Here is a 57671-nt window from a genome sequence, read left to right as displayed (position 1 = left end):
GAAACAGCGGAAGAAATGACCCCTGTCTGGCAGTATGGCGCTGATTTTATTCAGGGCAGTTATATGCAACCCCCTTCAGAGCGCATGGATTTTGATTTCGGGGCGGATGGGTAACACCGCCTTTTCTATATATCTGCTATCCTGCATCTTTATAATGGCTGTTCCCCATCCTCCCATGATTCGAGGCTGTTTTTCAGGACCCGGATTTATGGGTTTATCCCCTTCATTGGGTATTTCAATTTACAGACACCATTTCTTACCAGACAATACCGCCCCTGATAGATGTGTTTAAACAAGGGATAGACAGGTATTTCCATGTCAGCAAAGCTCAATATGGTCATGGCCCAGCTGAATCTGGTGGTGGGCGACATTGACGGGAACACGTCCCGTGTCATTGAGGCTGCCGAGCAGGCCCGGGATCAGCTGGATGCGGATGTTGTTGTCTTTCCGGAGCTGACCCTCTGCGGTTATCCGCCAGAAGACCTGCTGTTGCGGCCCAGTCTCATTGTACGGGTAGAACAGGCACTGAACCGACTCAGGGTGGTTAAGGGTATTGACTTGATTATCGGTGTCCCGCTGATGGGGCCACATGGTCTGGAAAACCAGGCGCTGGTGCTGCGTGATGGTGAGATTGTCGCCCGCTACGGGAAACAGCATCTGCCCAATTATCAGGTTTTTGATGAAAAACGCTATTTTGTGAAAGGTCAGAACACGGTTATTTATGCCTGCAAAGGTGTCAATATTGCCCTGTTGATTTGCGAAGACCTCTGGTACCAGGGGCCGGTTCGCCGGGCTAAAGAAGCCGGAGCAGACCTGATTATCAGTCTCAATGCATCACCCTTCCATATGAACAAACAGTCACTGCGTCAGCAGGTGGTTCGTGAGCGCTGTCTGGAGTCGGGCCTTCCTGTCCTTTATACCAACCTGGTGGGTGGTCAGGATGAACTGGTGTTTGACGGGGGCTCCTTTGCCATGAACGGTAATGGTGAAGTGGCTGTTGGTGCAACCTGGTTTACCGAAGAGTTGTTCTGCGTTGCCTTTGATAAAGGCTCTATGACATTTGAACAGGGAGAGGTTGCAGAAATCCCCGACGTTTGCTCAAGGGTTTATGATGCCCTGGTGACTGGTGTCAGGGATTATGTCAATAAGAATGGTTTTAAGGGCATCGTTCTGGGGTTGTCCGGAGGCATTGACTCTGCCCTGACTCTGGCAGTAGCTACCGATGCCCTGGGTAAAGACCGGGTTCAGGCGGTCATGATGCCCTACCGTTACACCTCCGATATGAGCCTTGAGGATGCGGCAGAAGAGGCGAAAATTCTGGGCATTGACTATAAGGTGCTGTCTATTGAACCGATGTTTGATGCCTTTATGGACACCCTGAATACCGAGTTTGCCGGTTATGGCCGGGATACCACCGAAGAAAACCTGCAGTCCCGGTGCCGGGGTGTCATGCTAATGGCGATCTCCAATAAGAAGGGGTACCTGGTGCTTACTACGGGTAATAAAAGTGAAATGGCGGTCGGTTACTGCACGCTCTACGGCGATATGGCCGGTGGTTTTGATGTTCTGAAAGATGTACCGAAAACACTGGTGTTTAAACTGTCCGAATATCGCAATACCCGGGGCTATGTGATTCCCCAGCGAGTGATAGACCGTCCGCCCTCCGCTGAACTTGCCCCGGATCAGGTGGATGAAGACAGCCTGCCGCCCTATGATGAGCTGGATCGCATTCTTGAACTCTATATTGAACAGGATCATAGTGCCGAATCCATCGTGAAAGAAGGGTTTGACCGGGATACGGTTTATCGGGTTCTGAGGCTGGTGGATATCAATGAGTACAAACGTCGCCAGTCAGCTATTGGGGTCAGAATTACCCCGAGAGGGTTTGGCCGGGATCGTCGCTATCCGATAACTAATGGCTGGAGACCAGGTGTTTAACCAGCCTCAAAGCACCTGAGCCTCAAGCGAGGCTCAGGTAATAATGATGCAGTTTATCCAATGACCGGTGTAACTGGATTATAGAGCCACTGTTATCAACGATATCATCGGCTCTGCCAACTCTCTGTTGCCGTTCCATCTGGCTACTGAGGATCTGCCGGGTCTGATCCTCTGTCATCTGGTCACGGGCCATGGTGCGGGATAGCTGAATACTCTCTGGCACATCCACGACCAGCACACGATCCACCAATTCATGCTGACTGGTTTCCAGCATCAACGGCGAAACCAGTACGGCATAACGTGATTCAGCATGGGTCAGCTCAAGGATTATCTGATCCCGTATCAGGGGGTGTAGCAGACCTTCCAGCCACTTTCGCTCATCAGCATCAGCAAAGATAATGGTTCTCAGCTTTCTTCGGTCAAGACTGCCATCGAGCAAAATCTTCGGGCCATAGCGCCGTTCAATGTCAGCCAGTGCCGGTTTTCCCGGCTCTACCACCACGCGGGAAGCAATATCCGCATCAACAATACAAATTCCCTTGTTGGCAAAAAAGTCGGTCACTGCCGTCTTGCCGCTGCCAATACCGCCGGTGACTCCAACCGTAAAAGGGCGCTTTTGTCGAACTCGGGGTTGCTGTGAGCCTACAGTGTTCATCCGTTCAAACCCGAAAAGCTCAGATAAGCCGCAATCAGTTGATCGCCCCAGACCAGGGCAACAAAGCCGGCAATGGCCAGATAAGGGCCAAAGGGAATCGGGTTGGATCGTTCCTGCCGTTTACTGACGATCAACAATATCGCTGCTATGGTGCCAACCAGTGATGAGAGCAGGATGATCAGGGGCAGCTTCATCCAGCCCAGCCAGGCCCCCAGCGCCGCCAGCAGTTTAAAGTCACCGTAGCCCATGCCTTCCTTGCCGGTCACCAGTTTGAATACCCAGTAAACACTCCACAGGGAAAGATAACCGGCGATGGCTCCCCACAGCGCCTGTTCGAGGGTTACCACCAGTCCAAAGCTGTTGACGATCAGGCCTGCCCAGAGGAGTGGCAGAGTAATATCGTCAGGCAGTAGCTGGGTATCGTAGTCAATCATGGTCAGGGTCAGCAGTGACCAGCCAAACAGACAGAAAATCAGCGTATGTAATGTAACGCCGTAGGTCAGGCCAATCATTATCGTCATAAGGGCGCTGAGTACCTCGATGGCCGGATAGCGCAATGAAATCGGGGTCCGGCAGGCTGAGCATTTACCTCTCAGGAACAGATAGCTGATCACCGGAATATTCTCCCAGGCACGGATTTTATGCTGACAGGAAGGACAGGTAGATGCAGGCACCACAAGGTTAAAAGCAGGCAAAGGGTCCGGTGTCTTTTCCGGGTGTAAAATAGCTTCACTCTGCTGCTGCCACTGCCTTTCCATCATTATGGGCAACCGGTGGATCACCACATTGAGAAAACTACCGACAATCAAGCCAAAGATGGTCAGCACAAAGGTCAGGTAAGGGGTTGAGGTCTCTATAAGTTCTATAATCGGTGACATTCACACAGTTCCCTGATGGTGATCAGTATGGCTGGCCAGTCCTCCCCGCCAGTACCTGATCGTTTGATAGTCCAATATTGGCATGCCTGTTGCCGTAATCAAACCTCTGAAGCGAAAGGAAAACAACGGCTAAACCGTAAATTAGGATTTGAGCAGGTTCTTAATTCAACGGTTGAATTCTGGCTAAGTTTGCCAGCTATGCCTTGATAGGGGAACTTTTCAATGAACGATCAGTCAGAAAAACAAATTTGAATATAAATTGCTGTGAAAATGCACGGTCTGACTCTACCCGGTCCATTTTGCACTTTGCCCGACATGATGTGACTGCCATTTTTATCCAGTGAAGAGTCCAAAAATGTATCTGACAAATTACTGAGGTCCAACAACAATGAACTGCAATAATTCAAATAATTCATTAGTCCCTTCCGCACAGCCCATAGCAAATATCCCGGAAAAACCGTCGGATAATACGGTTGCAGCGGGCGTTCCTCTGATTCCCCGCGAACATCCTGGTCCCCCTGCACCTGAGACCAAGACTGTACCGTTAACTGATTTCACCATAACCAGGGTTGATGTTAACCCTGAGCCCGCTGCTAAAAAAGCACGGCTTGAAATCCCCAATGTTCTCTCACAACCTGGTACAATAGCTCAGATAACACCGGAGGCTTTAACCTCTTGCTTTCAAGTGTCGTGTAACTCGGATGATGGTGAGAAGCTTGCTCGTCTATTATCGAATACTGATGAAAAAACACGGAAAGAATGGTTCAGTTGCCCACTGTCGTTCAGCGATAAAAAAGACACTCCGATAATATATGCTGCCCGGCGTGGTCATGCAGCAGTTGTTGAGACATTAATCGACCATCAGGCAAATCCCTGTGAAAACAATCCATTTTCTTCCCTTCAGAGTAGTGCTCTGACTATTGCTGCGCAGGAAAATCAAGCGAAGGTCATTCAGGTCATGACCAAATCCAAACAGTTTGATCCTGACAACCCCAGGAAAGATGGCATCACCGGATTGATCATGGCCATAAAAAAGGGTTACGCCGAGACCACGAAAATCCTTTTGGAGCACAAGGCTAACCCCAACTACAAAATTCGTTGCGCTGGGGATGATAAGATTGGATTCAGATCCATTGGCAACTTTGGCGAGGGTGAATCAATACCACCAGGGCGGGCTTGGTATACTCCTGTTATGTCTGCAATTGAATTTGGAAACCACATTATTCTGGAGCAACTGCTCGCAAATGGTGGAGATCCAAATAATATTGATCCGGCTAATCCCATTCAACAATCACCATTATTTATGGCAAGTTTTTCCAGGACTCCTGCAGCAGCAAAGATGATCAGGCTTTTATTAAACTGCGGAGCTAATATGCACGAACGGATAGCTCCTTGTGATGAGACTATCAGGAATTTAACTCAAGAAAAAACTCAACTCCATCATACGCTGCTTGAACTCACATGTTTTTGCTCTGCAAAAGAGTCTGATCATGAATCTCAATTACATCACAATGCTCAAATTTTATGTGATCATTTTCGAACAACTGGAGGTCAATCAGTTGAAAGGTCAATTCTGAAGTGGTTTTATACTGGTCAAGGTTTCTTGAAAAGTGTAGTTTTGATCAGTGACTGTTGTGAGAAAGCCCTGACCAGACCATCTCTGACAGAGTATCTCATACGTAATTTAAGTTTATTAACTTCATTGTTAGATGTGTTTGGTAATGAAGAATCTTCCGAATCCCAAGATGACAAGTATCAAAGAGCAATCAATTGTGCCGAAGAAACAAGATTAAGTTTGCACGAAGATTTAAAAAGTACTGATTCAGCTCAGCTTCGGCAAATGGTAGAAGAAGTGCTGGATAAATTTAATGACTATAATATGGATTTTAATGATGAAGTGATAAAGAAGTTTCTCAAAGCAAATGAGAAAATTGAAGTTGAAGACCCCGCCCTGAAAAAAACAGAGTATCGAATTGAAGTTTCTTCTTTACTATTATCTTTAGCCAGGGTGGTTGTTAACTACATTTGGCATCACTGATTTATAACCGGGTGATCCATACTAAGAAGTTTTACAACGGGGGTTGTGCTTATCTCTAATCCATTATTTTATTTTGTCAGGGGCACCATCTTTTATCAGAGAGTATTCTCCATCAGCGATTCCTGTAGTAAGCTCTGCTCAAACAAGATAATAGAGCGGAAGATCCCGTTCAAAAAAACAACAAAATGACCTGTAAAAGGGGGATGATCCACATGAAACGTATAGCTGCTGCATTCGCAATGCTGTTGCCTATCGTTGCTTTTGCCCCACTTTCACCACCAAAATGACGTAATCATCTGATTTTGAACCATATATTCTATTCGAATATATGGTTGGCACTATTTTTAATTGTTTAAAATCAAAATGTTACCAAGGGGTGGTGAAGGTCGGTTTTGCCCAAAACTACTTCATTGGGACAGGTGGGCAAAGTGGTATTTATTACCCCTTTGGTGGTGCTCTGGCCAAAGTCTGGTCGGACGAAGTGAGTAGCATCAATGTAAAAGCCGAGGTGACTGCTGCCTCCGTTGAAAACACCATCAAGGTCGAACGTGGCGATATGCTGGCCGATTGGTAGACCTTGGGTTCTGTGCACTGGCCCTGTTTGCCGGATACCAGATCATCAAGTTTGACTATAACGATATTAACTATCTTCTGTTTGGTCTGGCCAATACGGATTTGCTGGCGGGTGTCGTTTTTACGCTGTTATTTTTTCTGGCTGTCACAAACCTCTAATGTCACGCCCCCCATTGCCCTGGCCGCATTTGCTGGTGCGGGTGTAGCCAATGCCAAACCGATGAAGGCTTCGGTTGAGGCGTTTAAGCTTGCCGCAGGCTTGTTTGTCATTCCAATGATGATGGCTTATACAGGGCTGATTAATACCTCTGCGGATCTATTGGGGCTAGTTATAGCAACCCTGCAAACGACTGCGATTATTGTGGCGATGGCAATGACCATCGAAGGCTCTTAGGGTAGACATTAAGCGCCTACTCCTCTCTTCGGCAAGTTAAAGATGGAACCCCAATGAAAATGGAGGGATAAGCTTAATGTCCAACCTAAGTAAGCAGACTAACCAGGATAATCATAGATTACTTCAACGCTGTTAAGAGCCCTCCGCCCTGACACACCATAAATGGAATGAACCTAATAACCGTTTTGTGGTCAAAGTGCCGTGTTTATAGTTCAACTGCGCAGGGTTTTATTCTGAAAACAATGGCATCAACCTATACCCGTCCAAAGCCTGATGGCCGGGTTGAACAGCAAGCCGGTTCAAGTGGGACGTCTAACCACTACATAAGTCTATTTAATGGTAAAAGAGTCTCTTGCCATCAGTCCTCTGGTGGTACGGCCAAGAATCAGGACGATAGCAGACGTATTGAAGATGCTTTTTGGCAACAAAAAATGTTGCAAGGGCGTCAAATCACCACGGCTTGTGTGATTACAGCTTACGGCAATGATAGAACGTCTCTTAGAAGCGGTTTCTTCCTGCAAAAACTCTGCTTAAGGAACATTCTCCATAACAATAGAAACATCACCCCGGATCAGGTTGTCCGGGCGTTTAACCTGAAACCAGATCGGAGTAAGAGCGAATTAGCGATAGCGTGCTTCAAAGCGGAATGTTGCCTGAAGGGGCTGCCAATGAACGACCAACGGCTTACACCGGAGGCAGTGGTTAAGGATTTCCCGGATAGCCCGGAGGGCAGAATGGCACTGGCGCACTTCAAGGAAAAATGTTGCCTGAGTGGCCTGGCGTTGAATGACCGGCAGTTCACACCGGATGTCGTGGTTAAGGATTTCCCGGATAGCCCGAAGGGCAGACTGGCCCTGGCGCACTTTAAGGAACACTGTTACCTGAAGAAGGTGATGTTGAGTGGCCAGCAAGTCACAACGGAGGCGGTGGTTAAGGGTTTTCAGGCAGCCGGGGCAACAAGGGCGCTGGGGCGTTTTAAGGAACATTGTTGCCTGAAGGGCGTGAAATTGAATGGCCAACTGGTCACAGCGGAGGCGGTGGTTAAGGACTTTCAGGCAGCCAACGCAAAACTGGAGCTGGCACGCTTTAAGCAACAATGTTGCCTGCTGGGGCTGGCGTTGAATGACCGGCAGGTGACACCGGAGGCCGTTGTTAAGGATTTTCAGGCAGCCAAATCAACACTGGGGCTGGCGCGCTTTAAAGCGGAATGTTGCCTGAGAGGTGTGCCACTGAACGGCCAGCAGGTGACACCGGATGAGGTGGTCAGGGATTTTAAGGCAGCCAAAGCGACCTTGGCGCTGGCGCGCTTTAAAGAGCAATGTTGTCTGAATGGGCTGATGTTGAATGGCCAACAGGTAACACCGGATATGGTGTTCAGGGATTATCAGGCAGCCAACGCAACACTGGAGCAGGCACGCTTAAAGGTGGAATGTTGTCTGAGAGGGCTCCCATTGAATGGCCGACAGGTGACACCAGAGGCAGTGGTCAGGGACTTTCAGGCACTCAGGGCAACACGGGAGCTGGCGCGCTTTAAAGCAGAATGTTGCCTGAGGGGCCTGACGTTGAATGGCCGGCAGGTGGCACCGGATGTGGTGGTTAAGGATTATGCGCGGGGTGGATTGCTGCTTGAAAGCGCAATTTTTTATGCTCAGCTGGCATTGAGTGCCAGGGCATTGAATGGCCGGTATCTGGATAACAAGGAAGTATTGGCCGCGTTTCATCAAGCTCCGGGGGATCATTCTTCAAAGCAGGTCAGGTATCTGATTCAAAGGCTGAGACAATCCTGGCGGTACGATGAAACCAAAGAAGTTCAGGATTTGCTGCAAGCGGCCTGGCGAATCTTGAACAACGTATCGATCAAAGGTGATGAACAACACCGGCTGCAATGCATATTGAAATTCATGGCTATGCATCATGAGTTGCGAATTGATCATAAGCGGGTGTCCGCAGAGCAGGTGTTGCATTCCATCAAAATACTGAGGCGTTCATTTCAGAATTCACGCCTGCATTTCTTTTTCCTGGCATACTGCTATATCAACAGCCAGTCTGTTAATAAACGACAGATCAATAAAGATCAGGTTATGGCGTGTCTTCAGAGTTTTCCTGAATTCAGCAAGCTCCGCCACGCTTTAAGCTGCTGGTTTGAACAATGCAGCCCGGCATCCAATATCATGGATGAGTTGCTGTTCAAATCGGATTTCCTTTACGAGGTGATACCCGATACAGAGAGTTCTGGCCGAAGAGCAACATCGGTAGAGGTATCCGTTGCCAATCCTGACAGGGAGGAACTATTCCCTTATCAGGCCAGGGAATACCGGGATGAAACAGAACCTGTGTCTGTTACCTGGGCAATGATCGTCAGTGGGTATCAACCCCTGAAACAATGGCCACGAACAGGCGCAACGGGTGTCCGGGGAGTTCCACAGTTAAATGCGCTAACGCTGAAAACACTGGAGGTTATTCAGGAAATCAATAGTGCCAATACCGCTCCAACCATTCTGATTACCGGTTCATACGCACGTTTTTTACAGAACCTCTGCCCGGTATTTAATGATATTGATATTATCTGCACGACAGAAGGGGTCGCCAGAGCGCTTTTTGACAAGCTGCAGGCACTGAACACCGACAGGGATTCAGAAATTCCAATAAACATCATCATCTCATCAATCCCGGGATGTCAGGCGATTAAACTGCCAAAAGCCTACAATATTCATCTTACAGACGGTGATTTGGGTGTGAAAGCAATGGAGTTTCAGGTCAGTGTTGATGACAGAGTCATCCATGAGAATGCAGAGCGATCTGCCGTTCGCGTTCCCGGCGTTGAGAGGCCGGTATGGTATTTGTCGTTTGCTGAAGAAACCAGGCTTATGAACGATACGCTGGAACACCTCGCTGAGAACCTCGACCCGTTGACAGAGCAATTGCAACAAGGGGCGGTATTTGACTTACCCCGAACGCTTCTTTTTAACAACCCTATGAACACAGGGGAACGCATTTATGGCTTGCTGATGCGCTCCCTGCTCACTCTGAATAAAGCCAGACAATTTATCGCTCTGTACTCTGAGCAACAAACCGGAAGATCAGACTTTCGGACTGACCAGCTGCAAGAACAACAACAACGCCTGCATACACTGACTGCGAAGCTTCAAACGAAATTGAATGGCCATGTTTGCCGTCATGATTTTGAGCACCGGGTAAATGGCTGTCTATCGACCATGCATAATGATTACCAGATCAAGAGGAAGGGCTTTATCAAAGCGCTGCTGGCAATGATGAATCCTGAATATGATCAGGTAAATGTGATCACCGGCTGCTCTTCCCCCGAAAACGCCATGCTGGAACCTAACCCTTATTTTTAGGTCTGACAGTGGTATTTATGGTTAAAGTGCGCAGGGTTTATTCTGAAAGCAGCAGCATCAACCTACTCATCTCCAAATTCTGCTGGTCGGTTTGGTCAACAAGCCGGTTCAGGCGGGGTTCCTGATTGTTCAAAAAGCACCTGTAACCGCAAAAGCGTTGCAAGTCATCCGTCTTATAGAGCCACAGCCACCCCCTCAGATATTGGCAAATGTACTGAGGATGCCTTTTGGCAAAACAAAACATTAGAAGGGCGTCAGATAACCACGGCTGTAGTGCTTGCTACCTATGGAAATGAGAAAACGTCTCTCAGAAGCGGGTTCTTTCTGCAAAAGCTCTGTTTACAGAACATTTTACATAGCAATAGAAAAGTTACCCCGGATCAGGTCATTCAGGCATTCAACCGGCAGCCGGACCGAAAGAATAAATACAAATTAGCAATAGCACGCTTCAAGGCCGAATGTTGCCTGAAGTGTCTGCCGTTATATGGCTATCAGGTTACACCGGGTGAAGTGGTCAAGGATTTCCCGGGTAGCCCGGAAGGCAAACTGGGAATAGCGCGTTTTAAGGAACAATGCTGCCTGAAGGGCCTGATGTTGAATGGTCGGCAGATTTCACCGAATGCGGTGGTTAAGGATTATCAGGCAGCCAACGCAAAACTGGAGTTGGTGCGCTTTCAGGAACAATGTTGTCTGAGGGGACTGTTGTTGAATGGTCGGCAGTTCACACCGGATGCGGTGGTTAGGGGCTATCAGGCATTAAAGGCGACACTGTCGCTAGCGCGTTTTCAGGAACAATGCTGCCTGAAGGGGTTGTTGTTGAATGGCCAGCAGGTGACACCGGATGCTGTGGTTAAGAATTATCAGGCAATCAAAGCAACACTGGAGGAGGCACGCTTCAAAGCGGAGTGTTGCCTCAGGGGGCTGACATTGAATAGTCGGCAGGTCACAGCGGATGAAGTGGTTGAGGGCTACCAGATAGCCAACGCACCACTGGAGTTGGCACGCTTTAAGGAACAATGTTGCCTGTGGGGTCTGGTGTTGAATGGTCAGCTGGTTACACCGGATTCTGTGGTCAGGGATTTCCCGGATAGCCCGGAAGGTAGACTGGGCATAGCACGTTTCCAGGCGGAATGTTGCCTGAGGGGGTTGTTATTGAATGGTCAGCAGGTCACACCGGGGGCGGTGGTCAAGGATTATGAGCGTGGTGGCTGGTTGCTCGAGAGAGCTGTTTTTTATGCTCAGCTGGCATTGAATGCAAAAGTACTGGATCAAAACTGTCTGGATGATCAGAAAGTATTAGAAGCATTTAATGACGTTCCCGGGGATCATTCTTCAAGGCAAGCCAGGTATTTGATGCAAAGCCTGAAACCTCCTCAGCGGTACGATGACGCCAATGAAGCTCAGGATGTACTTCAAAAGGCCTGGCAAATCTTAAGCAACGTATCGGTCCAGGACGATGAGCAACTCCGACTGCAATGTATATTGCAATTCATGGCGATGCAGTATGAATTGACCATTGATCATCTGAGAATAACCGCAGAACAGGTACTGCAATCAATTTCAACACTGAGATGCTCATATCAGAATTCACGCCTGTATTTCTTCTTTCTGGCACAGTGCCATATCGCGAGACAGCCTGTTAATGGACGGCAAATCCATAGGGAGCTGGTTCAGGAATGCCTTCAGAGTTTTCCCGAGGGAAGCAGGCTGCGCAATGCGTTAGGCTGCTGGTTTGAACAATGCAGCCTCGCAGCCAATATAACGGATTCTTTACTGGTTAAACGGGTAAGTGCCGTTACCTCGGGTAGTGATAATTCTGACGGATATAAAGATTCTGTCGTACAAAAGGAGGCTTCTGTTGCTATTGCCGCTGGTGCAGTTCAAACCCGGAAGCACTTGCCAAAAGAATGGACAGCAACAGGCGGGCCGGGGGCTCCGAACCATCAGATTCCGCAGTTAAATGCGCTAACGCTGCAAACCCTGGAGATTATTCAGGAAATCAATGGTGCCAGTAACGATCCAGCCATTCTGATTACCGGTTCATACTCCCGTTTTTTACAGAACCTCTGCCCAGTATTTAATGACATTGACATTATCTGCACGACAGAAGCGTCTGCCAAAGCACTCTTTGATACGCTGCAGTCACTGAATACCGACAGGGACTTTGAAATCCCCAAAAACATCACCATCAGGCTAATACCGGGATGTCCGGCAATTAAACTACCAAACGCTTATAATATTGAGCTTGAATACGGTGATTTGGGTACCAGGGCAATGGGGGTTCAGGTCAGTGTTGATGACAGAGTCATCCATGACAATGCAGAACGATTGGCCGTTCACATTCCCGGTGTTGAGAGGCCGGTATGGTATTTGTCGTTTGCTGAAGAAACCAGGCTACTGAACGATACGCTGGAACACCTCGCTGAGAACCTTGATGCGCTGACAGGGCAATTGCAACAAGGGGCGGTATTTGACCTGCCGCGAACCATTCTTTTTAATTTTCCGAAAAGCCCTGATGAGCGTATCTATGGCCTGCTTATGCGCGCTCTGCTTACCCTGAATAAAGCCAGACAGTTTATCGCTCTGCACTCTGAACAAAACCCCGGGAGTCCTGACTGCCGGACCGATCAGCTTCAACAAGAGCAACAACGCCTTCATGGGCTTAGTGCGAATCTTCAAGCCAAACTGCATGGCCATGTTTGTCTTGATGCTTTTGAGCAGAGAGTTAACGACTGGCTAACGACAACTCACCATGTTAATGATTACGAGATCAAGAGGAAGGATTTTGTCAAAGCGCTGCTTGCGATGATACATCCTGAATAAGTGCAAGTGTGCGCTAGTCCTTTTTCACCGCATTCACTTTCATTTAGACGTCAGCAGCGTCGCCTTAATCGCTGCCGTATGATATCAATGTCTGTCGCTCGACACCTTTTGGTTCATAATCGGCAACGTTAATGGGTGAGTTTTTTTCGATGTACTCACGAATCACTTCTGCGTCCAGAAAGCCAGTATCTACAAAGCCCGGATAGGAACTCACATCAGGATACTTATCACCTCCCCTTGCAGAGAAACTCAGAGTTGCCATCTTATAAGTTTTATTCCTATCCAGTGGTTTCCCGCCAATACGAACATGTTCAATTCCCGATGCGGTGATCACCATCTCAACACCAGAGAAGTGAGCAAATGCACCGCTATTAGCGGGCATTTGACCAACAACCTCCAGGTAATCGAGAACCTGCTGACCAGACATATCAACAGTAGTCAGTGTGTAGCCGAATGGAAATACGATCAGAGCATCTTTATAAGTAATCTCCCCGGCATTGATGCTGGCACGAATCCCGCCTCCATTGGTTACCGAAAAGTCAGCACCGGTTTTGTCCATAAAAGCCCGGGTCAGTAACGTGCCCAGATTGGTTGGCTGGAACCGCACTTCATTACGTTCGCCCATTAAGCGTTGGTCGACACTGCCAATTTTAACATCAACCAGTTTTGCTCCGGCCTCCTGATAAGGAGAAAGAAGCCTCATCATTGCTTCATGATAAGGAATTCTGGTTTCACTTCCCTTGTGGTTAACAGGGATCAGCTGGTAATCAATAAGTTCGAGATCCCCCTGTTGATAAACGAAGTCTGCGCGCCCAACGTATTTGCCCCACTCATGGGCCTGTACGATCCAGGTGTCATTTTGCAGATCAGGCTCAAACAATGGATCCTGGGAGTGACCGCCAACAATCAGGTCGATGCCGTTTACGGTTCGAGCAAGCGTTACATCACCGGGAGCCTTAACACCATGATTGCCATTGGGGTAGTGACCCATGTGCGTTGAAGCAATGATCACATCGGCCTTCTCTTCCAGTTTGGGCAGTAATTCACGCGCTACCTCAATCGGGCTTGCAAATGTCAGACCTTGCACATTCTCAGGATTAGACGTTTTAGGGGTATCGTCTGTGGTTAAACCCATAACCGCGACACGAAGACCATCAAGATTGAACATGGTGTAAGGCGCAAACAATGGCTCCCCACTTTCCTGATCGACAATATTGGCTGACAGGAATGGAAACTCTGCCAGTTCTTCCTGCATCGTCAATATATCTCGCGGGTTATCAAATTCATGGTTGCCAACAGCCATTGCATCGTACCCAAGCATATTCATGCCTTTGAAGTCAGGGACAGCGTCCTGCAGGTCTGACTCGGGTACACCTGTATTAATGTCGCCCCCGGACAGTAGCAGCACATGTCCACCTTCTTCAGATACTTCTTTGCGAATCTCCTCAATCAAAGTCATGCGGGCTGCCATCCCGAACTGATCTTGCCTGTCATGCCAGAACCGACCATGATGGTCATTAGTGTGCAGTACCGTGAACTGGTAAGTTTTATCCGGGTCGAAGGCGATGCCCGTTTGTTTTTCCGGAATAAGGGAGTATGCGCTAACCATAACAGCAATAGCAGCGACGGTCAGGGGAGCTGGTTTTGATAATTTAAATGCCATTTAAATGATGTCCTAAAGAATAAAAAGAAAAAATTGTTTTATTTGTATGAGTGAGTTGCATAAATTTCGTTATATCAAGAGAGGCTAACTGTTTAACAGCTGTAGCTCAATCAGGTACGAATTCAGGCGGGAAAGAGCCACAACCAAAGCAGCAGGCATTGACTCCCAATACGTGAAAACATCGGTAAAAGGGGGGGGCGAGGCTATGATGGTGGAAAGAAAATAAAAGGCAGAAAACGCCATATAGCATTCGCATAATGCTGAGAAGGCTTAAGTAGTTTTAACACAGCCGCTAAGTGAAATAGAGCCTTGGCCCTGTGGCAGGAGGTCTACCCTGGCTTTTATTCGATCAATACATGGTTTCATTGAGTCCTGGCTCCCAAGCTGGTTAACCGGGATTTCAATGACCTCAAATCCTGATTTTTGCAGCAGTGCGATTTTAAGCAGAGTGGAACCATTTCTGGTTTTGAAATCACCGCCCACATAATGAGACGATCCCTGAACTTCAATCACCATGTTGTGATCTGGCAGTAGCAGGTCAACCGGCGGTAATGCATGCAGACTCTTTTCTTCTTCAATCTTCAAGGATGGAATGCATGATTGGAGTTGATCGCGGAAGTCGGTTTGAGGTGTTGAAATGGTTGTCTGGTAGTGGGGGACGACCGGACAGGCTCTCCCAAGCCAACTGGCGGCCATGGCAATGATGGAATGTTCCTCCTGATTATCCGGGGAGGTATTTTCCATGCGTGTAAACAGGACATTCATTTGCTTTTCAAGCACGTTATTTTTATTGCCATTGCCGTCCAGAGTCAACCTGGCACAGCAAACCATCACTCCCCATAGAGACATCAATATCGTTTGCCGGGAGAGCTGAGGGTTTTCACTGATTCGGTAGACAAGTGATTCGAACGTAGAGGTAACTGCGTTCAGCTCAACGAACTCACCCAGTTTCGCCATGGCCCACAGCAGGTTGGCGATACCTTTGGCATGAAATTGGTCTTTCTGTGCGATTACGTGGGGTAACAGTACGGCCACGGCCTCTTGGAGCTCTGGTGTCTTCTCCTGCCCGTTGTCCACCAGTTTCGCCATGGCCCACAGCAGACTGGTGATTTCCAGTGGTTTAAAGTTAGCTTTCTGTATATTCACCATGGGCAACAGAATAGCCACGGTAGCTTTGATCCCTGGTGCCTGCCCCTGCCCGTTGTCCAACAGTTTCGCCATGGCCCATAGCAGGTTGGCGATAGCCTGGGCAGCAAATTGATCTTTCTGTGTGTTCACCTGGTGCAACAGCGCGACAACTGCCTCATTAAGTTTTGGAGTCTGCTCCTGCCCGTTGTCCACCAGTTTTGCCATGGCCCACAGCAGGTTGGAAATTCCCTGTGGTTTAAAGTTAGCTTTCTGTCCGTTCACATGGGGCAACAGCGCGGCCACGGCCTCGTTGAGCCCTGGTATCCGGTCCTGCCCATTGTCCACCAGTTTCGCCATGGCCCACAGCAGGTTGGCGATTTCCTTTGGATTAAAGTTAGCCTTCTGTGTCACGTGGGGTAACAGGGCGGTCACAGTCTCTATGATCTCTGGTGGCTGTTCCTGTTCGTTGTCCGCCAGTTTCGCCATGGCCCACAGCAGGTTGGCGATTTCCTGCAGTTTAAAGCTGGCTTTCTGTATATTCACCAGGGGCAACAGAACGGTCGCAGCTTTGTTGAGTTCTGGTGTCCGCTCCTGCCCGCTGTCCACCAGTTTCGCCATGGACCACAGCAGATTGACGATATGCTGGGGAATAAATTGGTCTTTCTGTGTTTCCACGTGGGGCAACAGCGCGGCCACGGCCTCTTTGAGCCCCGGTGTTAGCTCCAGTCCGTTGTTCACCAGTTTCGCCATGGCCCACAGCAGGTTGGCGATATCCTGAGCATTAACCCGGTTTTTCTGTGTGTTCACGTGGGGCAACAGCGCGACTACGGCCTCTTTGAACTCTGGTGTTTGCTCCTGGCCATTGTCCACCAGTTTCGCCATGGCCCACAGCAGATTGGCGATACCCTGTGGTTTAAAGTCAGCTTTCTGTGCGTTCACGTGGGGCAACAGCGCAGCCACGGCCTCGTTGAGTCTTGATGTCCGCTCCTGCCCGTAGTCCACCAGTTTCGCCATGGCCCACAGCAGGTTGACGATACCCTGTGGTCTAAAGTCAGCTTTCTGTGCGTTCACCCGGGGTAACAGCGCAGCCACGGCCTCGTTGAGTCTTGGTGTCCGCTCTTGCCCATTGTCCACCAGTTTCGCCATGGCCCACAGCAGGTTGGCGATTTCCTGTGGTTTAAAGTCAGCTTTCTGTGCGTTCACGTGGGGCAACAGTGCGGCCATGGTCTCTTTGAACCCCGGTGTCCGCTTCTGCCCGTTTTCCACCAGTTTCGCCATGGCCCAGAGGAGGTTGACGATAGCCCGGGCCTTAAATTGGTCCTTCTGCGCTTTCACCCGGTGCAACAGCACGGCCACAGCCTCGTTGAACTCTGGTGTCTGCTCCTGCCCGTTGTCCACCAGTTTGGCCATGGCCCACAGCAGGTTGACGGTACCCTGGGCATTAAATTGGTTTTTCTTTACCTGCACGAGGGGTAACAGCGCGGCTACCGCCTCGTTGAGCCCTGGTGTCCACTCCTGTCTGTTGTCCACCAGTTTGGCCATGGCCCACAGCAGGTTGGTGATATTCTGGGCATTAAATTGGTTTTTCTGCAGGTTCACGTGGGGCCACAGCGCTGCCAGAGCCTCGTTGAACTCTGGTGTCCGCTCCTGCCCATTGTTCACCAGTTTCGCCATAGCCCACAGCAGGTTGGCGATATGCTGAGGAATAAATTGGTCTTTCTGTGCGTTCACGTGGGGCAACAGCGCGACGGCTGTCGCTTTGAGGCCTGTTGTCTGCTCCTGCCCGTTGTCCACCAGTTTCGCTATGGCCCACAGCAAGTTGGCGATATCCTGGGTATTAAATTGGTCTTTCTTTTCGTTCAGGTGGGACAATAGGGCGGCTACGGCCTCGTTGAACTCTGGTGTCTGCTCCTGCCCGTTGTCCACCAGTTTCGCCATGGCCCACAGCAGGTTGGCGATTCCCCGGGTATCAATATCTCTGGCTTGAGGTTTTTGGTTGCAGTTAAATATTATTGCATCAAGTAGCGTTGACAATAAGGCAGCTTGAGTCAGCTTCACACGCTCATCCATGGGTTTATGAGGGGTAAAAACACCCGCTGAAGTCAATGAATGAAGTGTTGTCGTCAGGCTTCGCCAATTCCAATGCCGTGTTGCAGTAAAATTTTGCAGCAGACGTATCAGCTGGCCTTGTTCCGCTCGATTTAACGGTCTTTTAGCAGCTGTCGTGTATTTTTTAATTGAACTGGCATATTGGCCGTGATATCTCCCGTCATAGCGATGACCGAAGCGACCGGATTTTCTCAACAGGTCATCCATTATTTCCTGTTTGATGAGGGCATTAAAATCTTGAGCAGGGTTTACTGAACGGCGCTGCAGATATTGAGAAGAGTATGGGCCAGAAGAATGGTGACATTCATGACGTCTCGGGGTCGTTCGGGGGGGATTATCCCAATGTGTGACTGTACCCTGTCGATATCGCCCACGCCTTGAAGAAGCGGCACGGTTATCCGGTTGGTTCTCATCATTACCCGGTCTTGGGTATTGACCACCAATACCAGCAGAGGTTGGATACATAATTATATTTCATTAATTCATGAGAATATAAAAACAGACTGCTCTTTTGTTCAGAAGTTCATTTTGATCAAATGTCTATAAACACAAGCAATTGGGGAAACCCATCTACCAAACAGTGACAACCATTGATCAATCTGGATCACCTGTGGGTATGGTCGAAAAGCTGGAAGCTCTCCTGGCATGTGAAAACGGTTCTTGAGTCATGATGGAAGGGAGGAGATTACTGGCTTTTTTCTTCTCTTCCTTTTCTTTTTTCTTTTTGGTTTGCTTGTTTGATCTTCTAAATGTTCTTCGGTGGTTAAGTCACAGTGATCTTTAACTGATACAGAGCCATAACCCTGTGGTGATATGTCTGTCCTGGTCTTTATTTGATCAATGCATAGTTTCATTAAATCCTGGCTCCAAAGTTGGTAAACCGGGATTTCAATGACCTCAAATCCTGATTTTTTCAGCAGTGCGAGTTTAAGCAGAGTCGAACCATTCCTGGTTTTAAAATCATCAATCACGAAATGAGAAGGACCCTGAATTTCAATAATCATGTTGTAATCTGGCAGTAGCAGGTCAACGGGAGGTAATGAGTTCAGACTCTTTTCTTCTTCAATCTTCAAAGATGGAATGCATGATTGGAGTTGATCGCGGAAGAAGGTTTGAGGTTTTGAAATGATCGTCCGGTAATGGGGGACGACCGGACAAGTTCTCCCAAGCCAGCTTGCGGCCATGGCCATGATGGATTGATCCTCTTCATTGTCCAGGGATATATTTTCCAGAAGAGTAAACAGGTCGTCCATGTGCTTTTCAAGCCAGTTATTTTTATTGGCCTTGGAAACCAGAAACCACCTGGCACAGCATACCATTATTCCCCAGAGAGACATCAATATATCTTGCTGAGAGAAGTGTGGGTTTTCACTGATTTTGTAGACAAGCGATTCGAACGTGGATGTACTCACATCCAGCTCAATGAGTTCACCCAGCCTTCCCATGGCCCACAGCAGGTTGGCGATACCCTGGGCGTGAAACTGGTCTTTCTGCGCGTTCACGTGCGGCAACAGCGCGAACACAGCTTGTTTAAGCCCCGGTGTCTGCTCCTGCCCGTTGTTCACCAGTTTCGCCATGGCCCACAGCAGGTTGGCGATATCCTGGGCATTAAATTGGTCTTTCTCTACGCTCACATGGGGCAACAGCACAGCCACGGCCTCGTTGAGCCCTGGTGTCTGCTCCAGACCATTGTCCACCAGTTTTGCCATGGCCCACAGCAGGTTGGCGATCTGCTGAGGAATAAATTGGTCTTTCTGAACGCTCACACGGGGCAACAGCACGGCCACGGCCTCGTTGAGCCCGGGTGTCTGCTCCAGACCATTGCCCACCAGTTTCGCCATGGCCCACAGTAGGTTGGCGATCTGCTGAGGAGTAAATTGGTCTTTCTGAACGCTCACGTGGGGCAACAGCACGGCCATGGCCTCGTTGAGCCCTGGTATCTGCTTCAGCCCATTGTCCACCAGTTTCAGTTTCGCCATGGCCCACAGCAGGTTGGCGATACCCTGGGCATTAAATTGGTCTCTCTGTGCGTTCACGTGGGGCAACAGCGCGGCCACAGCCGCGTTGAACTCTGGTGTTTGCTCCTGGCCATTGTCCACGAGTTTCGCCATGGCCCACAGCAGGTTGGTGATCTGCTGAGGAATAAATTGGTCTTTCTGTATGTTCACGTGGGGCAACAGCGCGGCCACGGCCTGTTTGAGTTCTGCTGTTCGCTTCTGCCCGTTGTCCACCAGTTTCGCCATGGCCCACAGCAGGTTGGCGATACCCTGAGGAATAAATTTGTTTTTCCCTGCGTTCACGCAGGGCAACAACGCGGCCACGGCCTCTTTGAGCTCCGGTGTCTGCTCCTGCCCGTTGTCCGCCAGCTTCGCCATGGCCCACAGCAGGTTGACGATATCCTGGGCATTAAATTGGTTTTTCTGTGCGTTTACGTGGGACAACAGCCCGGCCAAGGCTTTGTTGAGGCCTGGTGTCTGTACCAGCCCGTTGTCCAACAGTTTCACCATGGCCCACAGCAGGTTGGCGATATGCTGAGGAATAAATTGGTCTTTTTGTGCGTACACGTGGGGCAACAGCGCAGCCACGGTCTCTTTGAATTCTGGTGTCAGCTCCTGACCGTTGTCCACCAGTTTCACCATGGCCCACAGCAGGTTGGCGATATGCTGAGGAATAAATTGGTCTTTGTGTGCGTTCACATGGGGCAACAGCAGGGCCACAGTCTTTTTCAGCCCCGGTGTCTGCTTCTGCCCGTTGTTCGACAGTTTCGCCATGGCCCACAATAGGTTGGAGATTTCCTGTGATTTAAAGCTAGCTTTCTGTGCGTTCACGTGTGGCAACAGCGCGGCCACGGTCTCTTTGATCTCTGGTGTCCGCTCTTGCCCCCTGTCCACCAGTTTCGCCACGGCCCACAGCAAGTTGGCGACTCCCTGGGCATCAATATCCCAGGCTTCAGGTTTTTGGTTGCACTTGAACGTTATTGCATCAAGTAGCGTTGACAATACCTTAGCTTGAGTAGACTTGACACGCTCATCGATGGGTGGATGTGGGGTAAACACGCCCGCTGCAGCCAATGAGTGAAGTGTTGTCGTCATGCTCCGCCAATTCCAGCTTCTCGTTGCGGTAAAATTTTGCAGAAAACGTATCAGTTGGTTTTGTTCCGTTCGATTTAACGGTCTTTTAGCAGCTGACGTGTATTTTTTAATTGAACTGGCATATTGACCGTGATACCTCCCATCATAGCGATGACCGAAACGATCGGATTTATTCACCAGACCATCCATTTTTTCTTGTTGGATGAGGGCATTAAAATCTTGAGTTTGGTTTACTGAACGGCGCTGCAGATATTGAGAAGAGTATGGGCCAGAAGAATGGTGACATTCATGACGTCTCGGGGTTGTGCGGGGGGGATTATCCCAATGTGTGACTGTACCCTGTCGATATCGCCCACGCCTTGAAGAAGCGGCACGGTTATCCGATTGGTTCTCATCATTATCTGGTCTTGGGTATTGACCACCAACACCAGCAGAGGTTGGATGCATAATTATATTTCATTAATTCATGAGAATATAAAAAGCAGACTGCTCTTTTGTTCAGAAGTTCATTTTGCTCAAGTGTCTATAAACACAAGCAATTGGGGAAACCCATCTACCAAACAGTGACAACCATTGATCAATCTGGATCACCTGTGGGTATGGTCGAAAAGCTGAAAGCTCTCCTGGCATGTGAAAACGGTTCTTGAGTCATGATGGAAGGGAGGAAATGATTTGCTCTTCTGAATGTTCTTCGGTGATTATGTAACAGTGATCTGAGGGTTGCCATTCTTTATCTGCAGTAACGCTTACCTCATCTGACCCCCCTTTTTTATGTGATACAGAGCCATGACCCTGTGGCGGGATGTCTACCCTGGTCTTTATTTGATTAATGTATGGTTTCATTAAATCCTGACTCAAGAGCATGTTAACCGGAATTTCAATGACCTCAAATCCTGCTTTTTGCAGCAGTGCGATTTTAAGCAGAGTGGAACCATTCCTGGTTTTGAAATCACCGCCCACATAATGAGACGATCCCTGAACTTCAATCACAATGTTGTGATCTGGCAGTAGCAGGTCAACCGGCGGTAATGCGTTCAGGCTCTTTTCTTCTTCAATCTTCAAGGATGGAATGCATGATTGGAGTTGATCGCGGAAGTCGGTTTGAGGTTTTGAAATGTTTGTCTGGTAATGGGGGACGACCGGACACGTTCTGCCAAGCCAGCTTGCGGCCATGGCCATGATGGATCGATCCTCCTTATTGTTTGGGGAGGTATTTTCCAGGCGAGTAAACAGATCATTCAGGTGCTTTTCAAGCACGTTATTGGTATTGGAGACCAGAGACAACCTGGCACAGCAGACCATTATTCCCCAGAGAGACATAAATATCTCTTGCTGAGAGAGCTGTGGGTTGTTGCTGATTCGCTGGACAAGATATTCGAACGAAGAGATAACCTGGTTCAGCTCTACGAACTCACCCAGTTTCGCCATAGCCCACAGCAGGTTGGCGATATGCTGAGAAATAAATTGGTCTTTCTGTGGGGTCACAAGGGGTAACAGCGCGGCCACGGCCTCCTTGAATTCTGGCGTCAGCTTCTGTCCTTTGTCTACCAGTTTCGCCATGGCCCACAGCAGCACGGCGATATGCTGAGGAATAAATTGGTATTTTTGTGTGTTCACGTGGGGTAACAGCGCGGCCACGACCTCTTTGAACTCTGGTGTCTGTTCGTGCCCGTGGTCCAACAGTTTCGCTATGGCCCACAGCAGGTTGGCGATACCCTGGGCATTAAATTGGTTTTTCTGTGCTTTCACGTGGGGCAATAGCGTAGCCACGGCCTCTTTAAGCCCTGGTATCCACTCCTGCCCGTAGTCCACCAGTTTCGCCATGGCCCACACCAGGTTGGCAATATGCTGAGGAATAAATTGGTCTTTCTGTACGTTCACGCAGGGCAACAGGGCGGCTACGGTCTCTTTGAGTTCTGTTGTCGGCTTCTGCCCATTGTCCACCAGTTTCGCCATGGCCCACAGGAGGTTGGCGATTTCCTGTGGTTTGAAGTTAGCCCTCTGTGCGTTTACGAGGGGCAACAGCGCAACCACGGCCTCTTTGAGTTCTGGTGTCAGCTCCTGCCTGTTGTCCACCAGTTTCGCCATGGCACACAGCAGGTTGGCGATTTCCTGTGGTTTAAAATGAGTTTTCTGTGCGTTCACGTGGGGCAACAGCGCGGCCACGGCCTTGTTGAACTCTGGTGTTCGCTCTTGCCCGTAGTCCACCAGTTTCGCCATGGCCAAAAGCAGGTTGGCGATATGCTGAGGAATAAATTGGTCTTGGTGCGCGTTCACATGGGGCAACAGCGCGGCCACAGCTTCTTTAAACTCTGGTGCCCACTCCGCGTTGCCCACCAGTTTCGCCATGGCCCACAGCAGGTTAGCAATATGCTGAGGAATAAATTGATCTTTATGTGCGTTCACGTGGGGCAACAGTGCGGCCAGGGCTTCTTTGAACTCTGGTGTCGGCTCCTGCCCGTAGTCCATTAGTTTCGCCATGGCCCACAGCAGGTTGGCGATACCCTGTGGTTTAAAGTTAGCTTTCTGTGCGTTCACGTGGGGCAACAGTGCGGCCACGGCCTCGGTGAGTTTTGGTGTCCGCTCCTGCCCGTTGTTCACCAGTTTTGCCATGGCCCACAGCAAGTTGGCGATATGCTGAGGAATAAATTGGTCTTGGTGTGTGTTCACATGGGGCAACAGCGCGGCCAAAGCCTCTTTGAACTCTGGTGTCTGCTCCTGCCCGTGGTCCACCAGTTTCGCCATGGCCCACAGCAGGTTGGCGATACCCTGAGCATCGATATCCCTGGCTTGAGGTTTTTGGCTGAACTTGAATATTATTGCATCGAGTAGCGTTGACAATAAGGCAGCTTGTGTACGCTTAACACGCGGATCCATTGGTTTATGAGTGGTAAAAACACCCGCTGAAGTCAATGAATGAAGTGTTGTCGTCAGGCTTCGCCAATTCCAATGCCGTGTTGCAGTAAAATTTTGCAGCAGACGTATCAGCTGGCCTTGTTCCGCTCGATTTAACGGTCTTTTAGCAGCTGAGGTGTATTTTTTAATTGAACTGGCATATTGGCCGTGATGTCTCCCGTCATAGCGATGACCGAAGCGACCGGATTTTCTCAACAGGTCATCCATTATTTCCTGTTCGATGAGGGCATTAAAATCTTGAGCAGGGTTTACTGAACGGCGCTGCAGATATTGAGAAGAGTATGGGTCAAAAGAATGGTGACATTCATGACGTCTCGGGGTCGTACTGGGGGGATTATCCCAATGTGTGACTGTACCCTGTCGATATCGTCCACGCCTTGAAGAAGCGGCACGGTTATCCGGTTGGTTCTCATCATTATCTGGTCTTGGGTATTGGCCACCAATACCAGCAGAGGTTGGATGCATAATTATATTTCATTAATTCATGAGAATATAAAAAGCAGACTGCTGTTTTGTTCAGAAGTTCATTTTACTGACGAAGCCAGGATTAAAGAGCTGTCGCCAGTTTTTTGCCATCACCTTCAGTCGTGATACCAGTAAGGAGTCCATGTTTTTTTGCTGTCTCAGCAACACCCTTATTGTCTTTATCCTCTGTAACTGCCTCGGGAGTGGCCATGGCAGAGAGCAGCAAATCGACCAGATAGCTCATGCAGTCATCAGATGGTTGTTCCAGACAACTGATAAACGCTTTTAAATTGAAGGTTAAGTGATTAAACAGAGTAGCGGAGGACTCAAATACATTAGCTATAGGTTTATCCCGAAAAAAGTAGTTTTGACTTCCGTCCAATCTATAGTCAGCCAAGACCCTGCTATGGCTTAACGACTGAGCTTCAATGGCTACTGCCAGGGAAATAAGATTGAGTCTACTCTGCTCGCTCATCAGTAATACGTCCAGACAATTATTGCCATTGATATCTTTAATGGCAGGGTCGCTTCCCCTCTCGATAAGGGGTTGGATATAGGCCTGATCTCGCCTGGCGCAAGCATAATGCAATGGTGTCAGACCGTATTTATCCTGTGAGTTTATATGCCTGCTGACTGGTAAACTTTCTGATTGTATTATTTTTGTGAACACTGGGTATTGTTTTTGATTTCCACTTATTGAAGCTTTTTTATGTCCTTTGGCAATCAACAGGTGCAGCAAATTTTTCCTGTTACAGTCCTCAATAAAAGGATCAGCACCCATTTCAGTGATTAAATCAATGGCAACCTCACCGCCACCGTTTGCTACGACAGACATTAAACCCGTTACATATTTCCATTCTGGCCACCACAGACAATCATTGATGGACAGGGCTGGATTTTGCTCCAGAATTTCTTTGCCTTCCTGGATAGCCTGGGAAATTTTGGCCATGGAGCTGGTTTTATGATGATTGACAGTCAAGTCCCAGAACCAATGCTGAATGGGAGTTACCGGCCCATCGGGGTTGGAAGACTCTAAAGTGGATGGTGCATCTGACGATGATGCTTGCTTCTCATTAGCCTTTTTAAGGGCTTTAAGATTTTTTCTGACAATTGTCTCTAACTCAGGCTCAGTAGACTGATTCTCGGGCAAATTTGGCTGATCATCAAGTTTCGCAAATTTCACGCCAGAAAACGATGTGGGAACCATATCTGTTTACCCTGTAGTGTGATTGACGTCAATCTTCAGATTCTTGGAAGAATTATCCAGAGCATCACACCAGACCAGAAAAAAAGGAATAAGTTCAATTTTTTCCCGCAGCCATTCTGATGCTCCCCTGTTGTAGTTCGACAACCTATGCCCCCCCTGGCTCCCGATTAGAAGCCCCCACTACAAACAGTTAACATCGTTGTCGGCTTTACTCCCCAAGCAAAGAAAATGACCTTGGATCTGCAGTGCAGCAGTCTGTTTCGAACCGCAATAACGAAGTAAGATGAAGAACCAGAGTCTGAGGGGCTTTGAGAGTACTCGAGTCTGCGTGTACGGAAAACTATAACCACTTCAATACTCTGAGTAAAAAGAATATTTTGAGGATAAATGAAACGATAAAGGCGTGTGAAGTTGTTATATAAAATTTATTATTTTTCGGGGCCTTAAGCCCCGAATTGAAGATATTGAAACGATAAAAAGGCGATCAGGAGGTTCGTTAAACAACAGAACCCAACTGGAAGATTGGCAGATACATGGCAACAATCAGGCCGCCCACCAGTACACCCAGTACCGACATGATGATGGGTTCCATAAGGCTGGTCATGCCATCAACCATATTATCCACTTCTTCTTCATAGAAGGTGGCGACTTTATCAAGCATCTCATCCAGAGAGCCTGATTCCTCACCGATAGAGACCATTTGTATCGCCATAGGCGGGAATATCCCGGTGCTTTTCATGGCAAACTGTAGCTGTTGACCGGTGGATACATCTTCTTTAATTTTTCTTGCCGCATTGGCATAAACGACATTGCCTGCTGCACCAGCGACCGAGTCGAGAGCATCGACCAGGGGAACCCCGGCGGCAAAGGTGGTTGACAGGGTTCGGCCAAAACGGGCAACGGCGGATTTATCTAGAATTTCACCAATAATCGGCAGCTTCAGCATCAGGCGATCCAGACCATCTCTGGCTGCCTTGGATGACTTCAGTGTCCGTGATATCAGGAAGCCGCCAGCGACCAAAGCGCCGAGGACGATATGCCAATATTCCTGGACAACCTCTGATATGTTGATGACAACCTGGGTAAAGGCGGGTAGCTCAGCACCGAAGCCCTGGAAAACCTCTTCAAATTGAGGGACCACCTTCACCAGAAGGATGACGGTAACGATCATCGCAATAAGCACTACTGCAATTGGATAGTTCATCGCTTTCTTGATTTTTGCCTTGAGGGCTTCGGTTTTTTCTTTGTAGGTAGCGATTCGATCCAGCAATGTCTCAAGTGCTCCAGACTGTTCACCAGAGGCAACGAGATTGCAGTACAGGTCGTCAAAATAATCCGGGTGTTGTCTGAGGGAATCGGCAAAAGTGCTGCCTGAGGCCACTTCATTCTTGATCTTGCCAACCAGGTTCCTCATGGCCTCTTTCTCAATACCGCCGGAGGTAATGTCAAAGGCCTGAAGCAGTGGTACCCCTGCCTTCATCATGGTTGCCATCTGGCGGGTGAACAGGGCTATGTCCATGGGCTTGACCTTACCCCCTCCAAGCCCAATGGAGAGGCTTTTTTTAGAGACTTTGGTCGCCAGGATGCCCTGTTTTCTGAGTTCAGCCTTGACCAGCGCAGCACTGGCACTTTGCATTTCCCCTTTGATCTTTTTGCCGGCTTTATCTTTGCCCTGCCAGACAAAGGTGGCTGTTTTGGTTGGTTTTGCGGCCATTGTGTGCGCGATCCATAGCTGTTCTTCTTGATGAGCAGATTAAGTAGTTAACCAAATGGAATCCTATTATCTGGCCAAGTGGACTGTCACTCTGCTGCGTTACAACTCCAGTCACATAGCTAAGGCTATGCTCCCTTCGTTGTGCCTTGCATAGTAACTGTCACTCGACCAGATAATACAATTCCATTTGGCCAACTACTTATAAGTTTACTTCCGCCCAGTTTATATCAGAGCGTTCATAAAAACAGATAATCCTCTGAAATTGAGAACTGATTACTGTTTGTTTCGGTCAAATACAGTGGGTCATTAGGGCCTGCTGAGGTTTCACTGCACGTTCAGCGGGATGTGCAGTCTGGCTTTTATAGCTGCCTTCAGGCTGCGTTGAACCGGTTTGGTTAGATCTCCCCGGTCCGCCTTGTGGAAGTAAGTTGCAGTAGCCAACAGGCCTGTTACCTTTGGTCAACAGAGCCTGATCTGTCGTGTGTTTTTAATTGAAAACTTCGGTTCGTTGAAAACCGTCCACATTGATTGCGGTCAGGCTTTTACCCCAGACGCAGCCAGTGTCCAGGGCGTGGATATTATCATGACCACTGACCCCATCAAGCGCTGCCCAGTGACCAAAAATGATCTGTTCTCGAAAGCAGGGGCTCCCGGAAAAGCTGAACCAGGGCGCATAACCGTTTTTCGGGACAGACCCTTTGCTTTCCAGGTCCAGCATTCCATGGTCATTACAGAAGCGCATCTGGGTAAAGTAGGCTGCGGTAAGCCGAAGTCTTTTCTTCAGCTTAAGCTCATCATCCCATGGCTGAGGCTTAGTGTTTTTGAAAATCTTTTTGAGCCATTTGACATGGTCTTCAGACCGCAGAGCCTGCTCCAGTTCCCGGGCTTGTTCGATAGCCTGGTTAATAGTCCAGACAGGAGGAATACCGGCATGCACCATGGTAATCTTTCGCTGGGCGTCATGGTGCAGCATTGGAAGAAAGCGTAGCCACTGGAGCAGCTCATCAGCATCAGGGGCTTCCAGCACTTCACTCAGGGTGTCTTTGCTTTTCTGCTTGCGAATGCCGCAGGCCACGGCCAGAAGGTGCAGATCGTGATTCCCGAGAACGGCGATACAGCTATTGCCAAGACTTTTCAGGTAGCGCAGTGTTGCCAGAGATTCCGGGCCGCGATTGACCATATCACCAGCAACCCAGAGGACATCGTGCTCAGGGTCAAACTTGAGTTTATCCAACAGTTGTCGCAGAGGGTCATAACAACCCTGGATGTCCCCGACTGCGTAGGTGGTCATTGGCTGTTCCTGAGCTGTTAATGTTGTCTATCGATCAAGTAGTCGGCTATTCGAACAAAATCGGCAAGCGTCAGTACTTCTGGCCGGGCGGCAGGATCAATGCCCAGTGCCTCAAGCTCTTCTGCCTTGAGATGCTGCTTGAGTGTATTACGGATAGTTTTACGCCGCTGGCTGAAAGCATCCCGAACAACCTGTTCCAGTTTCAGAATATCTTTACAGGGATGAGGTAGCTCATGATACGGGGTCATTCGCACGATGGCTGAGTCGACTTTGGGCGCAGGCTTGAATGCTCCGGGCCCTACCGTAAACAGGTAATCGACCTTGCAGTAATACTGCGCCATGATGCCCAGGCGACCATAGTGTTTTTCCCCCGGTGCGGCGGCCAGGCGCTGAACCACTTCTTTCTGCAGCATGAAATGCATATCCTGAATCATGCTTTCAAAGCTTAACAGGTGAAAGATTAACGGGGTTGAAATGTTGTAGGGCAGGTTGCCAATGATACGCAGTGGCCGGTCATCGGTTTTCAGGCTGGCAAAATCAAATTTCAGCGCATCGGCTTCGTGAATATGAAAGTTCGGATTCAGGCCAAAGCGCAGGAGCAGGGTAGGAATCAGGTCCCTGTCCAGCTCTACCACGTCCAGTCCACCGGCACGCTCAAGCACGTCGGCGGTCAGGGCTCCCTGGCCGGGACCAATCTCAACCAGATGTTCGCCCTGTTTCGGGTTGATCGACGCAACGATCTCACCGATAACGCCATGATCGTGAAGAAAGTTCTGGCCGAAACGTTTGCGGGCCTTATGGTAAGGAACGTCTGTCTGGGGCATGAGGAGTATTGCTCATCTGGGGAGAAACAGTCGATGACCATCAGCCATGAAAAATAGATTGCGTGGATATCGGTCAAACTGGCAATAATAACGCCCGACTGCTGTTTTTGCCAGATACCTATCCAAAACACATGTCCTCACTGAGAAGGCGGAATTGGTATTACAACGTTGGGAGATGCGAAGTCAACGTCAATGTTTTCGCGAGGCTTTCCGACAATAGACTGACCTGCAGCCAGCAGTTCACCGAAGAATGCCTCTGACTTGTTGATACGAATTCAGGCTAATAAAATCAGTTAGAGAGCTGGCGATAATTTGGTGTAGTTCACTTGCAGGATGGACCACATCGTGAAATGAATATCTATGCTCCCTATGATTTGCCATGCATAGTCACTGCCCACTAAGCCTGAAATATACAATTCCATTTACTTGCCGAAGCGCTATCACCAAATGTAGTACCATTATGGAAGAAGGTGGCAGGTTATGGCTGCCACCTGATTATCAGCTGGGAAGGAACTCCTTGCCCCAGCCAGTACCCGCAATTCCACGCTCAATCATTGATTCAATAGACTCACTGTCATAACCCATTTCAGCTAACACTTCCCTGGTTGAATGACCAAACCTTTCAGTAGGCGTGGCGGCTACGATAGTTGACTCTGTGGGGCGAATGGAATAATGGTCGATCTGTGTGATCTGGTGGCCGCTGGGATGCTCAGGATAGATCGAGAAGGCAAAGCTGCCCAGGCTGGTACCTGCTTTACCATCGGCAACACGGCTGTATTGCTCTCTGAGATGTTCAATAGCCTGTGGAATGGCCGAAGCGACATCTACCTTATCCAACGCGGACTTCCAGTAAACGGCTGGAGCCCTTTTAAAGGCTTCTGTCAGGTAGTATGAGAGATTGTCAGCAGTCACTATACCTCCGAGACCTTCTACCTGACCCAGTCTGCCCAGCTCGGAGTCATTGCTGTCCAGATAAATCCATCCCTCCTGTGTTTCATAGAAGTGAGACAGCGCGTTATAACCCAGAGCCTGTCGACCTGAAGGCTCATTAAACGGAACTCTTCCCTGGTAGTCAAAGGCAAAGGGAATCTGTGCCAGATTGGTTACCGCAGACAATGACGTTCTTGCCCGGGTAGGCTGACCTGTTTTCTGGCGGTGGTAGAGAGCAACCGCCATAGCCAGTCCGCCGGAGAAACCGCAGTTGACGTCCAGTGTGCCGAGGTGGGCGTGTTCTTCCGGTGTCTGTGAGCCACCAAAGCGACTCATGATGCCACTGTTGGCCTGAATGATGTCGTCATAACCAATGTAATTGGTTTTTGGACCGGGCAAAGGACCGCCCAGGCAATCCAGGCGGCAGAAGAGAACGCCCGGGTTAATGGCTTGCAGTGATTCGTGGTCCAGACCCAGAGGCTTCATCTGGCGTTCAGGCGCATTGATAACCACTATATCCACTGACTTGACCAATCTGTTGAATACCTCTCGTCCTTCTTCAGACAGGATGTTGACCAGCGCGCTGCGTTTACCAACGCCGGTCTGGAAGGTAAACAGGGTACCAATCAGAGGATCATAAAGAGGGGTGACCGGATCCAGCTTAATCACTTCGGCACCAAAGCGTGCCATAAAGGCGGTAGAGTGTGGGCCGGCAATAACATTGGTCAGATCAAGAATTCGCAGTCCGTCCAGCCAGTGAGCAGTGGCTTTCTGCTGGCGGCGAGCGGAAAATCGGCTCTGGTCATCTTCGTCCGTGACTGTATTCAGCGCAAAGAGGGCCTCTTCATAGCTGACATTCTTGCGCGGAGCGGGAGTAACCATTTGTCCGGCAAACTCTTCCAGCCAGGCAATGGGGCCAGGTTGTTTCATCAGACCATAAACGGGGTCATTAACCTCAACGATCAGGCCAGACTGGTTGGTGTGCTCATCATTCACCCATTCCCGGGTTGTTCTGTGAGGAGCGCCTGGAATCTGTCCTTCACCGAAAATCTCTCCCCATTCTTGTGAGGTTTTGGTCAGGAATACTTTCTTCATTTTGGCTGCAATGATGTCAGCCCATTTCTTCGGTAATGGATAGACGCCTATGGACGTTTCACCGTCCCACTCCTTAATGGGCTGGTGCAGATCTTTAACGTCTGGCAGTCCCTCAGCCAGCAGCTCGTCATAAATACCCAGAGCCTCCAGGCAGCGGCGGGCATGATTACGGTGGGATGGGCATACGCAGTAGAACATACGGCCATCGGCGCATTCATAGGTTCGGTAGAAGGGGTCCAGGTACTCCTGAAGCGCATCATAGCTGAGAGCCATGGGAATGTTGTTGCTCTTGCGATGCTCGATCTCATGCTCACGCATGGTTTTGTAGCGCTCTGGCAATCCTTCGACAACGTAAGAATTATAGGAGAGGCCTTCCATCATTGCGGCAACAATAGGGACTTCAATGTGATCACCTCTACCGGTTTTCTCACGTGCGGTGAGCGCCAGAACCACTGAGCTGGCTGCCAGGGATGTGGCGTAGGAAGAGGCCAGAGGCAGAGGGGAAAAACTTGGGTTCAAACCCATCAGAATTCGGTTGAATCCCATGTCCGTGAAGGCACCAGCAGTAGCAGCAACAACGGCTTCAGTGGCTTTCCACTCCCTTCTCAACTGGTCATTACTGGCAAAGCCGGGAATCGACAATGAGATAAGGTCGGGGCGTGATTCTCTCAATTGCTGAAAATCAATGCCCAGACGTTTCATTACGTCGGGTCTGAAGCTCTCGATGACGATATCGGCTTTTTCAATCAATGACAGTGCCTGGAGCAAGCCAGACTCAGTTTTAAGATCAAGCTTCAGGCAGAGTTTGTTTCTATTCAGAACAGCATTGGCGGGATGGTCCCATTGAGGACCTTCGGGTGGATCAATATGGACAACGGTTGCACCCAGATCGGCCAGCACCATGGCAACAGCCGGACCGGCAATCTGCTGGCCAAAATCAACAACCCTGACACCATTTAATGGCAATTTATTCTTATTGTGCATCTGGTAATCCTGCTAATAAAGAGGCAGATCTTTATTAAAATACGGTGCGTTCATTGCACGCGTTTATGCAAGGAAAATGTTATGAATGGATTGCCCGATCGACCAGCAAAAAAAAATACCCCTGAGACCTGATTTTTTTTATTGCTGGAAAAGGGTTTGTTATAAAAATAATTTGGTCTCAGGTGTCTATTTTATTGTTTCTCATTTTTTTTCCAGCCACTGATAATGATGGCGTGCTCTGATGTGCAAATCGCATTTGATGATGTCCCTGAGGATCAATACCTCAAAAAGAAGGGTTAAAAATGAATAATAATAAAAATAATACGTCGCCGTATGCTGGCTTGCTTGCGGGAGCCAACCCAGCGATGGCCGTTGGTTCCGCTTTACTGGTTCTGGCATTTATTGTTTTTACCGTTGCCGATCCTGAATACGCCGATAGCGTTTATACGGCGGCAAAAAACTTTATTGCTACGGATCTGGGCTGGTATTACATAGGGATAATGTCGTTTTTCCTGTTTTTTTCTGTCTGGCTGGTGTTCAGCCGCTACGGTGATATTCGTCTGGGCAGTGATGATGACAGACCGGAGTTCAGTAATTTCGCCTGGTTTTCCATGTTGTTTGGTGCTGGCATCGGAATTGGAATCCTGTTCTGGAGTATTGCCGAACCGATTTACCACTTTCAAAGCAATCCGTTCATCAGTGATGACGAGGCCATGACGGCAGAAGCGGCCCAGGTAGCCATGAGAATCTCGATTTTTCACTGGGGTTTGCATGGTTGGGGGTTGTTTTCTGTTACTGGTCTGATTCTGGCCTATTTTGCCTATCGCAAAGGGCTTCCCATCACTATCCGCTCAAGCCTCTACCCCATCTTCGGTGACAGGATTTATGGGCCTATCGGCCATGCAGCTGACTTGCTGGCAGTATTCGGAACCGTATTCGGCATAGCTACTTCGCTGGGACTGGGTGCACAACAGATGAATGCCGGGCTGGGCTATCTATTGGGCATAGAAGTGTCGACCACCAATCAAGTGATCCTGATCGCAGTTATTTCGGTTGTGGCAACGCTTTCGGTACTGACCGGTTTGAACAAAGGCATTCGTATCCTTAGTGTTTTCAATATGCATCTGACCATAGTCATTCTGGGTCTGTTCGTCATCTTTGGGCCTACTGCCTATCTGCTGGGTGCATTCTTTACCAATACCGGTGACTATCTGTTGAATGCCGTTTCCCTGGGGTTATGGGTTGATCCAGAGCCAGGCGCTCAATGGCAGGGATGGTGGACTATCTTCTATTGGGGCTGGTGGATTGCCTGGGCTCCTTTTGTCAGCATGTTCATTGCCCGTATCTCCAAGGGCCGGACCATTCGTGAATTTGTCCTTGGTGTTCTCGTTGCACCTACGACACTGGCAGCTTTCTGGATCACTATATTTGGTAACAGTGCCTTCTATCTGGAACTTTACGGTGACGGCGGTGTCACAGAGGCTGTGAACAAGGATATCACTACTGCTCTGTTTACCACTGTGCAGCTGCTGATTGAGAATGAGTTGATGTCCGCGCTGATGGCGGGCATCTGCACCATTTTGCTGGTGACTTATTTTGTTACCTCCGGGGACTCGGCGACCCTGGTGATCTGTACCCTGGTGTCCATGGGGAGTGATAATCCGCCTGCCCGGTACAGAGTGTTTTGGGGACTGGTGATTGGTGCCTCGGCAGCCGTTTTGCTGTATGCCGGTGGTCTTAAGGCTCTGCAAACAGCTTCTATTGTCGCGGCCCTGCCATTCTCGATCATTCTGTTTCTTGCCACTTATGGACTTATCAAGGCCCTGCGCGAGGAGGCTTTACCAGGTGAAGAGGCTTACAAGGTGTCCATGGCAAGAAATGGACGTTCCTGATAGATATTGGCTGTGCGCAAGAGGTACACAGCCATTTCAGTAGATTAGACGAGGTTTGTTATGTCTACGCGAGTGATTTTGCCCCGCATCATGCAGGTGGGGGCGGGGGCCAGCCTGGCTCTTCCTGATGTTCTGACTAGTCTGAGCTGTGCGAAGCCTCTCATTATTACTGATGCCATGATGGTTCAGCTAGGTTATGTCCAGGCACTGCAGGACTGTCTGACAAAAAACGACATTGATTCCAGTGTTTTTGCAGATACCGTTCCGGAACCCACCGTCGGCTCCATTCAGGCGGGTGTTGAAATGGCCAGGCAGGGAAGCTACGACTGTGTTGTTGCTCTCGGTGGAGGCAGCCCTATCGACAGTGCAAAGGCAATAGCTGTTCTCTCATGCTTTGGTGGTGAAATGCGGGATTATAAGTTCCCAAGGATCATGGATCAGCCCGGACTGCCGGTGATTGCTATACCCACTACGGCCGGTACGGGTTCTGAGGCCACTCGAGTCACCATTATCACAGATGAATCCTGTGACGAAAAAATGCTCTGTGTCGGGGCTGCTTATATGCCGTCAGCAGCACTGGTGGACTATAACCTGACATTGAGTGTGCCTCCCCGTACGACAGCAGACACAGGTATTGATGCACTGACCCATGCTATGGAGGCATATGTCAGTAAAAAAGCCAGCTTGTACAGTGACAGCCAGGCTCTGGAAGCCATGCGCCTGATTGCACCGAATCTGCGTACCGCCTATCACAATGGCAAGGATGAAAAAGCCCGTGAAGCCATGATGCTGGGCTCAACCCTCGCGGGTGTCGCCTTTTCCAATGCCTCGGTAGCTCTGGTCCATGGTATGAGCAGACCTATTGGAGCTTTTTTCCATGTTCCCCATGGCTTGTCTAATGCCATGCTGTTGCCGGCTGTTACTGAGTATTCAATTCCCGCTGCGCCTGATCGTTATGCCGACTGTGCGCGGGCTATGGGTGTTGCCGAACAGGGAGACAGTGATGAAGTGGCAAACCATAAGCTGCTGACCGAACTGAAAGCTCTGAATGATGAGCTTTCAGTTCCGGGTCCACAGGAATTTGGCATTGATAAAGTTGCATTTTTTGAAGTGCTGGACACCATGGCATTGCAGGCTCTGGCATCCGGGTCACCTGCTAATAATCCCAGGGTGCCTGACGCAGAAGAAATTAAAGCCATTTACCAGCAGCTCTGGGACTAATTCAGCACAAGTCAGTCAAGAGTTAAGAAAAGCATTTCTGACAATAACAATAGAGTGAATCATGAACACAATTGGCCATCTGATCAATGGTAGAGCAGTCAATGATGATATACGTCATCAGGCGGTTTATAACCCGGCAACCGGTCAGGCTGAAAAGCAGGTTGCTTTGGCTTCCAAAGCTACAGTAGAGGAAGCTGTTGCTGCTGCAGAAGCAGCTTTCCCTGCGTGGAGAAACACGCCTTCCATCAAGCGTGCCCGTATCATGTTCCGATTCAAGGAGCTGCTTGAGCAGAATGCTGAGCGTATCTGCGAATTGATTGGCCAGGAGCATGGCAAGATTTCCCACGATGCCATGGGGGAGCTGCAGCGTGGTATTGAAAACGTTGAATATGCCTGCGGTGCGCCAGAGCTGTTAAAGGGAGAACACAGCAGTAATGCCGGACCAGGCATTGATTCCTGGAGCGAGTTCCAGTCTCTGGGGGTTGTTGCCGGGATCACTCCCTTTAACTTCCCGGTCATGGTGCCACTCTGGATGTACCCGATGGCCATTGTCTGTGGCAATACCTTTGTTCTGAAGCCTTCCGAGCGGGTGCCAAGTTCAACACTGTTCGTGGCTCAACTGCTGCACGAAGCCGGTCTGCCAGCAGGTGTCATGAATGTTGTCAATGGTGACAAGGAAGCTGTGGATGCTCTACTCCATGATAAAAGAATCGAGGCTATCAGCTTTGTTGGATCTACCCCCATCGCTGAGTATATCTACACGACAGCGACAGCCAATGGCAAAAGATGCCAGGCATTGGGTGGTGCTAAGAACCACGCGATCGTAATGCCTGATGCCGAGATGGATAATGCTGTTAATCAGCTGCTGGGCGCAGCTTTTGGTTCCTCCGGCGAGCGTTGTATGGCATTGTCTGTAGCCGTTGCCGTGGGTGATGCAGCGGCCGACCAGTTGGTAGGCAAGCTGAAAGAAGCCATGCAGTCCCTGAAAGTGGGTGCTTACAGCGACAGCTCCAATGATTTTGGACCGGTCATTACCCGACAGCACCAGGAAAAAGTGGTCGGTTTTATTGACAGTGCCGAAGAGCAGGGAGCCGAGATCGTGGTTGATGGTCGCCAGCCCGAGGTCGCCGGTTATCAGGAAGGTTACTTTGTCGGTGGTACCCTTATTGACAGAGTAACGCCAGAAATGACCAGCTATCAGAACGAAATCTTTGGCCCCGTTCTGCAGGTTGTCCGAGTCAACAGTATGCAGGAAGCCATGGACCTGATTGATCGTCATGAATACGGTAATGGTACCTGCATCTTTACCCGGGATGGGGAAGCCGCTCGCTATTTCTCCGCACACATCCGGGTAGGAATGGTTGGCATCAATGTGCCTTTGCCAGTGCCAGTGGCTTATCATAGCTTTGGTGGCTGGAAGCGCTCACTGTTTGGTGATCTCCATGCTTATGGTCCGGATGCGGTTCGTTTTTATACACGTCGCAAGACCATTACTCAGCGCTGGCCTTCTGCGGGCGTCCGGGAAAATGTCCAGTTTTCCATGCCCACCATGAAGTAAGCGGAGCCCAGGTAATAGCCCCGGAAACAGTTTGATTGTCGTTTTGTTACAAAAAATGAACAGTCTTTCGGTTGTCTGGGGTTAATACTGCATGGTCTAGCCATGTAGTGATTATTATAATGAAAAAGCGACTACCTCCTCTGAACTGGCTGCGCTCCTTTGAGGCATCTGCCCGCCTGCTCAGCTTTACCCATGCAGCCAATGAATTGAATCTTACCCAGGCTGCGGTCAGCCAACAGGTTAAAGGTCTTGAGTCTCAGCTTGGAGTAGCCCTGTTCAAGAGGCTTCCCCGTGGGCTGGAAATGACGGAAGCCGGCATGGCTTATCTTCCTGCTGTTCATGAAGCAGTCAGCTCGCTGGTTGTGGCGACGGAAGAGCTATTTGGTCAGGGCAGGGACAGATTGTTAACTGTCAGGGTGAATCTGGTATTCTTCACGACCTGGCTGACTCCAAGAATGGGCCGTTTCAGGGAAGAGTTTCCTGAGATCGGCATACGTTTTACCAGTAATATCTGGGCAGAGGACAAGGACAGGGAAGCAGACCTTGAAATACGTTATGGCCGGGGTGACTGGCCAGATCTGAAGGCTGATTGTCTAACTGAGGACGAGCTCTTCCCCGTTTGCAGTCCAGAGCTGGCCAATGGTCTGCCACTGCCCGAGTGTCCCGAACAGCTATCAGAACATACCCTGTTGCATGTTATTGGCTATGAAGAAGGCTGGGGGTACTGGTTCAATCAGCTGGATTGTGAATTCCGCGAAAACTCTCCAGGCCTGCAGTTTGATACCCTGATTACAGCACTGGAAATGGCGAAGTATGGTCAGGGTTTTGCGCTGGGCCGGACATCCCTTGTCGCAGGAATGTTGACCAGTGGCGAGCTGGTGGCACCATTGCCGCAAAGAGTCAGGGCTTCTGAGGGATTCTATCTTACTTCTCCTGCCCGTCAGTACTTGCATCCCAAGGCGAAAGTATTCAGAAGCTGGATTCTGGAAGAGAGCCGGAAAAGCAAAGCCTCGTCATCAAAAAGTCAGCTCAGTGAAGATATAAAAGTAGCGGATATTGCAGACTGATTGATCCTATCCTCCCAGGCCACTGCTTCCGATTGGGTGAGGTTCTCCAGTGGCTGTCGGCGGCAATGATGCATCCATTCTTCACCCGATTCCAAACCAGGGGGCGCTTGGCGAACATTTGATGATAAAAAACCTGAACCCTGAAGTCGGACTACCACTCATTTTCTATGAGCAAAAGCGGATTTGGTAGAATTGCCAAAAGGGATGCCAAAATTATTACTAATAAAATCAGTTAGAGAACTGGCAATAATTTGATGTAGTTCATGCGCTGGATGCGCGTCATCGTGAAATACAAATCTATGATCCAGTTCAATAGGTTTTTTCTTATCAAGGCCAAGTACGCCTTTTGCTGTTAGATAACCCCAGCTATCTTTATGAAAAGAGCCTGTGGAGTATTGTAATTTTTTTGACTCCACCAATACAGATGACACTAGTTTTTGAACATCAAAAATGTGAACTTTTACACCTTGTTTCTCATAAATATTATTAATTTCCTGTACCATGTTTTCTAATAAATGGTTATGCCTATTAAATGATATATTCACTCTTTCTATCCATCTTTTATTTGTTTTTTGTGAAAAAGGAATGTCATAGATACTTGGTAAATTAAAACATATGAAAAACTTGACATTTTTTTCTTTGATGAACGACTCAATGGTACTGCATAATTTAGCAATTTTTTTCTCAGGATTATTGATGTCAATCATATAATCATTAGCACCAAGCTCTAGAATAAAAAGGTCAGAAGGGTTAGCATCATCCTTCTTGGAAATCCTTTTAATTTGCTTATCAAGATTTGTTAAAATATGGAGGATAGGATTCAATCGTTTGCTATAGTTTCTGATCGTTGACCCACCTTCAGATAAGTTCAATAACTGTAGAGTGTTTTTCTCGCCTGATTGTAATTTTGGATTATTTAAAAAAGCAGGAGCAGTTAATAGTTCAGGCCAAATATAACCATTAGAAAATCTGCCATCAAAATATTTTGACAGGGGAACTAAGCGGCCATGAGTTCTTGAGCGTATCGCCCCGGCATCAGAAATGCTATCACCGATAACAACAACTCTTCTTATATGGCTTATTGACTTGGATTTTAACTCTACATAATTCTCACATTGCCTTTCACTTCTGTTATAAGATCTGGCAAGGGGGAAGTATCGCTCTCTTAATTCTTCAACAGCCTGAATGTCAACTGGTGGTAAATTGTAATTTGTTACTTTAGGAGATGTGTCTTTTGAATTGTTAAGCTCTGCCAAGGAAGAAAATACATAGTTGCCGTTGCTTCTGAGGGTTTCCTGTTGCTGAGACGAATGGAAATGATTACAGTTTGTTCTGCCGCAGCCCGGCAAAGAAATCGGTATATTCATTTTATTAGAGTTATCCTTATCTGATTATTTTTTCTTGTTTAAATCTTTTTGACTAATAAGTCTGAAAAAAGTTCAAGTTACGGCAACAAAAATAAATACCGTTGCGTTTATCCGTCCTTCGACGAACTGAGTGTAAACGGATACAGGAAACTTATTTTATTAAAGGACTAATCCTTCGGCGTAAGTAGTTAACCAAATGAAATCATATCCAGCGCCGTTTCGATGGCGGTGTATAAACTGCCTGAGTCAATGTTCCCGGTGGCCGCAAGATCCAGGGCGGTACCATGGTCAACAGAGGTTCGAACAATTGGCAGCCCCAGGGTAATATTGACGGCCTGGCCAAAGCCCTTGTATTTCAGTACCGGTAATCCCTGGTCATGGTACATCGCCAGTACGGCATCAGCCTGTTGCAGCAGTTTTGGGTTAAACAGGGTGTCTGCGGGTAAGGGGCCGGTCAGGTTCATTCCCTGTGCTCTGCAATGGTTCAGAACGGGAATAATGGTTTCAATTTCTTCCGTTCCCAGGTGGCCACCCTCGCCGGCATGGGGGTTCAGTCCACAGACAAGAATATGAGGCGTGCGGATCGCAAACTTATCCTGTAACTCCCGATGAAGAATGTGAATAACCTGAGTCAGGGAGTCATGGGTAATCGCTGAAGAAACTTCTGAAAGCGGCAAATGGGTGGTGGCCAGGGCTACTCTTAAGCCCTCTGTCGCCAGCATCATCACCACTTTCCCGGTGTGGGTCTGTTCAGCAAGAAACTCAGTGTGGCCACTGAAGGGAATACCGGCGTTATTGATCACTTCTTTATGAACAGGGCCGGTCACCATTCCATCAAAAAGGCCGTTCATGCACCCATCCAGGGCTAACTTCAGGGTATCGAGAACATATTGACCGTTAGCGGGGTTAACGATACCTGCTGTTGCCGGGGTAGTCATGGAGACCGGGGCAACCACCAGGGTGTTTGCCCGGGAAGGTTCTCTGATATCCGGGCTAAAGAGTTGCAGGTCAACGGAAAGGCCCAGCTGTATTGCCCGTTGTGCCAATAGCTCCGGATCGGCTGCAATCACCAGTTGTACCGGTTTGGAAAACTCGTGGCCTTGGGTTGCCAGCATCAGGCACAGGTCGGGGCCGATGCCTGCAGGCTCCCCGGCGGTGACCACCAGCCGGGGAATGGGTTGGGTGGTGAAACCGGTCATATCAGAGCTGGATCTCAACGTAGGCCTGATCGCGGATTTCCCGCAGCCAGACTTGCAGTTCTTCTTCAAACTTGCGATTACTGAGCAGTTCTCTTACCTGGTTGCGGCGAACCTGGGTGCTGATGTCAGACTGCCGTTTGCCCAGCACTTCAAGAATATGCCAGCCGTAGGTGGTGCGAAATGGCTCACTCACTACTTTTTCCGGAATGATGTTCATCACGGTCTGAAATTCCGGAACCAGTGTTTCTGGAGAAATCCATCCCATATCACCACCATTGAGCGCGGAAGCGGTATCGTCAGAATACGCTTTGGCAAGCTCGCTGAACGCTTCCCCCGCCTGAACCCGCTGATACAGTTTCTTCGCCTGCATCTGGGACTCAAGGTTACTGCGAATTTCATTGGGCTTGATCAGGATATGACGAACATGAACCTGACTCTGAACCACTTTTTTATTCCCCCTGGTATCCATAAGTTTGATGATATGGAAACCGGCAGGGCTGCGAATAGCGTCGGAGGTCTGCCCCGGGGTCATGTTAATGGCCTGTTCCGCAAAAAGCGTGGGGAGCTGGTCGGCTTTTCGCCAGCCGAGGTCGCCACCTTCCAGGGCATTCTGCCCCCTGGAGTTGGCAATGGCCAGGGCCTGAAAGTCTGCTCCCTGGCGCAGTTGTCCGGACAGATCATCAGCAAGGCGCTCTGCACTCTGGACCTGGTCGGGTGTGGCATTGTCGGGTGTGGCAATCAGAATATGAGCCAGACGATATTCCGTCTGCGCTTGCGCCAGCCCTTCAGGAGAGCTCAGGAAGTTATCAATTTCCTGTTCGCTGACCTGTACCCGCTGGGCAACCTGGCGCTGGCGAACACGGTTAAGAATCATTTCCCGGCGAATTTCTTCGCGGGCCTGGCTGAACGACAGGCCATCCGCTTCCAGGTTTTGCCGGAACGCTTCCAGGGTCATCTGGTTGCGCTGGGCGATTCGGGCAATGGCATCATTGAGAGCCCAGTCATCAATGCGGATGCCTCCGCGCTTGCCCATCTGGATCTGAATGTTTTCCAGTATCAGCTGTTCCAGCACCTGGTTTTTCAGCACATCTTCCGGCGGCAGGTTGATATTTCTGGATGCCAGCTGGCGATGCACAGCCTCAACACGGGCATCCAGCTCACTCTGCATGATCACGTCCTGATCAATTTTGGCAACGATTCGATCCAGTTCCAGCTGGTTTCGGATGGTGCCTTTCTGCGGGGTTTGCGCCGCGTCATTTGACTGCGCGTAAACGCCACCACAGCTGAAAGACAGCAGGCACAGGGAGGCCAGTGCCATGCTTTTTAATCCCTTCATCATTTACTTCTCATCCCCTGCGTAACCTTTAATACCTTTGATGTACTGTTTTGTGGTGCCACCGGTCAGATCCCCAAGTCCTCTCAGGACAAACTGGAGAAATACGCCGTTTTTGCTGTTGGGGTGATCAATGTTGTCATCATCCTCGACCCACTTGCGCCACAGTACACGTACCTGATAACAGCAACTGTTATATTCGACTCCGGATAATATCTCAAGGTTCCGCTTGTTGGTTAAATCGTACTGCCAGCGGCCCATGGCTGACCAGTTGTTGGTGACAGGCCATGCGATAGAGAGGTCGGTCTGGCTCAGGTTGTTGTCGGTGGTCAGACCGGTATTTTGATCCAGCTCGTTTTTAACAAAACGATCAGCCTGACGCAGGAAACGATAGCCAGCATTCATGACACGGCGATCACCTGGCTTGTACTGGTAGTAAAGACCGTAACTGTCCAGTTTGTTGTTACTGGTATCCCACATCAGATCCTGACGGATGTTCATACTGCGGTTAATGTTATAGACCAGTTCCGATGCCAGTGGTGACACTGAATCCTGCATCTCTTCCAGCAGACGCCTGGTCTCATCGCCCGGGTCGGTATCCAGGTCCTGGTCAACAACGCCCTGGTCAATACCGGCAATAGGGCTGATCCACAGTTGACGATCTTCAAAATAGATAATCTGACCAATGCCAAAGCGAACCCGCTCAAAGCCATCATCTTCTATCAGTCGGGTTGTCAGGCCCAGGGAGAGCTGGTTGGCATCACCTAACCGGTCGTGGCCGGAGAAGCGGCTGTCGCGCCAGAGTGAGTTGTAGTTGAAGTTCATCAGTGCGGTATCAAACACCGGGTTCATCTCCTGCCCCTCTTTATAGGGGGAGTAGAGATACTTCATCCTGGGCTCAAGAGTATGGGTGAATGCGGTGCCACCGATATTGGTGAAGCGGTCAAAGTAAAGGCCGCTGTCAATGCTGAATGTGGGTACTGTTGTCTTGGGTGACTCGGTGTAATCTGCTGCGGTGAAGTTGCCGTAGGCCCTATTCAGGTCAGTTTCTACCTCAGTAGCACTCAGATCCGACAGCCGGTATTCAACATGCTGCACCTTCACCGCCGGACGGATAAATGCATAGCTCCAGTCAAAAGAGTAACCTGCCCCGGTTTCCAGGTAGAGCCGTCCACCATTGGCGCTTTTAATACCATAACCTTCGTCGTATATGCTCTCGAAGTATTCGTTATCCGGTGTTGTTTTCGATTCTTCCTTAACATAATGCCAATTATCATCACGGGAGAACTTCGTGTAGTCGGCCACATAATTCAGGTTCAGGCGGCTATTGGCCAGCCAGTTACCCGACAGTTGGATTTGCGGCAGTTTGTTATAGGGGTCATCTGCCGTCTGGTTCATATTCTGGTATTGGTGAGCATCCACACTAAACTGCCAGCTGTGGTTGGTATCACCCCCCAGATAGCGGGTACCTATCCGCTGGTTCAGCGGCGCATTGGCAGACAGGTTAAGGCTGGTGCTGAAATCATCCAGATAGTTTTTATCACTGGCTTTGGCGTAGTCGACTTCTGCCGTCCAGCGGCTGGTCAGGTTGGTTTGCTGACGATAGTTGAGCAGCCAGCGGTGTTCATTGTAATAAGGGTTCTCTTTTTTCAGCTGATCTTTGTCCAGCAATCCTGACAGCCCCAGTTCACCCTGAGTGTTACCCTCCAGATAGCGGAACTCGTTCTCCAGCATCAATCCCCGTTTGCTCATATATCTGGGCGTGAGGGTCGCATCATAGTTGGGTGCAATATTCAGGTAATAAGGGATGGCAAAGTCCAAACCGTTATCACTGCTTTGGGATAAAGTAGGGTAAAGAAAACCGGATTTTCTGCGGTCATCAATTGGGAAAGACAAATATGGCGTATAAATGATTGGCAGCCCTTGCACACGAACGACGGCATTTCTGGCCAGACCCTGACCACTGTTCATATCAAGGGTTACCTGTTGCCCGGACAGCTGCCAGCCTTTGTCACCCGGAGGGCAGGTGGTGTAGGTGGCGTCAGACAACTCAAGCGTAGTGTCTTCATTGCGGACGATGCGTTTAGCACTGCCCCGGGCTTTCTGCTCATGCATCACATAAGCGGTGTTCTCAAGGGTTGCACGGCCACTGTCGAGTTGTAGATCACCTTTGTCACCGACCAGCAGGACGCCACTATCGCGAAAGCGAACGTTGCCTTCGAACTGGCCATGGTTCCGGCTTTTGTCCAGCGTGGCGTGGTCACTTTCAAACTGCCGACTGCCCTGACGGACCGTAACATCACCCTTGAAGGTGGCAACTGAGCCTTTGTCATAACTGGATTCATTGGACTCGGCGACAATGGGGGCATTATTGCTATCCCCGCTATAGTCTTTGCCAGGTCTGGGCGGCTCAATATAAGCGCCGCAGCTATAGAAAGGCTCAGTTGATCTTCTCTGCGTCGAGAGTTCCCGGATAGGTTGCCAGTCCAGATGTTGTTTAAGGGAGGCGTTTTGACCGTTGGTGGCAGGCTTTATCGGCGTCGCCGGTTTTTTCGGGTTTCTGACCTGCTGTTTGGCCCCGGGCTTCGGTTGCACCGGTTTGGATTTGCCGGTTGCAGGATGACAACTCCACTGGCCATTAGCCAGTGTCTGGCAGTGCCATTCGCTCTGTTGGCCACCCGAGGGTTCAGCGGCAATAACTCTGGCTGCCGGCTGGCTGGCAATAATACTGGTTGCAATAACCAGTGTCAGTGCTTTTGGGGTAAAGGGTAATTGGTGCATATCCATAAGCTCAGCAATCCTGGGGCAACATTCTTATTTGGCGAGTCGGGGCAAGAAAAGGCTGCGTTAAAGTAATGGTCTGGTGTTGTTTATTTGGTGATATGAAAGCGGCATATTCAACTTTCTTCTCAGAAGCTGGCCTCATAAATGCGGGTATCGGAAAAAAAAGCGGTAGTCTCTTTTCGGGTTTGAAACCTGTGATGTTCTCGACATAACGAATGAGGTGGCTTTTCATGAAAATAAACTTGCTCGTTCCAGGATCTGTTGACGTTTCGTTGCGTGCTCAGCGGGACGCGCAGGATTAATGCAGAAGGAAGGTTCAAACCTCATAATGTGCATACTGCATTTGAGTCGCAATATTCTATATCCATTTGCACAGGAAATGCAGTGTTAAATCCATTGGGAACTTTGAACACGAGAGCCTGAAATGTCAAATGTCGTCAGGCTTTTCATTTTCTCCCGGGCTGTGAACCTTATGTCAATAGAGCCTAAGCGCCAATAGGCCAGAATAGCTCTCTGTGATAGTCTTGGGTATTGATCTGACATTGCTAATGGGAAGCAAAAGCGTTGGCTACAACAATTTCAGAGCTTCAGAACGATCCTGAAGCCCGGTCTGAAGCATCTTGCCGTCGGGAACAACTGGCACAATGGGTTGTCTCAGTGTTATCCGGCGGACAAAACCCTGCCTTTGATCATGGAAACCTTGATGCAGGTGCTTCAATACCTTTACAAGCCATTGGCAGTGATGCAGGTTTTAGAAAATATTACCGGGTTAAAACCCCTCAGCGGACGTTGGTTGCCGTAGATGCTCCCCCGGCAACGGAAGATACCCGCACCTTTGTTGAGATAGCCACTCACTGGCGGGCAGGCGGGGTTCACGTTCCTGAGGTGTTTGCAGTTGATTATGAGCATGGCTTTATGCTTCAGGAGGATCTGGGGGATACGCCAATGCAGGTTTTGCTGCAAGGCTCTGCCGCCGACCAGCACTATCCGCAGCTTCTGGACACTTTACTCACCGTGCAGCAACAGTTGCCTGATAACCTGCCTCCCTACGATGAAAAACTGATCCGCCTTGAGCTGTCTCTTTATCCCCAGTGGTTTCTTGGGGCGCTTATGGGATTTGATGCTGAAGAACCGCAAATTATGCAGCCGCTGACGGGGCTTTTTTCCTCGCTGGCAACAACGTTTCTTGAGCAGCCAAAGGGGACGGTTCATCGTGATTACCATTCCCGGAACCTGATGCTGGCACCGGATGGCAGTATCGGGGTTATTGATTTTCAGGGAGCGTTGCATGGGCCATTGCTTTATGACGTCGTGTCTTTATTAAGGGACTGCTACATAGCCTGGCCTGAAGAAAAGATAGATCGCTGGTTATCCTCCTTTATTGCCCGTCATCCGGTGCTGGCAGATTATGACCGGGAACAGCTGAAAATCTGGTTTGATCTCACTGGTTTACAGCGTCATTTGAAATGTCTGGGGATCTTTTCCAGGTTATGGCTGCGTGATGGCAAACCCGGCTACCTTAACGATATTCCAAGAACCCTGGGGTATGTGATGTCCATCTGCCAGCGATACCCGCAATTCAGAGCCCATGCTGAGTGGCTACAAAAGGGCGTTGAACCTTTGTTTAAAGGACGGCTCAAACAGGTAATGGAGGAAGCCGGTGTATGAAGGCCATGATACTTGCAGCAGGTTATGGCAAAAGACTCAGACCAATTACCCTGTCCATTCCCAAACCGCTGGTACCAGTGGCAGGAAAACCGCTGATTACCTATCATATCGAGCGGCTGGCTCAGGCTGGTTTCAGGGAACTGGTCATTAATCATGGCTGGTTGGGCGAAAAGATTGAGGAGGCGCTTGGCTCAGGTTCCGGCTGGGGGGTAACTATTCAGTACTCTCCGGAAGGTGAGCCTCTGGAAACCGGTGGTGGGATTTGTCGAGCCTTGCCGCTGCTGGCCCGGGGGCAGACCGGCGAAAGTGATGCTCCGTTTGTGGTGGTGAATGGGGATGTATATACGGATATCTGTCTGAAAAACCTGCACCTCCCGAAAGGCATGCTGGCGCATCTGGTGATGGTTGATAACCCGGACTTTCATCCGGCAGGGGATTTTTGTCTCGACGATGGGATTCTTTTTGAGAAAGCAGCAATGCCGGAAAAAGCCGGACTGACATTCAGTGGCGTCAGCATACTATCCCCGCGATTATTTGACGGGTGTCAGCGTGGCACAGCCTTTGCCCTGGCCCCGTTATTGATTGAGGCCATGCAACAGGGCAGGGTCAGTGGCCAGTACCACCATGGTTTCTGGACGGATGTGGGTTCTGTTGAACGGCTACAGGCACTGGAAGGCTATCTTCAAAAACAGCAGCAGGACCGGCCTCAAAGCCAAAACAATCTTCAAGATCAGAGCAGGACTTCATGACCGCAATAGTAATTGGCGCGTTGGTTGGATTCATGACCGGTGGACCCTTTGGCGCTGTGTTGGGCGCATTTGTGGGTTCCTGGATTAACCGGACCTATTTAGGTGGACAGGGAGCTGCTGGCTTCGGAACTTCTGCCGCGTATCGTCAAAAAGCACAGACCGCCTTTTTCAGGGCAACGTTTCTGGTGATGGGCCGTGTAGCAAAAGCAGACGGCCGGGTAAGTGAGTACGAAATAGAGAATGCACGAGCCATTATGCATAACATGCGCCTCTCAGAAGAGCAGCGCAGGATGGCAATAGATCTGTTTAATGAGGGCAAGAAGCCATCTTCCGATATTGAAGGTGCGCTTCGGTCATTTCGTGAGGTGGCCGGTGCCAGCACACTGATTCCCATGTTTCTGGAGATTCAGCTGTCGGCAGCCTATGCCGATGGTGAACTGAGCCCTTCAGAAAAAGCGGTATTCAAGCAGGTCTGCAGTATTCTGGGGGTGGGCAACTTTGCTTTTGATCAGATTCACAAACGGTTTATTGCCCAGAGAGAGTATTATCAGCAAGGTGGCTATCATTCCGGAACCGGTGGCAACCGATCGTCTTCGGGAATGGATCTGAAGCGGGCCTATGATGTTCTGGGCGTGTCTGACAGTGCTTCAGATGCTGAAGTCAAGAAGGCTTACCGTAAGCTGATGAGCGAACACCATCCGGATAAACTGGTGGCAAAGGGGTTGCCTGAGGAAATGATGGCGGTTGCCAAAGAAAAAACCCAGGAAATTCAGGGAGCTTATGATCAGGTTCGGGCAGCCAGGAGGGCCGCAGGATAGTCAGAACAAGCAGCTATCTTTATGATGATTTTGAATAGTTGCTACTTTTATACAGCCTTCAGGGGAACTTTTTCAGGGTAAAGTTGACTAAATGATCAACAGGCAAATTCTTTAACTGAATCATCTGGAGGCCAGTGCTGTGATCTATTCAAAACGCAAGCAGTTTATGTACTGGTATGTTCCAGCCACTACCAGAATAGACCTTGATTCCAATCGGTCTGTGATTTATTGCTTTTCAGAGTTGCCGCGAAAGGTGAGTTCAGCACTGAGAAGAAAAAAGAAGTATCTCATTTTCAAAGAAATCAATGAATTCTCCACCTCTATCGTTGAGAGGGAGATTCAACCTTCTGTTTAATTCCTGTTTTAGATTCTTTGGGTGTTCTGTAATTTTGTGGAAATAATCGTAATTCCTGAAATGACTCAATAGAACTAAATCGGTTAATGAAGGTCTGATCTTTCACTGTCAACAAGTCATCTCAAATGGGTGAAATCACGGGGTGGTGAAAGGTCGATGAATGTTACACTTAACGTCAAATATTATTGGGGCCTAAGAGATTTTTATCGTGTAGACAAACCATACGATGGGTTTGGGGATGTAACAAAGCTAAATATATATTCAGATGAACAAAAGGACATAAACAGGAAAGTCCACCGTGTCGATACTGGCCGGATTGTAAGGGCGGTATCCTGCGATCATCCTATCCTGGTTGATCCGTGCAGGGTAGGCAGTTGCCTTGTAGAAATGGATCTATCCAGCCGTTATATGGTGGTTGGTGATGCGTGGTGTGGCACTGATTTTCAAGGGATTATCAGGAGCTTAAGTGAGAAAAGGATTTACGCCTTGACTGAAGTTCAACGACTTGATGTTAATGCCGTTAAACCAATGCTTGAAAAAAGTTATTACACCGATGACGGTGAATTAAGGGACACTACATTTACAGATAATCTGTCCCCGGCAAACATGGCTGAAGCGGGAATTGAATTCGTCAGGGATGGGGTCGTATGTTGCTACTATGGTTACATTGGAAGTCGTAAGCACTTTATGCCAGTTTCTTCACACTGGCATGGCTGTGAGTCTACACCAAAGATCAGGCATCAAGAGTTGTTTAAAAGCCCACCCTGCATAGAGATTAAAAAATCCCAATTTCCGGTTTTGACCACTGAGTCTGGTGAAGATGCCACTGGAGCAACTTTCCGGATGCTTATTCCTGGTGGTGTTGGTGGGCATCCACAAGCCGGTTGCAACGCAGCAATGCTGGTGACTAACAAAAATCATGAATTACCTGTAATGGACAGCGAAATCGCACAGCACGAAGTGTTGCTGATAATCATTGACACACTAAAGAAAAAGATCAAAAACAGGATTGAGAAAAGTAATATCAGTATTCCGGACTTTGCCCAACAGGCTCAGCAGTTGATATACCTTGAACATTTCACCCCCTTATTTGGCAAACTTCAGCTGGCAACAGAGCGAATGATCATGCTGATGAACCGTTTTCAATTGCAGGTGGCAGATAAAAATGACAAGGATGCGATCAGAACAAAAACAGATGAGATTACTGAAGCTCTGAAAGTGGATGGCATTAAAAAAGAAATAGATGAAATTATTGATGCAATCACTGATTATGAAAGGGCAAACTTTTTTTCAATAATGACTAAATGCCCGGAATATCTTAAGCGCGTGGGTGAGATTGATGGTATGCCTGGTTTCGATATTGTCGAGCAAGAGCTGGTTAAATTGAGCGAAATTTATTCCAGATGTTTTTTTCGGGATGATTTTTTTAACAGGGTCATCAATACTTCGGATTTTAACGATTTGTTTGCTAAATTTCAGCACTATTTCTCGAACAGTTCAGAGAACGATAAATTAATTGTTGATATAACAGCTTCCCGAAATGAAGTTCTGAAAAGCATAAATGCAGTTCATGAAAAGGTCGAAGAACTGTTAACAACCTACCTGGAAGCTTGTAAAAGCAACGTTCCTGCTGTTTCAGATAACCCGGCTCAAACTTTGCAAAGCCCCCTGTTAGGTGAGATTGTACCCGATTGGTTAAAACCGGCATCCCTGGCTAGTGGTCAAACGTCTATTCCCCGGGAAAAAACAAAGAATGCTTTTCGACTGCCCAACTGCTGCATAACCGGCTGGTTGACTGATGCTAACCATGTCCTTCACTGTCATTTACTACCCTGATTTTTGGTCAGCCTCCAAGACGGCAATGCCCTGCCGCAAGGAATGTTCTTTGCTGCGTTTATATCACGCTGAAGTTCAGCTCCGCACTCTGAACAAGACCATTCTCTTATTCCAAGACCTGTCCTACCGACTGCTGTCGGGCATTACCCCGCAGCACGAACAAGTTTGGGTGGAGTAGGATTCGTTGACGATTTCATACACGACTGATCGCCCGATGGCTTTGTATTCCAGTTGTGTTTTAAGCATTGGTGGCCAAAGAGAAGGATAAATATGGCGAAACGGCTTTGGCTATCATGTTTGGCCGCACAGAGAGCAAGAAACTTCTTGAAGACTATGGAGCCCAGGCATCGGGCTGCCTTCTAAAGTGAGTAATAAAATTGAGCGGAGAACCGAATCTTGATTATTTCAAACCTCCACCTCATACTACGCCAGCTCGGCGCAGTGCCTTTTATCTCTTCATCCTGAATAAATGCCTTCTGGTCAACATCCAAAGATTCACCTTTAACAGTAATAACCGAGCCATCCCGAAGCTCTGCCTGACTGGTGCTATTGCCGTTATTAGCGGTCATGGTGGCTACAACCCGCGCCCCTTCAGTAATCATCGCCTTGAACTGTTGCCAGATATTCGTGGATGCCATTGCTTGCATTCCGGATAAACGTTCACTGTCTTGTGAAAATCGGTACCGTACCTGACTTTTTGATTTAACGACATACGTCTTGTTAAAAAATTCTGTTTTTTGTGGAACTCAATCTGCTGACTTTTGTCTTACCCACTGTTTTGAGTCAAATAGGCAGGCTAAAGCAATGAATAGTGTCGGTGTAAACAGGGCAGATGTCCGATTTAATTGTTCTTCTATCTGTATAAATGACGAACATATCAGAGGACAATTTGGTGGACACTCACTGGTCGAAACATCTTGCAAACCGGAACCCCACGTTTTCCACCTGGGGTGCATCACCCGACACCTTGATGAGCAGAGTGAAACAAGTCTTGATCAACGCCAATGCACTGAATGCGGGCAACCGGCACTGCCACTGATTCGTAAGGGCCTGGAAAGCGTTAATGACGACGAATCACCTTATTGTGAATCCCGGATGCTTAATGTCTGCCGTAGCGGTAATCTGAGAACGCTGAACTGGCATCTGGACAAAGACAAGACGTTGGCCAATCAGCCTTACCGTTCGGCGCTCACCGGTCATCCTGAATACCTGTTAGCTGTCGCTTTAAAGCACCAGCATACGGATTTAGCCCGGACTTTGATCGACCACGGTGCCGATGTCAATGCTGCCGATCATCAGGGTGAGACGCCCCTGCACATTGCTGCCCATCAGCGCTCAGAGCTCACCGGTCATCCTGAATACCTGTTAGCTGTCGCCTTAAAGCACCAACATACGGATTTAGTCCGGACTCTGATCGACCAAGGTGCCGATGTCAATGCTGCCGATCATCAGGGTGAGACGCCCCTGCACAATGCTGCCCGTCAGCGTTGCACCGAGGTCTTCAATATCCTGATTGAGGCAGGGGCGAATATCAATAATGTACTGCGCACCGCTGTCCGGGAGGGCAATGATTCACTGCTTGAATACCTGATCAGCAACGAACTCAGCCAATCTAACCTTAATATCGCTCTGCGCGAAGCCGCCGGACAGGGACAATCGCAGTACCTTGTACTCCTGTTTAATAAAGGAGCAAACGACCTTAACGGTGCCCTGCGCGAAGCCGCCGGACAGGGGCAAAAGCAGTGCCTTGAAACCCTGATCTCACCGCGAGTCTCACAGCGAACACCAGACCTCAACGGTGCCCTGTGCGCTGCCGCCGAGGGGGGGCAAACGGAATGCCTTGGATTCCTGATCGAGAAGGGTGCAAACGAACTTGATCATGCCTTGTACCGAGCTATTCTGACGCAAAACAACCCGAGCCGGACCTTGCTGGTCGAAGAAGGAGCAAATATTACAACCGTAGTGCACACAGCTGCCAAAAAAGGTGATTGGGAATTTTTCAATTACCTGAACGATCCGACAGAGATCAATGCCACCGATGGGGAAGGTCAAACACCGCTGCATATCACCGCTGCCAATGGGGATGAAACATGCCTGAATAAACTCATTGAAAAGGGAGCGAAGGTAAATGCCACCAATAATAACGGCGAAACAGCCCTGCATTTAGCCGCTCGTTGGGGGCAAACCGATTGCCTGAAAAAACTGCTTGATAAGAAAGTGGATGTCAATGTCAAAATACATATAGATGGTGCTACGCCCCTGCATATGGCCGCTCAGAACGGCCACATAGAGTCCGTCAGGGAGCTGCTGAAAAATTATCAAACCTCAGTCAATGAACAGATGAACGATGGCCGTACAGCTCTCCACTTGGCTGCTTCTGGGGACCACGCAGAGGCCATCCAGATATTGCTGAACTTTGACCCCTCACTGGCCAAAGAGAAGGATAACCTTCTTGACCAAACGGCTCTCCACTTAGCTGCTTATAAAGGCCACACAGAGGCCATCCAGACATTGCTGACCATTGCCCCCTCCCTGGCCAAAGAGAAGGATATACGTGGCAATACGGCTCTCCACTTAGCTGCTTCTGGGGACCACACAGAGGCCATCCAGACATTGCTGGCCTTTGACCGCTCCCTGGCCAAAGAGAAGGATAACGATGGCCAGACGGCTCTCCACGCCGCAGCTTCTAATGGCCACACAGAGGCCATCCAGACATTGCTGACCATTCCCTCCTCCCAGGCCAAAAAGAAGGAGAAGGATAAGTCAGTCCGGACGGCTCTCGCAGCTGCTGTTAAGGGCCACACAGAGGCCATCCAGACATTGCTGACCATTCCCTCCTCCCAGGCCAAAAAGAAGGAGAAGGATAAGTCAGTCCGGACGGCTCTCGCAGCTGCTGTTAACACAACTGCTTTTGCAGTCCACACAGAGGCCACCCAGTCATTGCAGACCATTGACCCCTCCCTGGCCAAAGAGAAGGATAACGATGGCCAAACGGCTCTCCACAAAGCTGCTTCTCAAGGCCACACAGAGGCCATCCAGATATTGCTAACCATTGCCCCCTACCTGGCAAAAGAGAAGGATAACAATGGCCGCACGGCTCTCAACATAGCTTCTTTTAAAGGCCACACAGAGGCCACCCAGGCATTGCTTTGACCCTTCCCTGGCCAAAAAGAAAGATAAATATGGCAAAACGGCTCTCGACTAGGCTATCAAGTATGGCCGCACAGAGTGCAAGAAACTTGCTGAAGACTATAGAGCCTAACCAACGGGCTGCCTTCTAAAGTGAGCAATAAAATTGTGCGGAGAGCCGATTTTTGATTATTTCAAACCTCCACCTCATACTACGCCAGGCTCGGCGCAGTACATTTTATCTCTTCATCCTGAATAAATGCCTTCTGGTCAACACCCACAGATTCACCTTTGACGGTAATAACCGAACTATCCCGAAGCTCTGCCTGAGCCATTGCCGTTATTAACGGTAATGGTGGCAACAATGCGAACGCCTTCAGGAATCAGCGCCTTGAACTGTTGCCAGATATTCGTGGTTGCCATTGCTTGCATTCCGGATAAACGTTCACTATCTGGTAAAAGTTGGCTTCGTACCTGATAAATTTAACGACATACGTCTTGTTAAAAAAAATCTGTTTTTGTGGAACTCAATCTGCTGACTTTTGTCCTACCTACAGTTTTGAGTCAAATAGCAGACTAAAGAAATGAATGGTGCCGGTGTAAACAGGGCAGATGTCCGCTTTAATTGTTCTTCTATCTGTATAAATGACGAACATATCAGAGGACACTTTGGTGGACACTCACTGGTCGAAACATCTTGCCAACCGGAACCCCACGTTTTCCACCTGGGGTGTATCACCCGACACCTTGATGAGCAGAGTGAAACAAGTCTTGATCAACGCCGATGCGCTGAATGCGGGCAACCGGCACTGCCACTGATTCGTAAGGACGGGGAAAGCGTCGATGACGACGAATCACCTTATTGTGAATCCCGAATGCTTAAAGTGGATGTCAATGTCAAAACACATACAGATGGTGCTACGCCCCTGCATATGGCCGCTCAGAACGGCCACATAGAGTCCGTCAAGGAGCTGCTGAAAAATTATCAAACCCCAGTCAATGAACAGATGAACGATGGCTGTACGCCTCTCCACTTGGCTGCTCGTAATGGCCGCACAGAGATCGTCAGGGCATTTAAGGAAATTGCCTCCATGCGCATCCAGGTTGATGTCAAGAATAACAATGGCGATACGGTTCTCCACGAAGCTGCTTGTCAAGGCCACACAGAAACCGTCAACGAAATTCTCGCCATTGACTCCTCCCTGGCCAAAAAGAAGAATAACTCAGGCCAAACAGCTCTCCACGCAGCTGCTTGTTTTGGCCACACAGAGGCCATCCGGGCATTGCTGGAAATTGACCGCTCCCTGGCCGAAGAGAAGAATATCAATGACGAAACAGCTCTCCACTTAGCCGCTCGTAATGGCCATACAGAGGTCATGCAGGCATTGCTGACTAATGCCCCCTCCCTGGCCAACGAAAAGGCTAACCTTGGCCGGGCTCTCCACCTGGCTGCTAATGGAGGCCACAAAGAGGTCATCCGGGCATTGCTGGAAATTGACCGATCCCTGGCCGAAGAGAAGAATAGCAATGGCGAAACAGCTCTCCATTTAGCTGCTCGTAATGGCCACAAAGGGGCCATCCAGACATTGCTGGAAATTGACCGATCCCTGGCCGAAAAGAAGGATAACGATGGCGATACGGCTCTCCACGCAGCTGCTCGTCAAGGCCACGCAGAGGCTATCGAGACATTGCTGACCATTGCCCTCTCCCTGGCCAAAGAGAAGAATAAAGATGACGAAACGGCTCTGCACACAGCTGCTTTCAGAGGCCACACAGAGGCCATCCAGAAATTGCTGACCATTGCCCCCTTCCTGGCCAAAGAGAAGAATAAAGATGACGAAATGGCTCTTCATTTAACTGCTCGTCAAGGCCATACAAAGTCCGTCAAGGCATTGCTGGACATTACCCCCGTCACGGCCATGGATAAAAATAAAGATGGTGATACGGCTTTCCACTTGGCTGCTTTTGAGGGCCACACTGATACTGTCAAGGCATTGCTGATCAGTGCTTTTCCACAGCCGAACGTTCTCCACCGCATGGTCACTGATAAGAATAAAAAAGGATGGACCGCTCTCGACTTGGCTAAAAACTATGGTCACAACGCGTGCAAGGAACTCATCGAAGAAAATGGAACCCTATATAATACTGATCTCTACTTAGCTGCCCTTAATGACCACCCGGAGACCGTTAAAGTCAAGGTTTTGTCGGACAGTGACCGATCCCTGCACCTTGATGATCTCCGCTCTGCTATCCGCAAAGGCAACACAAAGTTGGTCAGGCAATTGCTGATCATTGACCCTTCCCTTGCCAAAGGGAAGGATAGCGATGGCAATACGGCTCTCCACTTGGCTGCTCGTCAATGCCTCACAGAGGCCATCAAGTCATTGCTGACCATTGCCCCCTACCTGGCCAAAGAAAAGAACAACGATGGCGATACGGCTCTCCTCTTAGCTGCTCGTCAAGGCTTCAAAGAGGCCATCAAGACATTGCTGGACTTTGACCGCTCCCCGGCCAAAGAGAAGGATAACCTTGGCAATACGGCTCTCCACACAGCTGCTGCTAAAGGCGACACAGAGGCCATCCAGATATTGCTGGACTTTAACCGCTCACTGGCCAAAGAGAAGAATAAGTTTGGCGATACGGCTCTCCACAAAGCTGCTGAAAAAGGCCACATAGAGACCATCCAGACATTGCTGGACTTTGACCGCTCCCTGGCCAAAGAGAAGAATAACGATGGCCAAACGGCTCTCCACACAGCTGCTGCTAAAGGCCACACAGAGGCCATCCTGGCATTGCTGGAAATTGACCGATTCCTGGACGAAGAGAAGAATAACAATGGCGAAACAGCTCTCCATTTAGCCGCTCGTAATGGCCACACAGAGGCCATCCAGACATTGCTGGCCTTTGACCCCTTACTGGCCAAAGAGAAGAATAAGTTTGGCGATACGGCTCTCAACAAAGCTGTTGAAAAAGGCCACACAGAGGCCATTCAGACATTGCTGACGATTGCCCCCTCCCTGGCCAAAGAGAAGGATAGCGATGGCAATACGGCTCTCCACGCCGCTGCTCTTAAAGGCCAAACAGAGGCCATCCAGACATTGCTGACGATTGCCCCCTCCCTGGCCAGAGAGAAGGATATATTCGGCCGGACGGCTTTCCATCTGGCTGCTCTTGCAGGCAACGCAGAGGCCATCCGGACATTGCTGGATTTTGACCATTCCCTGGCCAAAGAGAAGGATACATTTGGCCGGACGGCTCTCCACCTGGCTGCTCTTGCAGGCCACGCGGAGGCCATCCGTGCATTGCTGGACATTGACCCCTCCCTGGCCAAAGAGAAGAATAACAATGGCAACACGGCTCTGCACCTGGCTGCTCTTAAAGGCCGCACAGAGGCCATTCGGGTATTGCTGGACAGTGACCCCTCCATGGCCGAAGAGAAGAATAACAATGGCAGAACGGCTCTCCACCTGGCTGCGCTTGAAGGCCATACACGGGCCATCCAGGCGCTGCCCATTGACCCGGCAACAGAAAGGGATGTAGATGGCAGAACGGCTCTTCACCTGGCTGCGCTTGAAGGCCACACAGAGGCCATCCGGACATTGCTGGCCATTAACCCCTCCCTGGCCGAAGATAAAAATAACAATGGCAACACGGCTCTGCACCTGGCTGCTGTTAAAGGCCACACAGAGGCCATGCGGGTATTGCTGTCCATTGCTCCTTCCCTGGCCAAAGAGAAGAATAAACATGGCGAAACGGCTCTGGACTTGGCTACCCGCACAGGTCACACCTCGTGCCAGGCGCTCCTGATGGAAAATGGGGCCCATTAATCGCCCTGCTTTGTGCAGTAATAAAATAGCGTAACATCGGTCATCAATGGCCGGTAGATGCTGTCCCGGGTTCTGCAACATTGATCAGACTCTCGAATTTTGACAAACTTTGTCGTTTATCTTGTCAGGCTCTCATGCAAACAACAGTCACAGGGTTGGTAAGGGTGAAAGTCTCATACTGGACTGTATTTTCAGGGTTTGCGCTCCACGCAATCCCCCATAGCAACAAATTTCGTCGGGCCTGATATGGGGTAACGGCCAAACACCGGTATGATGTTTCTGAAATACTACACCGTTCCAGTGAGAGGCCGCCCCGATGGAAGGAGAAACCGGGTCGGGCCTTGAATCTTGATTGTTTAAAACCTCCACCTCATACTGCGCCAAACTCAGCGCAACGCCTTTGATTTCCCCTTTCTGAATAAATATAACGTGAGTTCGACGCAAAAAAGACAAGGAGCCCCTGATCAATAGCTATCTTTCGGATACCAGACCATAGACAGCTAACCGGAGGCTCCATGTCTATGACTAGTGTATTCTGTGATGTTGATGATTTCTGCCTAATTTTCGAACCAGAGTGGCATAAGCAGCTTATCTGTAATGCCAATAAGCCCCCTTCTATATCGAAGCTCTCACTCAGTGAAATAATGACCATCATCGTTTATTTCCACCAGAGCGCTTTCCGAGATTTTAAGCACTATTACCTCAACCTCATTGTGAAGCATAAATCTGACTGCTTCCCCAATCTTGTTTCTTACAATCGATTCGTAGAGCTTATGAAGCAGGCATTGATAC

Annotated in this window: 35 protein-coding genes and 1 pseudogene (1 of these 36 running past the window's edge); 18 read left to right on the top strand and 18 right to left on the bottom strand. The window is 49.2% G+C overall.

Annotation, left to right across the window (positions count from 1 at the left end; all coding sequences use genetic code 11):
* Positions 1 to 114, top strand: partial view of a sensor domain-containing phosphodiesterase gene (locus tag J7438_RS06725; RefSeq protein ID WP_209275936.1) — the 3' end only. The gene continues 1977 nt to the left of window position 1, outside the view; 114 of the gene's 2091 nt are visible here — the last part of the coding sequence; its start codon lies off the left edge, out of view; it ends in the stop codon at positions 112 to 114.
* Between the two features lie 201 nt (positions 115 to 315).
* Positions 316 to 1938, top strand: a complete 1623-nt coding sequence (locus J7438_RS06720) for an NAD+ synthase (RefSeq protein ID WP_286196448.1) — start codon at positions 316 to 318, stop codon at positions 1936 to 1938.
* Between the two features lie 22 nt (positions 1939 to 1960).
* On the opposite strand, the gene coaE is transcribed toward J7438_RS06720, so the two are convergent.
* Both coaE and J7438_RS06710 read right to left on the bottom strand, forming a co-directional pair.
* Positions 1961 to 2593, bottom strand: a complete 633-nt coding sequence (coaE, locus tag J7438_RS06715) for a dephospho-CoA kinase (RefSeq protein WP_209275935.1) — start codon at positions 2591 to 2593, stop codon at positions 1961 to 1963.
* Positions 2590 to 3471: a prepilin peptidase gene (locus J7438_RS06710; RefSeq protein ID WP_209275934.1), complete on the bottom strand. Its 882-nt coding sequence runs from the start codon at positions 3469 to 3471 to the stop codon at positions 2590 to 2592. The genes coaE and J7438_RS06710 overlap by 4 nt, the downstream gene beginning before the upstream one ends.
* Positions 3472 to 3859: 388 nt before the next feature.
* Here J7438_RS06710 and J7438_RS06705 point away from each other — a divergent pair, with 388 nt between their 5' ends.
* From J7438_RS06705 to J7438_RS06685, 5 genes are all read left to right on the top strand, one after another.
* The gene (locus J7438_RS06705) at positions 3860 to 5509 is read left to right on the top strand and encodes an ankyrin repeat domain-containing protein (RefSeq protein ID WP_209275933.1); all 1650 of its coding nucleotides are present in this window, start codon (positions 3860 to 3862) and stop codon (positions 5507 to 5509) included.
* A 328-nt stretch (positions 5510 to 5837) separates the two neighbouring features.
* A complete protein-coding gene (locus J7438_RS06700; RefSeq protein ID WP_286196447.1) occupies positions 5838 to 6083 on the top strand; it encodes a TAXI family TRAP transporter solute-binding subunit in 246 nt (81 codons plus the stop codon).
* Between the two features lie 111 nt (positions 6084 to 6194).
* Positions 6195 to 6476, top strand: coding sequence for a hypothetical protein (locus J7438_RS06695; RefSeq protein ID WP_209275932.1), 282 nt, complete (start codon positions 6195 to 6197; stop codon positions 6474 to 6476).
* Positions 6477 to 6718: 242 nt separating this feature from the next.
* Entirely contained in the window at positions 6719 to 9835 is a 3117-nt protein-coding gene (locus J7438_RS06690) for a hypothetical protein (RefSeq protein ID WP_209275931.1), read from the top strand.
* 273 nt (positions 9836 to 10108) lie between these two features.
* On the top strand, positions 10109 to 12658 hold the full coding sequence (locus J7438_RS06685; RefSeq protein ID WP_209275930.1) for a hypothetical protein: 2550 nt from the start codon (positions 10109 to 10111) through the stop codon (positions 12656 to 12658).
* A 64-nt stretch (positions 12659 to 12722) separates the two neighbouring features.
* Here the strand turns inward: J7438_RS06685 and ushA are convergent, their stop codons facing one another.
* Positions 12723 to 14321 carry a bifunctional UDP-sugar hydrolase/5'-nucleotidase UshA gene (gene ushA / locus J7438_RS06680; RefSeq protein WP_209275929.1) on the bottom strand — a complete coding sequence of 533 codons (1599 nt, stop codon included), beginning with the start codon at positions 14319 to 14321 and terminating at the stop codon, positions 12723 to 12725.
* 148 nt (positions 14322 to 14469) lie between these two features.
* On the opposite strand from ushA, the pseudogene J7438_RS06675 reads away from it, so the two are divergent.
* Positions 14470 to 14567, top strand: a pseudogene (locus J7438_RS06675) (IS5/IS1182 family transposase); the annotation flags it as partial.
* Positions 14568 to 14591: 24 nt separating this feature from the next.
* Here the strand turns inward: J7438_RS06675 and J7438_RS06670 are convergent.
* The 8 genes from J7438_RS06670 to J7438_RS06635 form a co-directional block, all read right to left on the bottom strand.
* On the bottom strand, positions 14592 to 18023 hold the full coding sequence (locus J7438_RS06670) for a DUF1601 domain-containing protein (protein ID WP_209275928.1): 3432 nt from the start codon (positions 18021 to 18023) through the stop codon (positions 14592 to 14594).
* Positions 18024 to 18223: 200 nt separating this feature from the next.
* Positions 18224 to 21097 carry a DUF1601 domain-containing protein gene (locus J7438_RS06665; RefSeq protein WP_209275927.1) on the bottom strand — a complete coding sequence of 958 codons (2874 nt, stop codon included), beginning with the start codon at positions 21095 to 21097 and terminating at the stop codon, positions 18224 to 18226.
* A 201-nt stretch (positions 21098 to 21298) separates the two neighbouring features.
* Positions 21299 to 24031, bottom strand: a complete 2733-nt coding sequence (locus tag J7438_RS06660; protein ID WP_209275926.1) for a DUF1601 domain-containing protein — start codon at positions 24029 to 24031, stop codon at positions 21299 to 21301.
* 82 nt (positions 24032 to 24113) lie between these two features.
* Entirely contained in the window at positions 24114 to 25238 is a 1125-nt protein-coding gene (locus J7438_RS06655; protein WP_209275925.1) for an ankyrin repeat domain-containing protein, read from the bottom strand.
* Positions 25239 to 25734: 496 nt separating this feature from the next.
* Positions 25735 to 26952, bottom strand: coding sequence for a type II secretion system F family protein (locus tag J7438_RS06650; RefSeq protein ID WP_209275924.1), 1218 nt, complete (start codon positions 26950 to 26952; stop codon positions 25735 to 25737).
* A gap of 487 nt (positions 26953 to 27439) precedes the next feature.
* Positions 27440 to 28243: a symmetrical bis(5'-nucleosyl)-tetraphosphatase gene (locus J7438_RS06645; RefSeq protein ID WP_209204231.1), complete on the bottom strand. Its 804-nt coding sequence runs from the start codon at positions 28241 to 28243 to the stop codon at positions 27440 to 27442.
* A gap of 17 nt (positions 28244 to 28260) precedes the next feature.
* Entirely contained in the window at positions 28261 to 29067 is an 807-nt protein-coding gene (gene rsmA, locus J7438_RS06640; protein WP_209275923.1) for a 16S rRNA (adenine(1518)-N(6)/adenine(1519)-N(6))-dimethyltransferase RsmA, read from the bottom strand.
* Positions 29068 to 29565: 498 nt separating this feature from the next.
* Positions 29566 to 32076, bottom strand: coding sequence for a CoA transferase (locus J7438_RS06635; protein ID WP_209275922.1), 2511 nt, complete (start codon positions 32074 to 32076; stop codon positions 29566 to 29568).
* A 302-nt stretch (positions 32077 to 32378) separates the two neighbouring features.
* Here J7438_RS06635 and J7438_RS06630 point away from each other — a divergent pair, with 302 nt between their 5' ends.
* The 4 genes from J7438_RS06630 to gcvA all read left to right on the top strand — a co-directional run bounded on the left by J7438_RS06630 (position 32379) and on the right by gcvA (position 37814).
* Complete coding sequence (locus J7438_RS06630) at positions 32379 to 33968, top strand: BCCT family transporter (RefSeq protein WP_209275921.1); 1590 nt, start codon at positions 32379 to 32381, stop codon at positions 33966 to 33968.
* Between the two features lie 60 nt (positions 33969 to 34028).
* A complete protein-coding gene (locus tag J7438_RS06625; protein WP_209275920.1) occupies positions 34029 to 35189 on the top strand; it encodes an iron-containing alcohol dehydrogenase in 1161 nt (386 codons plus the stop codon).
* Positions 35190 to 35250: 61 nt separating this feature from the next.
* Positions 35251 to 36747, top strand: coding sequence for a CoA-acylating methylmalonate-semialdehyde dehydrogenase (locus tag J7438_RS06620; protein WP_209275919.1), 1497 nt, complete (start codon positions 35251 to 35253; stop codon positions 36745 to 36747).
* Between the two features lie 119 nt (positions 36748 to 36866).
* Positions 36867 to 37814 (top strand): transcriptional regulator GcvA, encoded by a 948-nt coding sequence (gcvA, locus tag J7438_RS06615; protein ID WP_209275918.1) that lies wholly within the window; start codon positions 36867 to 36869, stop codon positions 37812 to 37814.
* A gap of 158 nt (positions 37815 to 37972) precedes the next feature.
* Here the strand turns inward: gcvA and J7438_RS06610 are convergent, their stop codons facing one another.
* The 4 genes from J7438_RS06610 to J7438_RS06595 form a co-directional block, all read right to left on the bottom strand.
* Positions 37973 to 39181: an SGNH/GDSL hydrolase family protein gene (locus tag J7438_RS06610; RefSeq protein ID WP_209275917.1), complete on the bottom strand. Its 1209-nt coding sequence runs from the start codon at positions 39179 to 39181 to the stop codon at positions 37973 to 37975.
* 188 nt (positions 39182 to 39369) lie between these two features.
* Positions 39370 to 40380 carry a 4-hydroxythreonine-4-phosphate dehydrogenase PdxA gene (gene pdxA, locus J7438_RS06605; protein ID WP_209275916.1) on the bottom strand — a complete coding sequence of 337 codons (1011 nt, stop codon included), beginning with the start codon at positions 40378 to 40380 and terminating at the stop codon, positions 39370 to 39372.
* Position 40381: 1 nt separating this feature from the next.
* The gene (locus tag J7438_RS06600; RefSeq protein ID WP_209275915.1) at positions 40382 to 41719 is read right to left on the bottom strand and encodes a peptidylprolyl isomerase; all 1338 of its coding nucleotides are present in this window, start codon (positions 41717 to 41719) and stop codon (positions 40382 to 40384) included.
* Entirely contained in the window at positions 41720 to 44500 is a 2781-nt protein-coding gene (locus tag J7438_RS06595) for an LPS-assembly protein LptD (RefSeq protein ID WP_209275914.1), read from the bottom strand.
* 561 nt (positions 44501 to 45061) lie between these two features.
* Here J7438_RS06595 and J7438_RS06590 point away from each other — a divergent pair.
* The 4 genes from J7438_RS06590 (at position 45062) to J7438_RS06575 (ending at position 49923) form a co-directional block, all read left to right on the top strand.
* On the top strand, positions 45062 to 46165 hold the full coding sequence (locus tag J7438_RS06590) for an aminoglycoside phosphotransferase family protein (protein ID WP_209275913.1): 1104 nt from the start codon (positions 45062 to 45064) through the stop codon (positions 46163 to 46165).
* Positions 46162 to 46914, top strand: a complete 753-nt coding sequence (murU, locus tag J7438_RS06585) for an N-acetylmuramate alpha-1-phosphate uridylyltransferase MurU (RefSeq protein ID WP_209275912.1) — start codon at positions 46162 to 46164, stop codon at positions 46912 to 46914. Before J7438_RS06590 ends, murU begins: the two co-directional genes overlap by 4 nt.
* Positions 46911 to 47732: a co-chaperone DjlA gene (djlA, locus tag J7438_RS06580; RefSeq protein WP_209275911.1), complete on the top strand. Its 822-nt coding sequence runs from the start codon at positions 46911 to 46913 to the stop codon at positions 47730 to 47732. The genes murU and djlA overlap by 4 nt, the downstream gene beginning before the upstream one ends.
* A 511-nt stretch (positions 47733 to 48243) precedes the next feature.
* A complete protein-coding gene (locus J7438_RS06575; RefSeq protein WP_209275910.1) occupies positions 48244 to 49923 on the top strand; it encodes a hypothetical protein in 1680 nt (559 codons plus the stop codon).
* On the opposite strand, the gene J7438_RS28205 is transcribed toward J7438_RS06575, so the two are convergent.
* The 3 genes from J7438_RS28205 to J7438_RS06565 all read right to left on the bottom strand — a co-directional run bounded on the left by J7438_RS28205 (position 49908) and on the right by J7438_RS06565 (position 50561).
* Positions 49908 to 50033 carry a zinc ribbon domain-containing protein gene (locus J7438_RS28205; protein WP_353620104.1) on the bottom strand — a complete coding sequence of 42 codons (126 nt, stop codon included), beginning with the start codon at positions 50031 to 50033 and terminating at the stop codon, positions 49908 to 49910. The two genes, J7438_RS06575 and J7438_RS28205, sit on opposite strands and share 16 nt — an antisense overlap.
* Positions 50034 to 50046: 13 nt before the next feature.
* On the bottom strand, positions 50047 to 50169 hold the full coding sequence (locus J7438_RS28200) for a zinc ribbon domain-containing protein (protein WP_209204215.1): 123 nt from the start codon (positions 50167 to 50169) through the stop codon (positions 50047 to 50049).
* 113 nt (positions 50170 to 50282) lie between these two features.
* Entirely contained in the window at positions 50283 to 50561 is a 279-nt protein-coding gene (locus J7438_RS06565; RefSeq protein WP_209275909.1) for a hypothetical protein, read from the bottom strand.
* Between the two features lie 166 nt (positions 50562 to 50727).
* On the opposite strand from J7438_RS06565, the gene J7438_RS06560 reads away from it, so the two are divergent.
* A complete protein-coding gene (locus J7438_RS06560) occupies positions 50728 to 53076 on the top strand; it encodes an ankyrin repeat domain-containing protein (protein WP_209275908.1) in 2349 nt (782 codons plus the stop codon).
* A gap of 560 nt (positions 53077 to 53636) precedes the next feature.
* A complete protein-coding gene (locus tag J7438_RS06555; RefSeq protein ID WP_209275907.1) occupies positions 53637 to 56879 on the top strand; it encodes an ankyrin repeat domain-containing protein in 3243 nt (1080 codons plus the stop codon).
* The last annotated feature ends 792 nt before the right edge of the window (positions 56880 to 57671 follow it).

It is taken from the genome of Thalassotalea sp. G20_0 (assembly GCF_017744175.1).
Classification (GTDB): domain Bacteria; phylum Pseudomonadota; class Gammaproteobacteria; order Pseudomonadales; family Endozoicomonadaceae; genus Endozoicomonas.
Note: the sequence above shows the minus strand (reverse complement) of the source record. Positions and strands in the feature narration are given on the sequence as shown.

Excerpts from the sequence above, each read along its gene's own strand:
- J7438_RS06620 (WP_209275919.1), top strand. The coding sequence starts at position 35,251 with ATGAACACAATTGGCCATCTGATCAATGGTAGAGCAGTCAATGATGAT.
- J7438_RS06720 (WP_286196448.1), top strand. The coding sequence starts at position 316 with ATGTCAGCAAAGCTCAATATGGTCATGGCCCAGCTGAATCTGGTGGTG.
- djlA (WP_209275911.1), top strand. The coding sequence starts at position 46,911 with ATGACCGCAATAGTAATTGGCGCGTTGGTTGGATTCATGACCGGTGGA.
- J7438_RS06710 (WP_209275934.1), bottom strand. The coding sequence starts at position 3,471 with ATGTCACCGATTATAGAACTTATAGAGACCTCAACCCCTTACCTGACC.
- J7438_RS06555 (WP_209275907.1), top strand. The coding sequence starts at position 53,637 with ATGAATGGTGCCGGTGTAAACAGGGCAGATGTCCGCTTTAATTGTTCT.
- J7438_RS06645 (WP_209204231.1), bottom strand. The coding sequence starts at position 28,243 with ATGACCACCTACGCAGTCGGGGACATCCAGGGTTGTTATGACCCTCTG.
- J7438_RS06600 (WP_209275915.1), bottom strand. The coding sequence starts at position 41,719 with ATGATGAAGGGATTAAAAAGCATGGCACTGGCCTCCCTGTGCCTGCTG.
- J7438_RS06635 (WP_209275922.1), bottom strand. The coding sequence starts at position 32,076 with ATGCACAATAAGAATAAATTGCCATTAAATGGTGTCAGGGTTGTTGAT.
- J7438_RS06670 (WP_209275928.1), bottom strand. The coding sequence starts at position 18,023 with ATGTATCCAACCTCTGCTGGTATTGGTGGTCAATACCCAAGACCGGGT.
- J7438_RS06630 (WP_209275921.1), top strand. The coding sequence starts at position 32,379 with ATGAATAATAATAAAAATAATACGTCGCCGTATGCTGGCTTGCTTGCG.
- J7438_RS06625 (WP_209275920.1), top strand. The coding sequence starts at position 34,029 with ATGTCTACGCGAGTGATTTTGCCCCGCATCATGCAGGTGGGGGCGGGG.
- pdxA (WP_209275916.1), bottom strand. The coding sequence starts at position 40,380 with ATGACCGGTTTCACCACCCAACCCATTCCCCGGCTGGTGGTCACCGCC.
- J7438_RS06655 (WP_209275925.1), bottom strand. The coding sequence starts at position 25,238 with ATGGTTCCCACATCGTTTTCTGGCGTGAAATTTGCGAAACTTGATGAT.
- J7438_RS06705 (WP_209275933.1), top strand. The coding sequence starts at position 3,860 with ATGAACTGCAATAATTCAAATAATTCATTAGTCCCTTCCGCACAGCCC.
- J7438_RS06690 (WP_209275931.1), top strand. The coding sequence starts at position 6,719 with ATGGCATCAACCTATACCCGTCCAAAGCCTGATGGCCGGGTTGAACAG.
- ushA (WP_209275929.1), bottom strand. The coding sequence starts at position 14,321 with ATGGCATTTAAATTATCAAAACCAGCTCCCCTGACCGTCGCTGCTATT.
- J7438_RS06575 (WP_209275910.1), top strand. The coding sequence starts at position 48,244 with ATGAATGTTACACTTAACGTCAAATATTATTGGGGCCTAAGAGATTTT.
- J7438_RS06665 (WP_209275927.1), bottom strand. The coding sequence starts at position 21,097 with ATGCATCCAACCTCTGCTGGTGTTGGTGGTCAATACCCAAGACCAGAT.
- rsmA (WP_209275923.1), bottom strand. The coding sequence starts at position 29,067 with ATGCCCCAGACAGACGTTCCTTACCATAAGGCCCGCAAACGTTTCGGC.
- J7438_RS06660 (WP_209275926.1), bottom strand. The coding sequence starts at position 24,031 with ATGCATCCAACCTCTGCTGGTATTGGTGGCCAATACCCAAGACCAGAT.
- J7438_RS06610 (WP_209275917.1), bottom strand. The coding sequence starts at position 39,181 with ATGAATATACCGATTTCTTTGCCGGGCTGCGGCAGAACAAACTGTAAT.
- J7438_RS06700 (WP_286196447.1), top strand. The coding sequence starts at position 5,838 with ATGGTTGGCACTATTTTTAATTGTTTAAAATCAAAATGTTACCAAGGG.
- J7438_RS06565 (WP_209275909.1), bottom strand. The coding sequence starts at position 50,561 with ATGGCATCCACGAATATCTGGCAACAGTTCAAGGCGATGATTACTGAA.
- coaE (WP_209275935.1), bottom strand. The coding sequence starts at position 2,593 with ATGAACACTGTAGGCTCACAGCAACCCCGAGTTCGACAAAAGCGCCCT.
- murU (WP_209275912.1), top strand. The coding sequence starts at position 46,162 with ATGAAGGCCATGATACTTGCAGCAGGTTATGGCAAAAGACTCAGACCA.
- J7438_RS06560 (WP_209275908.1), top strand. The coding sequence starts at position 50,728 with ATGAATAGTGTCGGTGTAAACAGGGCAGATGTCCGATTTAATTGTTCT.
- gcvA (WP_209275918.1), top strand. The coding sequence starts at position 36,867 with ATGAAAAAGCGACTACCTCCTCTGAACTGGCTGCGCTCCTTTGAGGCA.
- J7438_RS28200 (WP_209204215.1), bottom strand. The coding sequence starts at position 50,169 with ATGCTTAAAACACAACTGGAATACAAAGCCATCGGGCGATCAGTCGTG.
- J7438_RS06650 (WP_209275924.1), bottom strand. The coding sequence starts at position 26,952 with ATGGCCGCAAAACCAACCAAAACAGCCACCTTTGTCTGGCAGGGCAAA.
- J7438_RS06595 (WP_209275914.1), bottom strand. The coding sequence starts at position 44,500 with ATGGATATGCACCAATTACCCTTTACCCCAAAAGCACTGACACTGGTT.